This window comes from Bifidobacterium sp. (assembly GCF_022647885.1).
Classification (GTDB): Bacteria; Actinomycetota; Actinomycetes; order Actinomycetales; family Bifidobacteriaceae; genus Bombiscardovia.
The window spans coordinates 1,211,101-1,268,771 of record NZ_JALCLM010000001.1 but is presented as its reverse complement, the minus strand read 5'-3'; the positions used below and the strand labels follow the sequence as shown (position 1 = coordinate 1,268,771).

Here is a 57,671-nt window from a genome sequence, read left to right as displayed (position 1 = left end):
CTGCATAATGTTTAGTCTGCAGTTGCTTCTCAACAGCTGCAGTATCGGTAACATCCAGCACATCTAAACCGATTCTCCAAGGACCAAACACTTTACTCAGCAGACGATATGTTCCACCATATACATCATTACCGAGCAAAATACTGTCACCTGGTTTTAAGAATGAACGAAGCAACACATCAATTGCTGCAAGACCTGATGAGAAGGAGATTGAATATTTTGCGCCTTCCACTGCTGCCAGTTGTTGATCAAAAGCATCTCGGGTTGGATTCGTAGAGCGGCTGTATTCGTAGCCGCCGCGAAGCCCACCAACTCCATCTTGCTTAAACGTAGAAGACATATAAATTGGTGGAACTACCGCACCTGTGGTGGGATCTGGTTCCTGCCCTGCATGGATTGCTCGAGTGGCGATATTCTTCTCTGCATATGTGTTGCTCATAATCTGGTGTTGCTCTTTCTAGTAATCTGATGAAATTCTGTGCTTCGGTATTGAACCGAGTGTGTTGAATATGATGATGGATGGACTGTTGGATGAAGTGTGGAACACAGCCGAAAGAATTTCTTCTACATCAGGCTTAATGCTGAGGGGGAAGAAGTGCGCACTACGACGTCAGCAAATCCATTCTCTCTCATCCAGTCATCCGAAAATATTTTTGAAAGGTATCCCCTTCCCGAATCCGGAAGTAGTACCACCATTAAAGAGTTCTCGTCTAAGCCATGCATTCGTGCCGATTTTAAAGCTGCTGCAACTGCCATGCCAGAAGAGCCTCCTACCAAGAGCCCTTCTTCACGAGCCATGCGCCGTGTCATTTCGAATGCTTCCGCATCGCTGACCTGCACAACTTCATCAGGAATCGAGGGGTCGAAAGCTTGCGGATAGAAGTCTTCTCCGACTCCTTCAACTAAATACTGATGCACATCTTCTGGATTTGAATAGATTGACCCTTCTGGATCGGCACCTATTATTTGAACTTGGCCTTGAGAAGCCTCTTTAAAAAAACGTCCCGTGCCTGTGATGGTCCCTCCGGTCCCAATGCCGGCCACAAAGTGTGTGAGTTTCTGATCGGTATCACGCCAGATTTCCGGTCCTGTAGAACGATAATGACTCTCTGGTCCATTAGGATTTGAATATTGATTTGGCTTGAATGCCCCAGGAATTTCTTGAGCAAGACGGTCTGAAACTGCATAGTATGAACGTGGATCGTCTGGGCCAGCCTCAGTTGGTGTCACAATAACCTCGGCTCCATAAGCTCGCAATACTGCACGCTTATCTTCCGAAACTTTGTCGGGCACCACGAAAATTGTGCGGTATCCACGCTGCTGAGCAACAAGAGCAAGACCTACACCGGTGTTGCCACTGGTCGGTTCTACGATGGTGCCACCTGGGCGAAGTTGCCCACTGTGCTCGGCAGCCGTGATGATTCGCTCTGCAATGCGATCCTTCGATGATCCACCGGGATTGAAGTATTCAACCTTGACCACCACTCGTGCACGCACGTCATCGGTAACGCTGTGTAGCTCTACGAGCGGTGTATTACCTATCAGACCAGCTACATTTGTTGAGATGTTCATTATTCCTCGCTTTATTTGGTGCTTGCTATTGATGGGAAGCGCCGTGCGAGTGCTGTGGGTGATACATAACAACAGGAGTCTTGCTGGTTCTGTGACGTTGAGCGATGTTCGAATATTCCTGAATTAGTTCGATCAGTAATCGAATCACCAGAACATATCGAGTGCTATTCATGCTCGTATTTGCGATATCTGCTATTAGTCAAACCCTTGAAAGCTATTGCTCGTTATTGTCAGGCAGCATTATTGCTGAACAGTAACTGTGGGTATTTGTGTTGACATCTGAGTATCAATCTACTCAGTCAGAATTCACAAGTCCTATCTCAAATTATGCGTTGTCAGCCGACAGCCTCGTAGGCTTTGGTCAGCGACAACAACATGAGTTAAAGGACATGGCTAACACCATAGCACAGCTCTTTCACGAATATGTACTGTTTCATGAAAAGAAGCTAGAGAGAGGTAGTTAGAGCGTGAGAGTCTGAGCTTGAGACTGAGGTGCGCCTTTGGAAGTGGCGAGCGCCTCCGCAGATGAGGAAGGCTGTGAAGGCGAAGACTGCCATGATGAGCAGTTTGCCTAGAAAGAACCGACATTTCACATAAGAGAGCCAAGTATCTCGTGACCTGTAAAGTATCGTGAATGCGTAGTTCGTATTGAATCAAACGAATCAGAACCAATGACAGCTAATTCCCAGTCACCCTGATGCTTACCAATATTCATACGGAATTCGAAATCATTGACAGCATCCAAATAACCCTCCGAACCAGGGTACTCGCGCACGATTCTATCGCCGGTTTTCCGGTTGTATCTGATTATCATTCCGACCACGCGCACCTCCTTGCTCATCCGGTAATTGTAAAGCACGTATGTACTTACCAATCATCTCAAAGAAACGCTCAAGCTGTGGAGTTTGTATATAATTTTCAGCCTGACGAAGTCTGCTGACTGCATCGGATACGCGACTCAGCGCCAATACTTTGCTCCCTGAAGAATAAAAAGAAAGCCACTCTTCTAAACTACCGCATTCTCGCGAAAGCTCCATCATCTCATTCACAACTCTTGATGCATCCTCATCAACAGGGAATTCGCCATAACGTATTTCTCTGCCATACCTATCAGAAATCGCCTCGAAACAGTTAGCCCATCCATCCTGCAATGCCGTTCTGACTTGTATCTCAACAAAAATTCCACGCTGAAGTCTACAAATCACATGAACTGCTCTATAACCAGTATGTGGATGATATCGTAAATCTGATATACGACACTTTGGAAAATTAGCGGCAATTATACGAACTAACTCATTCTGCTGCTGCAACGTCATATTCGCTGTGACTCTTGCACCAATGATGTCGTGAATACGAAACAGCGGAGTACTGTCCTGCCGTATAAGCTTGTCGCGCAGCGTGTCCACTGTTTTCACTCGAAAAGAAATTACTGGATTCTCGTCTAGGACACGATGATATTCGAGTCCATTGAGTTCTTCTACCACGCTAAGTAATACCCTCGAATACCACAGATATACCACTTGATAACTCAGCCCAAATACCTCGTCGCCACCTCGCGCTATTTCGTCGCGCAATGCTTTGACAGTTATCCCAGTCCAAGGTTTTGGAGGAACAATAATAGCGACATCTCTCATGCTCAACCTCAAAGGTGATTCACTTGGCAAACAAATGATGATGTAAAGGCAATATCGAAGATCACCGTTAGCTAACCTCTGCTAGCAATGCTGCGACACTTAATGTTGAGCTGTCATCGCTGTGAGGTTAACTCCCTCTCTCAGCCAAAGGAGCTAAAGAGAGGTAGTTAGAACGTGAGAGTTTGAGGCAGAGGTGCGCCTTTGGAAGTGGCGAGCGCCTCCGCAGATGAGGAAAGCTGTGAAGGCGAAGGCTGCCATGATGAGCAGTTTGCCTAGGTCTGCACCTGTTGAGGCGAGACGATCACGGGCTTGTATAGCGCTTTGGCTGGAACCGCCAGTCACCGCATCGACTACATCATCCACAATACTTTCGGTGTAGACGATTGCTGTATAGGTCACATCTATCTGTTGGCCCCAAATACTGGTATAACGAACCACGAAAGGATAGGTTCCAGGCTGGGCGTCAACGGCGCTGTAATGTACGGAACCTAGGCTTGCAGCTCCTTGCACAGGATGCTCAATGATTTCTCTAGTGACAGCTTTATCGTTTTCTATTGAAGATTTATCGTCCCAAAACACTGCGTCTTCAAATACGATGTTGTTGCCTACACGCACACGTTTAGTGACTTCTGCACTGGTGTTTATCCGCAACATTGGATAGGTGCCGTCCCAACTCCATTTCACAGGAATTGAACTGTTGCCATGTCCGACCGCCGAAGCGGATTGGGGTAACGCAACAGCAGCGAACATCATCAGTACAGCAGCAAGAACACTAAACGTACCCAACAATCCTCGCGATAGCAGCACCGCGTTATCTCCGCTTTGTCGAATCAATCGGTGCAACATCAGTTCACCTCCGTAACAGAAAACAGCAGCTTCCCTTGATATTTACCGGCTTTGAGATTTATAGGGACTTTGTTTCCATCGTCATCCCAGTTCACCTGCAACGACGTGTTGAACGTGCCTGTGCTACCAATATCGAAAATACTGTCACCGCTGCTAAGCGCCGAGTTCGTGTGAGAAGCATCGTTCTGACGAACTTTGAATGTCGAAGTGGCTGTGCCACTCTCGTTGGTGAGGGCGAAAGTATTATCATCCGACTCGGCGTTCACACTCACATCCAGATGGCTATCAGATTCTAGAGTGTTGACCACTATCTGAACATTGTCTGATTCACCAACCCAGTTGGAATCTTCTCCACGGTGAGTACCGTCGAGTACAAAGCCGCTAGGAATAATGAGTTCGTAGTCAGGAAGCTCAGGGTGTTGAGTTGTTGGCTCGTCGCTAGAGCTACTGTCCGGAATGGTTAAGGTGGTACGCAGAGGTTTGGTAGCAGTATTTGACCAACCCTGCTCGGCGCTACCGTCCTGCTGACCCCAAACATAGAGGTCATAGTCACCAGCGGCAACCGTGCTTGGTATCGTCATGTTGCCGTCAGTGCTCACATCGGAGTTGGTACGACCTGAGGCTTTTACCTTATTGGTGAGTGGATCAACCAACTTCCAACCCAAGCCAGACTGTGTAATCCCTGTTGACGTACCTTCGAGCGACAAATCAATGGCGTCGGAATTCTTAGTTGCCGTTAACTTCGTCAACGTTAATAGTGCATTAGGTTGAGTGAGAGTCAGGCGCAAATCACCCGTGTCTCTCTGAGCCTGCGAAGTGCTTTCTGCAGTTAGAATTAGGTTCTTTAAACTCAAACGAGTGGCAACACGCAACCCATGGTTTCCGTTTGTTCCGTAGACACTACCTTTTGAACCCACAACATAGATGATGTTCTTGTCCTGAACACCTCCGAAAGGGGATCTTGTGAAATAAGTCTGCGTGCTATTTCCACAAGCACCGACGCTTTCACAGGCGAGTCCGTCTTGATCGCCAGAAGTCAGCGTGCCACCGAAGTACGTAGGTATGTCCGTCGCAGAAATTGGAAATACCCGATATGATTGATGTGACATTGAAGACTCTGCGTTTCGTTGCGGGGATGTGCTATTGCATCCAGTAATAACTTTGCATACGCCTTCCACTGTGTCATCGCGTAACGATGCCAATTCAATGTCAGAATAATTTGTTGATGCCACCCCTGATGAAACTTTGCTAACCATCGACTGGTATCCATCAGACCAATCAAAACGATTAGTTGAAGGTTTGTCATCATTAAACTTTATTGCTGTGCTCACTGAAGAATTACTAAAAAGCAACACCTCATTGGCAAGCAAACTTGTCGACCAACCAGACTGTTTAACACTTGTCACGGGCCCTACACCTATGGTTTTACTCTTACCACCCACTTCAGTAACGTTGTCATTGTCCCAGACAGTAGTGTTCGAGTATGACGTTTGGTTCTTGGTCTTGCCGAAGAGTATATTTCTGTTGTTTGCTCTGCCGTCGGTTTTGACTGGCTTGTAACCGTCAACTAATTCACTGAAATACCCGTCCGGACCATAAAGCGAAAGAACTCGCAAATTAACCTTAACTGGCACAGTCCCCTGGTTACTCAACCCCTCAGACGCATTGCCAGTGTGCTGCTGCCAGAGCCACAACTCATACGTATCCCCTGAACGCACGGTAGTAGGTATGGTGATATCAGTGGCATCCACACCAGGCGCATACCCTGACTCCACCACCACACTAGACTGTTCGGTATTGATAATCTTCCAACCCCAACCGTCAGCTGCGGCGAGTGTGCTTGAACCTTCAACTTTCAGCGATTGCCCTTGTTCAACAGTTATCTTTGCATTCAAATCCGTTGAGCCGTTTACCTTCACATTGCTTAATGTTGCATTCATATCTGCGAAGGTGAGGCGTGTGTCACCTGCGGTTTGCGACTGATCGGTATTGTTAGCCGCTAACACCAAGCGGTTGAGCTTGAGTCTGAATGCTGGGCGTAATCCCGCTTCCGCATTGATAGCGTGCGTTGATTGTACGCCTCCCTCGCTGTTCACATACAAAGCGTTTTTTGTGGTATCCCATTTTGAGGAGCGCAGCCAGTAACTGGCGTTATTAGCCAGATTTGTATCGGCACTAGCGCCGCTCGAATGACCCATAGAGTTCCTGAGATCCCCTCCTGAGAGCGGGAAGGTGAGATAGCTAAATGCGGAAGTATTGTCTGTAGGCTGGCTGCCACTTTCGCATGAGGCTGCGGTTGAGCCGCACACACCTTCGACTGGCCTTGAACGTAGGAGTTTCTGCTCGAAAGGTGCGTAGTTCTGCTTGCCAACTTGCTTTGATGTGGCAGCTAACGATGAAGAATATTCGCCGATGACACTGTCGAATACTGCGGAGTTCTGATCACCCGTGAAGCGGAAAGCGCTCGTAACTGTGTCTTGAGAGAAGAGCAACGCCTCTTTGGAGCCAAGCAGAGTGGTATTGGATGATGTGCTGTTACCCGATGCGAAGGGATTCTGTGCTGAACTGGTGATTGCCCCTACTGCGAGTACTTTGTAGCCGGCAGTGAGTGTGCGCCCAGTGTAGGTGCCATTGCTGCTTTGCTTACCGAATACGATACGACGGGTTGTTGCATAGTCACCAGCAGAAATATTCTGGCTATCGCTCGTGAGCGTGCTGAAATACCCGTCAGCACCTAAATCGACAGTGGTGTCAACTGCTTCGAGAGTAATTTTCACCGGTTCAGTGGCCCTGTTTGACCAACCCTCTTCGGCGCTACCATTTTCTTGCGCCCACACATAGAGTTCGTAATCGTGCCAAGCAACGAGCGAATCAGGAATGGTAATATTCCCGTCACCGGAGGTTAGTCCTGACGCGAGCACGCTACCATCTGTAGCGGCGGGATCAATAATCTTCCAACCCCAGCCATCGGCGTCAGCGTCGAACGTGGAGGAACCAGAAACCGCAATGGTGCCTCTAGCCTGAACCTGCACATCAGACCCCTCAGCCACCGTTACGCTGTCAAACTTCAAGCGCGTCACCAACTCACCCTCATCAGCAAAGGTGAGGCGCAGCGACTTGTCCTTGTCAGCATCTGTAACAGCTAACGGCAACTGAGATTGATCAGTACTCTCAGCAGCAAGGAGCAGATTAGAGACGTTTAGGAGGAAAGCTGGTCTTACAGCTTCATCTGAGTTATCCACTGTAATTTCGCTTGGTATTAAATACTGATAATTCACGTACCCCGCTTGACCGCCATTCATGTCCGGAGAACGGAGCCAATAACTTCTACTCTTTTCTCCGGTTGATAATGCGAGGTTGTCGTTCTTGTTAGAGCTGTCAGTACCAAAATACACATTCAAATCACCGTAGGAAAGTGGAAACACTTTATATGCATTTGTGGTGCGATGTTCTGTGTAAGTCCAATTACCACCATAACTGCAACCTTCGGTGTTATCTGCTACACAAACGCCTTTAAGTTCAGTTGCTGTCATCACATCTTGTTCGAATGGAGAGTAGTTCATGCCAGCAATGTCTGCAGTACTATTTGGTGCATCCAATACTGTAGCAAGATTCGATTGGTAGCCTGCTAGTTGATACTCGAAGGTGTTTTTCTTATTTGTAGTGGTATCAAATTTCACACCTTCTGCAACAACCGCTTCAGAGAATAGCAATGCTTCATTGCTTTGAATTCCAGTGGTATAGGTTTTCTTAGATTGCCCACCACTGCCAACGGCATTGTCGGCTATCTTAGAGGGAATGTCTCCGAAGCCAAGTGTTTTGTATCCACTTTGTAGCGAATAATTGTTGTAGGTTTGTTGATTCCCCTGTTTACCAAACAATATCCGGCGTGTGTTTGCCCAGCCATCTCCTTGCGGAACAGTGGCGCTGTCCGCATCAAGCACAGGCAAAACTTTACTGCCATCAATCTTGGCAGCTTTCAACGCGCTGAAATACCCATCGTTGCCGTAACCCTGTTCATCACTCGCGGATGCTGGTTGTGGGGTTAAGACGTTGGCGCAGATGATGCTGGCGGCTACACAGGTGAGGAGCAATAGCAGCATACTCAGCAGACGCTTTTGCGGGCGCAGTCGTGCGTTCCTCTGTGCCTGCGGCACCTGAACCCGTCGCACCTGCGCTGGAATGCTGTTCTGTCTCATTGAACCCTCACCACTTCTTTGAAGAGATTGTTGCGAGCGAAGCCTCGCTCACCAATTCCGCATCATGTGCACCACTACCACTGGGAATGTTGAGTGGTGGTCGCGTGTGTGTGCACGCGACCATAAGTACGGTATTGATACCGTCTGTGCCGCACTCCCAACACCAAGACACGGCACACATCCATTGGCGATGGTTTAACAAGCACAATCGCCGTCACTACATGAGATTGCGAAACTGTTGAAATTGCCAACACTGTGATATTCCAACACAGTGATATTCCAATATTTCGCAATAGAAACCTGACTTATTCTGCTTCTTCAGCTACGACAGTGAAGGTTAGTTGACCTGAGTAGTCGCCAGCCTCGGCATCACTGTCAACCACACCACCAACGAAACGAGCTTGCAATGTTCCAGTTGCGGTTTCTCCATCACCGGCAGTAAGCAGCTCTGTACCATCCTGCGCAGTGATTTCTGTTCCGGTATTGATTCTGACGCCATACTCCAAGTCATTACTGCCCGAGCTCACGACCAGTTTGTTGTCGCTGATTTCCGCAATATTCACAGCAACATTGAATCCTGTTGCCTCATCGATGGAAATGTTGCCGCTGTCGCCAACCCACTCAGACACATCATCAGGTGCATTACCATCCAGGTTGAAGCCGGAAGGCAGAGTTACCACTACTGCCGCATCATCGGCATAAATCTGGACAGTGACATCAATATTGTGATCACCAGTGCCAACTTCTGCTGCGCTAGCGGCACCCACGAAGGAAGCTGAGGCGAGCAATGCAAGGGCGGCTGCACCAGCAGCGAAACGAAGCTTGTTGCTTGTTGTAGTCATGATCTTCAATCCTTTACTCATTGTTGTTTCTTGATTACTACTGAGCCACGGTGATTTCACAAGGCATTTCCACCTTGTTTAATCCCTGTGGATCTTTCTCATCCAAAGTCCACGCCTGAACCAGCCACGTAGCCTTATGAACGCCGGGTGAAAGAGCACGGGAAAGACGCTGCTCTCCCACCTCCACGCCAGGTTTAATTAAGCCGCTTTCCCAGAGCGTCTCCCCATCCAAATCTAAAATGTATGACACTGCGAAAGTGTTTTCTGCAGAGTTTTTGATAGGTGCATGAGCCACAGAGCCGCCGGTAACTTCCACCTTGGGATACCCGGCAATACGCACGCTCCCAGGCTGCAACGGAGTCCCCGACTCAGATGACTGACCTTGCGCCCAACTGACGCCGCCAGCCTCATGAGTCTCTGCAGGACGCATTAACCACCAAGCCGCCAAGCCACCCAACAACGCCAACAGCAGCACGCCAACCAAAATCCAAGGCAGCGCGCGCTTGCGATTCTTGTGTTCTTCTTCAGGCGATGGTCCGGAACCACGAACATGCTTTGCCCCAGCCACTTCCGGCGTTATTTCATTAATATCCGCACTCTCACCTTCGTGAGAGAGCAACACGTCCGACTCCATACCAATAACTCCCCTTCAACGACCGACAAGACGCCCCCCCCCCGCGACCGGTGCTAACAGCTACCGAGCTCTGATCCACAGCACTAGTAGTGCAACGATCACGAGAATCTGGAAATCCAGATGCACGTTAGGGGGAATGCCCAAAAACATGGGTTTAACCACTGACTTAATTTATTATACGTATAGTTCAGTTTTATGCGAATAGGTTAATTTTTGCGTATATATTCATATTTGCCAAATTGTCGCTGCTCTTAGGTAGTGCAGCGATTACTACAGCGGACAGTATCGAGCGGACAGTGACGAGAGAATATTGACGAAATGACATTTGCGCTTCAGCGCTACATCAATCCCGACGAATGCTTAGATACGGTTTGATTAGCGTTGCGGAGTACTGCACTGCTGAGATTATGGGCAGGGTGGAAACACCTCATCATTGAGGTTGCTTGCCACTGTGCCCAACGCTAGGGATGAGCCCTGAAACCACTATTCACCGATGTAACATAATGCTTTCGTAGCGATTATCATCGGTTCGTATCACTGATAGGGTGCAGCTATGCCTTGAGCATCAGCGTGCGTCCCGCTACGCACTTCACCGCTCGTCCCACTGCGCTTTCCATGAGCGCTGCATGCGGTAAGCACTGTCCCAAAACATATATTCGTGTTCTACGCCTACACGGAAAATCGAGTCCAATTCTTTGAGTCTGCGCTCACTAAGCTCTCGAGTCTGGTCCTCTATGATGTCTAGGAGCCAAACAGCGCTCTGCCAAAAATCATCAGCAGCATACATGTCTACCCAATCTTTGTAAGGATTGGCAGCCAGGGTTGCGCTGTTGTCGTGAGCTAAGCGAGTGCCATAGTCTGCATATACCCAAGCACAAGGCAGCACAGCCACTAATACATCAACCAGTGGTTTAGCATAAGCGATAGCGAGCATATTCGAGGTGTAAGCTCTGGCAAAAGCTGATTGCGTGGCCCCTTCAATTTGTTCACGAGTGATGCCATAGCGCTCAATATAGCTTTTGTGCACCTGATCTCGCTCACCAACAATGGCTTGTTGCACTTGCACCATCCTCTCGATAATTCTGTCATCATCACTCTTAGTCATCGCGAGCGCATGCACTTTGGCATAATCATTGAGATAGAGATAGTCCTGAAGCATGTAGAAGGTGAATCTCTCCTTTGAGAGCGTCCCCTTCCCCAGTTCTTGCACGAATGGCTGCTCATAGCCTTCTTGCCACACATCCTTGGAAACCTCATAGAATCTTCGTGCTATTGGTGTGCTGACTGATCTGCTGAGGTGATCGAAGGAAACTGGTAATACTGCTGGACGTTTTGTTGACATAGCTTGGTACTCCTTAAGTTGAAACTGTGCCAATAAGCACGTTGGCGGCAGGATTTCTAGGTCTTAGCGTGCTTATTGCACAGTTTCGGATGAATACTTTAGAGCAGTTCGCGGGGAGCATCCGAGAAATCGTGGATTGCACCTTCAGCTAATGCAGAGATATCTTGCCACTGCTGTTCAGATGAAGCATCGAACATCGCCCACGGATGCATGCCAATGCTTCCAGCGGTGTTGATACCGACCAACAAATCCTCAAATACCGTGCAATGCTTGGGTGCAATCCCTAGCAGCGACGCGGCATGTAGATACACGTCAGGGTGCTCTTTACCATTACCGCCAGCATCGTCGACACTGCAAATAGCGCTGAAATACTCAGAAATTCCAGCATGCTGTAACGCTGGATTCCGCAACTCGGGAGGTAGCGTAGTAGCGACTGCCAGCTTTGCGCCAGACTCATACAAATATTCCAAGTATTCGGCAGCGTGAGGTTTCAACTGCACCGTGGTGGCGTAAGCTTCTGCAGCCATACCGTTCCACTCCTGCATGAGGTCTTCGGGAGTATCAGTGAGACCAAAGCGCGCAATGGTATAGACCGCTATATCTCGAAATTGCATTGATGCGACGGTGGTGCTGAAATCCTCAGGAACTTCAATGTTTCGTTTCGCCAAAGATTGTGCATCCAGCTCATCCCAGACACCCATTGAATCGAGCAAGGTACCATCTAAATCAAAGATTGCGGCTTTGCCGTTGTTGAGATGATTGCTCACGTGTTTACTCCTTGAAACCGTCGAGTCCGTGAGCATACAAATCCCAGAAGTGATTCGTTGGCCCATTACCTTTACCAAGTTCGAGAGAATGTTCAATAGCCATAGTGACATACTGCTTGGCTCGTTCAATTGCCTTGTGGAACGGTAACCCTAAGGCCAAATTTGCAGCGATTGCTGAAGAATATGTGCAGCCAGTACCATGCGTATTTTTGGTCTGAATCCTCGGTGCTGTGAATTCGAAGAAACGTTCACCGTCGAAAAGCACATCAGTAGCATCACCTTTGGCATGCCCGCCTTTGACTAGCACGCTTGAACACCCCATAGCTTGAATCTGTTGAGCAGCTTCCCTCTGGGTATCCATGTCGGTAATAGACATACCTGCAATACGTTCAGCTTCAGGGATATTAGGAGTCAATACGTCAGCGCGTGGAATCACCGTTTCTATGAGCCAACCGATGCAAGATGGATCCATCAGCGGCGCACCATTCTTGGCATACATCACAGGATCAATAACCACATTAGGTGCCTGATACTGATTGAGCTTATTGACCACGACCTTCATAATGTCGGGACTGTCAAGCATCCCAACTTTGACGGCTTTTGGTGGAATATCTTCGAATACTGCATCAATTTGATCAGCAATAATGCTCGCGTCCACATCTAGCACCGATATGACTCGTGCGGTGTTTTCTGCAACTACAGAAGTTATGACTGACATGGCAAACACACCGTTCGCACTCATAGATTTAATGTCAGCTTGGATACCCGCACCACCCGAACAATCGGAGCCTGCTATTGACAGGACGGGCGTTAATGTACTCATTGCTGTTCCTCCCTACGCTGGTATTAACCAACAGGTTCTAAGGGTCAGGCACGGATGACATTCATCCGTGGTCTCTCTCAACTCCTTCGAGTTCCCCCGTAACATAAGTCGTTCCGACGCTACCGCCGAATGACGACAAGAAATCTTGTCTGCTTCACGCACTTGGCTGTGTGTGTGCCTGCTGAATCGCACAACGTGAGCTCATACGTGGGCTCATATCCTTGGCTCACAGCTATAGCTCAAATTCGGCTTGATTGCAGCAGTTCTCTAGCATGACTCAAGGAAGTCTCGGATTCACTGCCCGCTAGCATGCGAGCAATCTCTCGTTCACGTTCCAAACCCTCAACACGCTCGACGACAGTTTGAATCTCTTGAATCTGCTGGATCTCCCCTTCTTCGCTTGGTGCAGCCTCAACGTTTCGCAGACCTTTCGATACTACGAACTGGGTGTCCGCCCATGAGGCCACCTGTGGGAGATGGGTGACCACAATCACTTGAGCACTTTGTGCCAACAACGCTAATCGTTTACCTAATTCAACAGCTGCTTTGCCACCAACACCTGCATCAACCTCATCAAAAATAAACACACCCCTATCTGGAGTGCTTGCTGATGCGTCCGTTACCTGACCTCGCGAGGAATTATTTGGCGAGCCTGTTTCTGTTGACGTGCCGACACTGCGATCAGCGGCAACTAACTCTAATCCCAACATTAATCGGCTGAGCTCGCCGCCCGATGCACTCTTGCCCATCGCTAAACGCGGGGCTCCTGGAAATGCTGTAAACACAAACTCAATATCGTCACCACCGTGAGCGTCTAAAATGTTGGAGTTCTGCCCACCACTCGTTCTAGGATTCACTGTGACTTCTAATATCGATCCTCGCATAGCTAGCGCTTCAAGCTCTTTGCTCACACGCTGGCTCAACTGCTGAGCCGCTTTGCGCCTAACTACGCTGAGCGCGTCAGCGGCAGCCATTGCTTGTTTATTCAAGTTATCGAGTTCAGCTCGTAATGCTGCTAGACGTTCAGGTGATGCATCCATATCCTGCACATCATTTTCTGCTTTATCCCGCCACACGAGCACGTCAGCAATACTCGGACCCCAACGTTTGGTTAACTCATCTAGCTCGTGGATTCTCCCGTTAATCGTATCGAGATCGCTGGCACTGTCTTCATCATCAATTTGCCCGCTGAGAGTAAAAACCACTTCACTAATTTCTTGGCTCAGAGATTTCAATGTATCCGCAGCTTCGCCAAAAACTTCGTGGATATGAATATCTTCCAAGGACCGCGCTGCATCATCAATCAACGATAGCGCTCCAGCATGTTGTGCGTCTACATCCATTTGAGAAGGGTCTAGTGCACTCAGAGCGGATGCCACGCCGTGAGTTATTGCAGCCGCATGTTCAATACGTTCGCGGCGAGATTTTAACTCCTCATCTTCGCCCTTATGAGGATCAACGTCGTTAATTCGTGCGATTGATTCTCGTAAATATGTTGCCTGAGCAATTGAAGCGGATTGCTCACCTTCAAGAATGTTGAGTTTGTGCTTAATAGATTGCAACGCATCCCAAGCTTTGGTGTATGCCGCGAGTTCCTCACCGTCGTTGGCAAAGTGATCTAAAAACTCACGTTGGCGAGCGGAAGATGCCATACGCATTTGATCTGACTGACCATGGATGGTAATCATATGCGCCGAGATATTCTCAAGCACGCTTCGTGGAACCGTATGCCCGTTAAGCATCGCTCTCGAACGACCATGAGAGGGAACTGATCTGGTGAGATACAGCTCACCATCCTCGCCTGCGGCACCGGCATCATTTGCTAATTCGTCCGCTTGTGACCCTTGAGAAACTGCAAAAACAGCTTGTGCCCACACGTCATTACTTGTGCCTGACGAAGCTCTACCTGATTGAATCGACGCGCCAGACACTAAACGCAAAGCGTCCAACAACATCGATTTTCCTGCGCCAGTTTCACCAGTGATAGCTGTCATTCCTGAGCCGGTGGAAAGCACCGCGTGCCGTATTGGGCCAAGGTTGCGTATTTCAAGTTCCTCAAGCATTGCTCACCTTTTCTACTGACCGTCACTCTGATCTGGCGCTTCTAGGCTTCGCTGTTGCTGCTGCGCCTGCTGAGCAATCTGCTGCCCATCATGCTGCCCAGCACTATTTTGGCGCAGTCCCTTGTGATATCGGTGCTCACGCCAACCAACCACAGGAAGATCAAATTTCGTCACAAGACGACTAGTAAAGGGCACCCCGGAAAGTCTGGCTAATCGCAAGGTATCATGCGATTCTCTGACCTCAATACGAGTGCCTCGTGGCAACCCCAGTTGACGTCTTCCATCACAACAAATCCACCCATCCGATGTGGATTCATCGAGGATATCGAGCGAAAACTTTGAATCTGAGCCGATAATCAGTGGCCGTGCGAACAAGGCATGGGCAGCTAAAGGTACTAACTGCAGAGCTTTAACATCAGGCCATATTATCGGCCCGCCTGCAGAGAATGCGTATGCGGTTGAACCAGTTGGGGTGGCCACAATGACCCCATCACAACTGAAAGAGCTCATCTCTACATCATCAACGCGGATGCTGACCTCGACCATTTTCCCTCGGTCAGAACGCTCTAAGGTCACATCATTCAACGCCCAATCGCTGATAGGTTTTTCTGCGCCAGGCAGCCACACATCAATGTGCGCAATCATTCTGGAATCGATCGAATAGTCGTGAGCAGCAATTTTGCCCATCGCTTCGCTCATTTGAAAACTTTCAAATTCTGCAAGAAAACCTACATGCCCTAAGTTCACACCGAGAATAGGAACGTTAGTACATTTCACCAATTCTGCGGCACGCAGTATCGTGCCATCACCACCAAGCACTACAACGATTTCAGTATCTTCACTGACCAAAGGAGACGGCATCCCAAACTCCGGTGCCTCAAGATTGTCAATAATGGAAACAGAAAAACCAGATTGTCTTAGCTGCTCAACAGCCTCACGAACAACCGTACCGCCGGTGCGTAAGCGGCTGTGAGTAACCACCACCGCATTTCGCTGGCCCATACTCTCGTTCCTTCCCTATAGGACTGATAGGCATGTGAAGTTCACCATCATTATGGTTCACTATCGTTGTAGTTCATAGTGAAATATACCTGTGGACTATCCGCCGCTATCAATCCTAAACCACCAATACCCAATACAGGCTGAACGTGAAACTCCCAAAACACCCAAAAGCTGATATTTGGCATCTCGAGCTCCAAAATTGACATGAATGGAAGGCATATTGACTCGTTCAGGCATCACCAACTACAAGTGTTGTCGTTTGTGTAGGGATTCAAAAGTATCTCAACGTTTTTTAGAAGAAAGATTTGGCTTAATTCCAACAAAAAATCGATCGCTTGCGCTGAGGAATACTTGAGGTATTAGCAATAATCCCTACACAAACGAATAAGAGACCTCAATTTGACCTTCTAGAGGTCTTTTTGGAGCCATAACAGGTATTCAACATTGCCATGAGTGCCTGTGATTGGCGATGGTGTGCGTGATTTTACTGAAAAGCCGCAAGACTGAGCACACTGCTCAACCGATTGGACGGCGAGTTCACGAATATCATCGTTGTCGACAATACCGTGCCTGCCAAGTCGTTCTTTGCCAACTTCAAACTGCGGTTTTACCAACAGCACAACATGCCCACGAGAGCTAATCAAACGTGCAATTACTGGAATCACATAGCGCAGGGAGATGAATGAAACGTCGGACACTACGTAACTGGGCTGGAATGGCAAATCAGCAAGGTCGATATCCCGAATGTTGGCACCTTCCATCACGGCGACCCGTGGATCCTCGCGAATGCGATCAATCAGCTGCCCATGCCCCACATCCAGAGCAATAACCTTGTGAGCACCACGCCGTAGAAGCACATCAGTAAATCCTCCTGTGGAAGCACCAATATCTAGGCAGAAATGCTCATGAGGAGAAGGCAAACCCAATGGTTCGAAACTCTTGAATGCGCCTAATAACTTGTATGCGCCTCTGGAAGCATAATCGTCACCTGTATTAATCGTGATGCTGTCATGCGAAGTCACTCTCTGAGAAGCTTTGCTAGCAAGGTCACCGTTAACTCGGACTGCAGCACTGTCGATAAGATGCTGTGCCCTGGTTCTAGAACTCACTAGTCCTCGCGCCACAATGACTGCGTCAAGACGACCATCACTGACGAATACATCCGGAGTTTGCATATCAGTTCCTGCGCTGTTGCAAATCCTGCTCCAAGATTCTCAAAACCTCGGAGTAAGAAGCAATTTGAGTATCAAAATCTTGATCCTCGATGCCGCTCAGCTTGGGAAAACGATCTAGAAGAGAGCTATGCTCTGTTTCCGTTTGCTCCACATCTGTTTGCTCGACATCTGTTTGATCTGGGTTAGTAGCTTCCTCTGCCATACCAATCAGTGACCTTAGATAGTCAAGAGATCAGAAGGAATGCTGAGTTGAGCAGGGTCGCAACCACTATCAGCAGCTTCCCACGCGGCACAGCTCACAGCGCGAAGAGCGTCCAGACCGTCTGCCTGATACTGCTGTTCCTCTGTTGCTGAGATTGCTCCAACTGAAACATCTTCTGAACTGGTGAGCTGGATACCGTTATCTACCACCTTGGCCACTACATCACCGCATTGCCACGATCCATCAGCGCGCTGTACTGGCTGAGGATGCACAGCATTCAGACCTCGCAAATCTCTCGCTATGAAAGTTGGGCGTTGTATTTCCGGCGCGGTAAGTATCTGTTGCGCATCAGCAACGCCTGTCAAGACCACGAGTGAATCGTATCCACCGCGATTCGCGGCTTCAATATCAGTATCCAAACGATCACCAACTGGTAATGATTGAGCTACTGGAACGATGTCGTCCGTTCTGGAAAACAGCACTCTAGCTTCGTCGTACATCGCAGATTCAGGCTTACCAGCGGATGCAACCGGCTGCTTGCCCGTTGCTGCGATAACTGCCAGTTGCAGAGCACCGTTACCAGGTGCTATGCCCTGTTCACGTGGAATGGTCAAATCCCGATTCGTAACGTAATACTCGGCTCCGCCTTCAATAGCATATGCAGCTTGTGCAAGCTCATTAAAGGTCAAATCGGCATGCCACGACTGCAACACCACATCTGGATGGTCATCCGCATTATCAACAACTTGCATACCAACCTTGCGCAACTCATCACGCAAATGTTCTGCACCAACGACGAATACCTTTGTCCCCTGGTCAAAACGGCTAGCCAACATACGAGCTGCAACAATCGCGGAGGTGATAATCTGATCATCACCCAAGGTTATGCCGAAACCACGGAGTTGATCGGCTACCGTTTTGGGGAAACGGGAAGGGTTATTCGTAGTATATGAAGCCCTCATACCCAGCCGCTCAGACGCAGCAATCGCCTGAGCTGCATGCTCAACGGGGTTTTTACCTCGATATACAACCCCATCCAAATCCAACAGGGACAACGCATAATTCGAAGCAAGAGGACCGTTAGTCCCTTGAATATAGCGACTCATGACCGCCTCCGAAAACCTTCGTCTTCCGCTTCGATACCAATTTGCTGTAACTCGCTGTCTGAGAGGTCCTCGAGGTCATAGTCCACAGCAACATTTTGGGAACTTTCCTCATCATCTTCGTCAGCATATTGAGCTTCAAGCTTGTCCAGCAAAGGCTCTAGCGCAAGAGCATCCTCACTACGATCGTTTTGTTCAAGGAAGTTTTGCTCAGCCTGCACAGCCCTCATGCGGTAACCGCCTGAGAGTCCTTTAGCGAGCGAGAGAGTGTGGACTGTTTCTATGGCCTTATCCCAGAGGCCAAGATCACCAAGTGCTCCCGCATATACCAAGAACATCTCCGCTTTTGCGTCACCCTGCAGTTGCTTAGATTCGTCAGACGAGGCCACCTCAATAGCCTTGCGAGGATTACCTAAACCGCGTTCGCAGTCTGCCATAAATGGCAAATAATCTAGATAACCGTTCATCCGGTAAGCGGTTCTGAACTCCTTGAGAGCCAATTTATAATCGCCTTGACGATAAGCGATAAACGCCAAAGTTTCTCTAGCTAAATCAATACGAGATGCTTGACGGGCAATCCACTTGGCATGTTCGAGAGAGAGTTCCGGTTCCTCTTCTTCGACAGCATAAGCGGCAAGCATGTGCAGCCCAACGTTTTCTGCGTGTTCCTTACTTAGGCCACGCAAACGCTCCTTCTCATCCTTGGAAAGCATCGACCACTCCATGCCTTTAGGCATTTTTGGCTCGTCCGGTCGACGGTCGGTATAAGGGTTTTGTGAAGGGAAAGAAATCGTACCATCGGAGTTACGGCGTGGCTTGTCAAGGCGCTGAGAACCCTCGGCACCATGCTCGCCATTGCGATCATCTCGACGTTGGTATCCACCGCGATCACGGTGCTCATTACGCCCACCACGAGCATTGCGATCACCATATCCACCACTATCGTGACGACGATATTCACCCTGATGTTGGTCACCTTCGCGGCGTGGCCCACGATTACGATCATTACTGCGGTGATCGTCATATCTGCGAGCGCCATCGTTGTGCTTGTATTCACGACGCTCTTCGCCACCGCGACCTTGAGCGCCATAGCTGCGGTGATCGTCACGTCCTGCATTGCCACGATTGTCATAGCTGCGACGATGTTCTCCGCCGCGTGAATCACCACCACGGCGATAGCTACCATGCTGAGAATCGTCACGCCTTGGAGCTCCTCCACGGTGTTCGTCACGTCGTGAATCGCCACGATATCCTCTGCTTCGGTTGTCGTCATCACGCCTTGGAGAACGGTGTTCATTATCACCGTGTGAGTTATAACGACGTTCGCCGCCGTCACGATTGTCAAAGTCACGACGTGGACGATAGCCTTCTCTGCGTTGCCCACTGCGCTGCCCTTCACTACGCTGGCCACCACGCTGCTCGCTCCGCTGTCCACCGCCATTACGATGCCCGTAGGAGGAACGCTCGTTGTTGCGTCCTTCATTATCTCGACGCGGACGATATCCGCCACGGCTTGAGGAAGAGTCACGACGAGAATCGCTCTGTCTGCGGTCTGCACCATCGCGATTTTGGTAATCTTTGCCACCATCACGCCTTGGACGGCGGTCTGGACCATCTGCATGGAAGTTTGAGCTCTTACCTTTATATGATGATGAAGAAGAGCCGCGCCTGTCATCACTGCGATAGCTGCCTGATGAACGACGATCCCCGTAAGACTTATGCTCACCGTAGGACTTACGATCCCCAGATGAACGATGCTCACCATATGACTTGTGCTCGCCTGATGAACGACGATCACCATAAGACTTATGCTCACCGTATGATCTACGATCCCCAGATGAACGACGATCCCCGTAAGACTTATGCTCCCCCGAAGAACGATGCTCCCCTGATGAACGATGTTCACCGTAAGAGCGTCGTGCCTTGCCACGAGAGTTGCTTCCCTGTGAACGACCACCTGAACGAGATTGTCCCCCGCGCCCTGATGCGCTTCCATCTTCTGCCATATGTGTATCCTTATCCTCAATAATTCATTGCGCAGCACTCAAAGCTGCGGATCATCACCCACCATGGTGGGGAGCTCATTCTCAGTTCAGGAGCGTTTTAGCGCTCCCAGCGCCTTTTTCCCGCGTCGCAACAACGCGAATCTGCCGTGTAGAAAATCGTCCTCGGTCAATACAGCATCGCTGTCTTCCACCCGCTTATTGTTTACGTACACTCCACCTGAAGCGATAGTCTTACGAGCTTCTGATACAGATCGGAACAGCTTTGCTGCTACAGCAGCATTGACGATGCGATCTCCAATCTTTGCCTGAGCGAAAGCTTTGACATTCTCTATGCTGCTGACTTTAAGCCCGTCCAACGCACCTTCGAGTGTAGATTCATCAATATCATTGATATCTCCACCACGTCCAAACAGTGATGATGACGCATCAATCGCCTGTTGAGCGGCCTTCTCCCCATGAACATAGCTCGTAACTTCCCAAGCCAATACGCGCTGTGCTTCACGAGCGCCAGGATTATCTTGCGTAGATTGTGCAAGTTCTTCGATCCGCGCTTTGGGTAAGAAGGTGAAGTATTTCAGTAGTTTGATTACCTGATCATCTGGTTGATTAAACCAGAATTGGTAGAAACGGTATGGACTCAACATCTTGGGGTCAAGCCAAATAGCACCGCCCTCTGATTTGCCGAACTTTTTGCCTTGCGCATCAGTGATTAACGGGCTAGTCATCACATTTACGGTGGCTCCGCGTACCTTACGAATCAAATCAAGGCCGGAGGTTAAATTACCCCACTGATCGTTGCCGCCAATCTGCAACCTGCAAGCATAGGCATCGAAAAGATGCAGATAATCATTACCCTGCAACACTTGGTAACTGAACTCCGCAAAGGAAATACCTTCATCGGATGCGAGACGTTTGGCAACTGTTTCTTTGCTTAGCATGGTGCCAACGCGGAAGTTCTTACCAACATCACGTAGAAAGTCGATAACTGACATGGTGGCGGTCCAGTCATAGTTATTGACGAAATTGACGGCATTGTCGCCGTCATTATCAAGGAATCGACTGATCTGAGTTTTCAACTGCTCAACCCAGCCCTCAACTACCTCTTTAGGGTTGAGCTTACGCTCACCAGATTGGCGGGGATCACCGATGAGGCCAGTGGTACCACCCACTAAAGCCAGTGGACGATGACCTGCAGCTTGGAGATGACGCATCACCAGCAATTGCACGAGATTACCAATATGCAAGGAAGGCGCAGTAGGGTCGAAACCGCAATAATAGGTGATTGACCCGCCTTCGAGCGTCTTACGCAATTCTTGCCTATCGGTAGATTGCGCGATCAGTCCTCTCCATTCGAGCTCATCAAGGACGGAGTCAAACCCGGCTTCCTTGAAATTTCTCACCTGAGACATTGCTGTTGCCATACCCTTTCCTATTATCAAACGCTGGTCACTTAGGACCGTTTTCGCCACTTAAGTCTGACAGTAGATAGCGACAGCCGACCTCGCACCAACAACCAAAAGATAACTGCGATAAAAGTGGAGCTTTTCGAGTAAAAAACCGGTAATTAGCTCCACTTTTATCGCAGTTATCTCATATTCCTATGCAGAGTGGCGATGTGGGGTGGGTTTGGGGTGATTTTTGGCGGTGAAATGGGTTGTAGTGACCTTCCAAGCCGTGACTGTAGCGAGTTGACGTTCGGTGAACTGAATATTGGGCATATGCGCTTGCTTTGCCATCAACAGCGAAAGAGCGGTATTTGCTTCGGCAAAGTCCTCGATGATGCTTGCTGTGCCCGTGCCAATAATTGAGGTAAAGGACTCACTCCAATTACACGCAGTACGGCCTTCGATAACTTCACAATCACATTCCATCTCAAAAGCCACATCCATAGCATTGTGTGCTGCTCGTATCGCATCAATTTTGCGACCGTGGAGAGCAGAGTGCAGGAATAATGTCAGAGAGGGTGAATCTGAGTCAGCATCGTAGCGGTAACCAAAATTTACCGGGACAATGCTTAACCCTTCTTCGTCCTGATAAGCAATGCGAACAATATCGCAGCCATCAAGGATCGCGCGAATGTCATTGGGATCAGTGACTTCCCTGTCTGCTCTACGCATGGGACGGTGCTCCCCCGCAACCGTATGCTCGTGGTCTCTACGCAAGCTCTCTTTACGGCTTACCGGAACATCTGCATTACTTGGTTGCGCCGGTGCAGGCGTGTTATGCGCCGACATGACTGGAATCGTGGCATCCGATCCCGCTGATGTTGCATCGGTCATCGTTACTCCTATCTACAGAAATCCAGGTAATCCTTACTCCAAGGATGTAACCTCGAAGAACTCCTCGCCCAACAAATCGAGGAGCCAAGACTTACCTCAAAGACTCGGGATGCTTATAAGCACTGCCATCACTAATTGAATCAGCAAAAACGGTGAGAGTAGTTACTAGCGTTTGCGCAGCAGCAATCTGCTCCTTCACGCGTTCGGGCGCAGTACCACCTTTGCCGTTGCGTGAGTTTGCTGAGCCTTGCGCTGAAAGTACTCCTCTAACAGCAGCGGATTGCTCAGCAGGAAGAAATTCTTTAAACACCTCGGCGAAGTCAGCATCGCTCAAATCCCATAGTTCTTGCTGGCGACTTTCTGCAAGTTTTACACATGCACCAGAAAGCTCGTGCGCGTGACGGAAGGGAACGCCTTGCTTGACCAGCCATTCAGCGATATCAGTGGCCAAAGCAAAACCAGTTGGTGCTTGAGCAGCTAAACGTTCATGGTCAAAACTCAGAGTCTCGACCATACCAGTGAATGCAGGAAGGAGTATCTCTAATGTATCTACCTGGTCGAAGACTGCTTCCTTATCTTCTTGCAAATCTCGAGCATAAGCAGTAGGAAGTCCTTTGAGCGTGGCTAGCAGTCCGGTCAGGTCGCCTATCAAACGCCCAGCCTTACCACGAGCTAACTCTGCAATATCTGGATTCTTCTTTTGAGGCATAATCGACGAACCAGTGGAATAGGAATCATCAAGACGCACAAAAGCGAACTCCTGAGTGTTCCAAATGATGATTTCTTCGCTGAGACGAGAGATATCTACGCCAGCCATTGCAGCAATAAAAGCGAACTCAGCGACTGTATCTCTAGCAGCAGTGCCGTCAATAGAATTATCAGTCACCTTAGAAAAGCCAAGCTCTGCTGCCACAGCTTGAGGGTCAAGCCCCAACGTATTGCCTGCAAGGGCACCAGAACCGTAGGGGCTAGCATCAGCTCGCGCATCCCAATCAACCAAACGTTGCACATCTCGCAACAGAGGCCAAGCATGAGCCATTAACTGATGTGCAAGCAACACTGGCTGAGCATGCTGCATATGTGTGCGACCAGGCATCACAGCATTTCCTGCAGCTAGGGCCTGTTGAATTAACGCTGTCACTAGCTTTAATAACAAAGCGGCCACAATTCGTGAATGACGACGTAACCACATACGAATTAAGGCTGCTATTTGATCATTACGTGAGCGACCAGCGCGCAATTTACCGCCAAGTTCATCACCAGCGATAGAAAGCAAACCACGTTCCAAAGCAGTTGCTTCGTCTTCGTCCGCTTCCAACGGTATAAAGCTGCCATCATCAACATGGCGCTGCAACTCATCGAGAGCTGACTCCATGTCGTTAAGTTCTTGTTCGTTGAGGAGTCCCGCACGACCAAGAGCGCGCGCATGTGCTCTTGAACCGGCGATATCATCATCCGCCAGTCGCCAATCAAACTGCGTCGACTTGCTCAATGCTGCCAATTCCGGGGAGGGACCCGAAGTAAAGCGTCCACCCCACAACGCCAGTCGGCTTTCAGTGTGCTGAGATTCACCGGTCATGAATTGACTCCTCATCGTTCATTCATGGTATATGGACCATGGTGGTGCAAATCCCTGCCGTTGTACGCAACGGCAGGGAACCTAGCTGTTGCCTAGTAGGCCTATGCCCACTAGGCTATGCCAACTTCTACTTCACTTCGCCTTGCGGAACTTCGACAGCATTACCAAAGCGAACGTCGCGAGCAGCAGCGACCTTGCTCGGCAGACCATAAATCTCAATGAAGCCGTTCGATGCCTTTTGATCAAAGGAATCGCCGGACTCATAGGTTGCCAGACTGTAGTCATACAGAGAGGAATTCGAGCGGCGACCAGTAACCACGGCACGCCCGCCGTGTAGCACCATACGAACCTCACCAGAAACATATTCCTGTGTGTCCTTGATGAAGGCCGTCAGTGACTTCACTGCTGGTGAATACCACTGTGCGTCGTAAACAAGTTCACCCCAACGCTTATCGATATCACGCTTGATGCGATGTTGCTCGCGCTCCAAGCAGCTGTTCTCGAGTTCATCATGGGCCGTGATTAATGCAATTGCACCAGGTGCTTCGTACAGTTCACGTGACTTGATACCAACGAGACGATCTTCAATCAAATCAATACGGCCGATGCCTTGTGCACCTGCGCGACGGTTCATCTCTTCGATAGCTTGCAAAGGCGTTACCTGGCGTCCATCAATCTTGACGGGGATGCCCTTCTTGAACTCGATAACCACTTCATCCTCGACAGGAGGGAATGCGGGGTCATCTGTGTAGGAATAGACATCCTTGGTCGGACCGTTCCATGGGTCTTCCAAGTAGCCTGTTTCGATTGCACGTCCCCAAACATTCTGATCGATAGAGTATGGGCTTTTTTCAGTCTGCTCAATCGGCAGCTTATGCTCTTTTGCGTAAGCAATTTCCACGTCGCGCATAAGTCCAAGATCACGAATTGGGCTAATGGCTTTGAGGGTTGGATCGATTGACATAATCGACACCTCAAAACGCACCTGATCATTGCCCTTACCTGTGCATCCATGAGCGATAGTGTCTGCACCAAACTGATGTGCTGCACGTACCAAATGCTTGGTAATGAGTGGCCTTGAAATAGCAGAAACCAGTGGGTACACGCCTTCGTACATCGCATTTGCTTGCAGCGCAGGCATGCAGTACTCATTAGCAAACTCGTCTCGGGCATCCACAATATAAGACTCAACTGCGCCACAAGCAAGTGCACGCTGCTTAATGGTTTCTAGACGCTCGCCCCCTTGACCTACATCAAGAGACACTGCGACGATGTCCTTACCAGTCTGATCCTTGAGATACGGGATGGCGACTGAGGTATCAAGTCCTCCTGAGTACGCCAGCACGATGCGATTCTTGTTGGTCATTGCTGCCCTTTCCTTCATATGGTTCAAGTGTTGCAAAAGATGCAGACTCCCATGAACCTCATTTTCAGAGTCTGCGACATGTGAATGTTGGCGATTTATCCGTTTTCGCCTTTTGGATGTGAGCTGTCGCCACCGGATGCCAGGTTCAGCAACCACGACGCACGCTGTATAGCGGTGTCGTTATCACTGGCGATGGCCATCACAGTATCGTCGCCAGCAATAGTTCCTAGGATGCCGTCAATGGGTTGTCGATCCAGCACACTGGCAACATACTGCGCCGCACCCGATGGTGTATGTACCACCACCAAATTCTGTGCAGAAGCCACTGATGTCACTAAACCCGAAAGCACACGCGACATCTGCTGCTCGAATTTGGTCATGTTGGACCAACTCAGAGCACTGTTCTCATACTCGTGAACGCTCTCGGGTGGAATTCTGCCGTTGAGTGCACTCTCGTGTTGCAGACTAGGCACTGTGTAGCAGATACCACCGTCGGCTGTGCGCACCTTCGTAGCATGCATTTCATCGAGATCCCTGCTCAACGTTGCCTGAGTAACCTCAATATGTTGAGACGCCAGCACTTCTGCGAGCTGCTGTTGCGAGGTGATGATGTGTTGCGCTAAGACTTCGTGAATCGCGCTATGCCGTGCTGCCCGCGTTGAAGGCCGTTGCAGTGGCATTGAAGATTCAGTACTCATCAGTTCACCTCCTTACATCTCAAGGTTGTCTATCCTTACTTGGTGTTACCGAGTAGGGACATATCGTCACGCTGCTGAGCAATCAGCCAAGTCAATAAAGCTTTTTGCGCGTGCAGACGATTCTCAGCTTCATCCCAAACAACCGATTGTGGCCCATCAATTACTGAAGCAGTCACTTCTTTGCCACGATATGCAGGCAAGCAATGTTGGAAGAGCGCATCATCCGCTGCCAGAGCCATCAATTCGTCATTCACCTGATAATCCCAGAATGGTTTAGAACGAGTGGCGTATTCACTTTCTTCTCCCATTGAAACCCAAGTATCGGTGAACACACAGTCTGCTGCATGCACAGCTTCACGAGCGTCTGTGGTAACAAGGATGGAACCGCCATTGTTGGCTGCGATTGCCTCTGCGTCGGCAACAATCTGTGAATCAGGCAGGTACCCGTACGGGCCCGCGATACGTACATGCATGCCAGCAGTAGCACCGGCAAGTAAATATGAATTCGCCATATTGTTTGCGCTGTCACCTAGATAGGCGATGGTTTTGCCTGCCAATTCTTGTACTCCACCGCGATGTTGCGCAATAGTCAGGAAATCTGCAAGTACCTGGCATGGGTGGAATTCATCGGTGAGAGCGTTAACCACAGGAACAGTGGCATAACGCGCCATCTCTTCCACACGCTCTTGCCCAAAAGTTCTCCACACAATCGCAGAAGTCATGCGAGTAAGCACTCTCGCGGTGTCTGCTACAGGCTCACCTCTACCGAGCTGTGAACCTCCCTTATCAATAACTAAGGGATAGCCACCCAGTTCAGCCACACCTACCGAGAAGCTCGAGCGGGTACGTGTGCTCGGCTTGTCAAACAGCACAGCAACAGCCTGTGGGCCCTCAAAAGGACGCGAAAATGAACGATTTTCACGAAAATTCATTCCCAATGCCAGTATTTCAAGCTGCTCATCATGACTAACGTCATCGTCTCTGAGCATATGTCTAAGTTGACCTGTCATCTCTTCTCCTCTTCATCCTCCGGTAACTACAAGCAAGCTTCTAGTTACGCTCTGATCGGCAGGCGCCTAATCGTTCTTCAAATCTGTTGGCATTGCTGACAATACCTTTACACATGCGTCGACATCCTCAGCGCTTACCACCAGCGGAGGTGCGAAACGTAAGGCATCAGGAGCAACGGCATTCACGATAAGACCATGCTCTAATGCCCAATCCACCGCCGCATGAGCACAGGGATGAGAGAGTTGCACTGCATCAAGTAACCCTCTTCCCCTAGTACTCAGGAATAGCGGATTGCCGCAATGATCAATACCGCTGCGTAATTGTTGGCCTCTAGCCTCAGCATTCTCGATGAGATGTTCATCCTGAATTGCAGTGAGCGTAGCCACTCCTGCAGCTGCACCTAAAGGATTTCCTGCAAAAGTTGAACCATGCGAACCGGGGGTAAATAATGCGCTCAGCTTTTCTCCGAAAGCAATTAACCCTCCCATGGGGAAACCTCCAGCGACACCTTTGGCAAAGGTCACTGCATCTGGGATAACTCCACCGCTTAAATCCTCACGCTGGAAGGCAAACCATTCACCAGTGCGTCCGATGCCGGTCTGCACCTCGTCGAAAATCAAGAGCGCACCATACTCATCGCATAAGGCTCTGACACTTTTGACATATTCTGGGTCCATAGCTTTGACGCCAGCTTCACCCTGAATAAGCTCCATAATTACAGCAGCTACGGGGCCTTTGCCGTATCTTCCCTTACCAGCACTGCTGAAGGCATCCTCCATGGATTGAATATTGCCAGACTCAGCAAATTCGATATTTGGTACGAGAGGTGCAAACGGCAATCGAATGTCAGGTTTCCACGTAGCGCTCAATGCACCGAGCGTTCTGCCATGGAATCCGTGCGTCAAAGCCACAATTCTTGCAGCTTTACCACCAATTTTAGGCAAAGCTCCATGCATGGTGCGGCCATAAAGTTTCGCTAACTTGATGGCTGCCTCATTACCCTCAGCCCCTGAGTTGCCGAAATATACGTGAGATCCTTCGGGAGCTCCGGCTTTCTCAATGAGCATCTGAGCGAGGGTAATTTGCGGTTCACTTGCAAAGTAATTACTCGTATGCGCTATTTTCCCAGCCTGCTCAGTGATTGCAGCAACCCACTTGGGGTGTGCATATCCCAGAGCATTAACGGCTATACCGCCAAGAAAATCTAGATATTCATTACCATCAACATCCCAAACATGGCTCCCCGAGCCGTGATCCAGCACACGCAGTGGCGTACCGAAAACATTCATGTGGACATCATGATATTCGCTGAGCCAATGATTATCATCGGCTCCTAAAGTTTCAAGCGTCTTCATATGAACTCCTCATTTCGATGCCGTCCTCAGGCACCACCATCGTTCCTATACCAGCTGTCGTGAAAATTTCATTGAGCAGAGAGTGGGGTTTGCGTCCATCAATGATGTGAGACTGCTCGACTCCCCCATCCAGTGCACGCACACAAGCTTCCATCTTTGGCCTCATCCCAGATTCCAAATCTGGCAACATATCGCGAAGATTTTCAACCCCTATGCGGCCAATCAGCGAATTCTTATCAGGCCAATCAGCATATAACCCGTCCACATCAGTAAGAATCAGGAATTTGCGTGCTCCTAAAGCGGCAGCCAATGCGGCAGCAGCCGAATCTGCATTGACATTCAACACCTGCGTTGCATCATCTTCATTCGGAGCTACAGATGAGACCACAGGAATGCGACCTGCATTGATAATGTCTTCAACAGCAGATGCATCAACGCTCACTACATCGCCTACCAAGCCGATATCCGTCGCTTTACCTTCGATAATTGGTCTACGTTGCATGGCTGAGAACAATGCTCCATCCTCGCCAGAAAGACCTACCGCATATGGCCCATGAGCATTAATCAAACCAACCAATTCGCGAGAAACCTTACCGGTGAGCACCATGCGAACCACATCCATAGCTTCTGGGGTAGTCACTCGCAACCCACCACGGAATTCAGATTTGATGCCTAAGGCCTTGAGCATGCTAGAAATTTGTGGCCCACCGCCATGAACCACAACGGGGTGGAGCCCAACCTGTCGCAAAAACACCATGTCTTCAGCAAAACAACGCTTGAGATGGTCATCAACCATCGCGTTACCACCGTATTTGATAACCACACGCTGCCCTGAAAACTCTTCAAGCCATGGAAGAGCTTCAATAAGTACCTCCGCCTTCTGATCAGCACGAAGATCGGTATGCACATCGAAGTGAAATCCCGGTCCTTTGACTGGTGTCATTACAATCCTCTATTTCTGTTACTCCGCTACCTGAAGCTGTGGTGCTGTCTCCTGTAAGATGTTCATCGCTTAATTCGGTGAGCATTACTTAAGATTCAGGATTCATACTCCGAGTTTATTTGTACGTAGTCATGTGTGAGATCATCTGTCCAAATAGTTCCTTGAGCATTTCCCTCATGAAGGTCGACGGTGATATCAACCTCGCGCTCTTCCATGGTGACCAAGGATCGGGATTGACCTGGTTTCCCTCCGTCACACACCATGACACCGTTGATATTCACGGTGACATTATTGGGATCGTAAGGCGCAACAGACTGAGGTACTGTGCCCAACGATGACACCACACGACCCCAATTAGGATCGTTACCAGCGATAGCGCATTTGAGCAGATTTGCACCTGCTATTGCCCTAGCACAGCTCAGCGCTGCTTGCTCACTAGTAGCGCCTTTTACAGTTACATTAATATCGTGCGATGATCCCTCTCCATCACCGACTATTTGACGAGCCAACGATGCACAAGCTTGGCTCAGCAATGCTGAGAACTCTTCCATATCTGGTTCAACACCTGAAGCTCCCGACACCAATAGCAGTACTGTGTCATTGGTAGACATACAACCGTCAACATCAATGCGATCGAAACTTGTGCCTGTGGCCTGCCGTAATGCCTCGTCAGCCTGCTCACTGCTCAGAGCAGCGTCTGTGGTAATCACACAAATCATCGTGGCCAGCTGAGGCGCAATCATTCCTGAACCTTTGACCATGCCACCAATGTGATATCCAGAACCATCAAGCGTAACCGTTTTAGGCTTAGTATCCGTGGTCATAATCGCATATGATGCATCTTCACCTGCCTGTGGTGTATCAGCAAGCTGCGCAAATGCATGGTCAACGCCTTGTAACACATGATCGATAGGCAATAGTTCGCCTATAAGGCCAGTCGAGGCTACAGCTACCTCTGCCGGCTCTGCACCTAGCTGAGCAGCTGCCGCGCTGGCGGTTTGTTCTGACTGCCGGTAACCAGCTTCACCTGTGCAAGCATTAGCTCCACCAGAGTTAATGACTACGGCTTGCAAGCTGCCATCTGATATAACTTTGCGTGACCATTGAACTGGTGCTGCACAGAAACGATTTGAGGTAAACACACCGGCAGCATGGTGCAGTGGACCTCGGTTGACCACAAGAGCCAAGTCTTTTTTACCTTGATGTACTGAAATTCCAGCGGGAATACCTGCTGCTTCAAATCCCTGCGCGTATGTGACGCTCATGGAGCTACTCCTATCATGGTTAAACCGTTCATCTCGGGCAGATTCATCGCTATATTCAATGACTGCACCGCCTGCCCTGCGGTGCCTCGATTCAAATTGTCGATTGCAGCGAAGGCTTGCAAAGTATGCGATCTATGATCTATAGCAACTTGAATATGTGCCGCGTTGGAACCGATTACGTCCGCTGTGGCAGGCATAACGCCTTGTGGAAGTACCTGAATAAAATCTTGGCCTTCGTAAGCTTGCGTCCAAATCTCATGTATTGCTTCGTCAGTGAGCCCTGCGGCTCGCTCTGTCATAGGTGCTACAACACTAGCCAAAATTCCTCGTGCCATAGGTACCAACATAGGAGTAAATGACATAGCAATATCTTGTTTGATGGATGCAGGCTCAGCGGTTGCAGGCTCAGTAGTTGAGGCTTGAGCTGCGTGGCTGAGATTTTGCAATATCTCTGGGATATGCCTGTGTGAACCTCCAACGCCATAGGGCGTGGCTGAGCCAAATGCTTGAGCAGCAAGAAGATTCGTGCGCTTAAGGTTTTTGCCGGCTCCTGAATAACCTACGGCAAGGTTGGCGACAATAGCTTGCGCATCAACAAGGCCAGCTGCAAGAGCAGGTTGAAACGCCAAGGTTACCGCAGTTACGTTGCATCCAGGACCCGCAATCCTTTTAGCTCCTACGATTGATTCACGTTGGCGTGTTACCTGACCGTCGGCATTACTGCCGGTAATAAGTTCGGGCATACCGTATGTCCAGTGTTGAAAGAATTCACCGCCGTAATACTCATCCCAGAGTTTCTGCTGCTCTAAACGATGGTCAGCTCCTAAATCAACCACTATGGCATGTGGATCCAGATGCTCTGCCAATTTGCCTGAAGCTCCATGAGGCAAGGCAAGAATAATCACATCATGACCATTAAGAACTTCTGCAGTAGTATCTTCCACCACGAGATTACCCAATTGAGGAATGTGAGGCATGTGAATAGCAAGTCGATCACCAATTGATGAGTGCCCAGTAACACAGGTCACTGCAAAATTAGGGTGAGTAGCTAAAATCCTCAGCGCCTCGCCGCCTGCATAGCCTGTCGCTCCCGCAACAGCAACCGTATATTGTGACATCACAGCTCCCCATCAATAACCGTTTATCGTGTTTGCACACGATGGTGTTTGAACGCGATAGTTCAAACAGTAAAGTTGTTATTGAGCATACCCGTTATGCACTGTTATGCATAATTATGCAAAAAGGCGTGTCGTCATTAGTTCTGTGCTTGTAACATGACCTCAGCAATGCAGTCAGCAAAGCTCTGGGCTGATCACATTGCTGGGTCCAGCAGAAAGTTAGGCAGAGAAGGATGTACCGGTACCTGTATTGGCAACAGCCCAGCGTGAAATCATCGCCAATAAATCTTCACCGCTGATGCCGTAATACGTCATAACCGCCATCACAATAAGTTCTATAACCGCTATTACCACAGCAGCGATTGCCAAACCTCTTCCCTTCATATGGAAAACAGTGGTCCGATAAATCGCAATAACCCCCATAATCAGAGGCAGAATCGGTATGGCCATAAACAGCGACATAATAAAAGAGATCACAGCATAGGGATCCCAACGACCATACACAGGATTTTGATTTGGGTCATCCAGATTCACACCGCCAAGGAAGCGGGGTTGCCCCTTACCTCCGGTCATCTGAGGCTGTCCACTCGGGGAGTTCAATCCACCAGGATTGAAGTTATTCGGATTTCCCATTGGAATATTGTTCCCATTGGGCTGCCCCGTATGACCATGTGAAGTGTCACCTGGAGCAGAACCTTGTTGGTGGTGCCCAAAAGGATTCACCAAAACGGGATTCTGCTGATTATCCGGCGCTTTCTTCTCAGGTTCTGGCTTGCCGTAGATATAGGGGTCCCAACCTGGATATTGACTCCGCAATGCGCCATAGTCCGGCGTTGATCGCTGTCCATACTGTGGTTCACGTGTATTGGAGGACCCCTGTGCTATCTGCTCAGGGGCTACAGGACGTGGAGCATCACCACTACGTGGGGCTCCGACCTGACCGTTGACAGGGCCTGACCCATCGCTCTGCGAATAACCGCCGGCGATGGGCTCTTGCCCCTCATCATTCTTATTCTCGTTCGTATTTGCCTCCTCCGTCAGTGCTTAGGCTCTGAGTTGCGCTCCTAATTGCGCTGCTTCTTTAACAATTACACTACGCAACGCATCACTGTCTTCAGCACCCAGCGTTTTCACTGGTGAGCGGAATGTTACCGCATAAGCTAACGATTTCTTACCTTCACCAAGTTGATCCCCAGTAAAGAGGTCAAAGAGTTGGATAGATTCCAAATCAGCACCTGCGGCCCTCTCAATAGCACCCTGTAATTCTTGTGCGCTTAGCGACTGTGGCACAGTAAAGGCCAAATCCTGATGCACAGGAGGGAATGTTGAAATCGGCTTCGCCTGTACAGGTGAATCATCCAATGCTGAGAATATTTGAGAAAGATTCAACTCGAAGGCAGCACTATGAGCAGGAATCCCCAGTGCGGCGTTAACTTCAGGATGAAACTCCCCAACGGTACCGACCACTGAACCATCTGGCAGCAACACTTGAGCACTACGTCCGGGATGCCAAGAAGCTGCTTCATCACCATCGACCGGCTGCTTGAGCGTCAACTGCGTTCCAAGCCTGCGAGCAAGCTTATGCACAGCTTCAACAGCATCTGTCCAGTCAACTGGGCGTTTCTGCGATAGCCACCCAGCGTCCTCAGCGTTGCCTGTGAAAATAGCTGCAACATGAGTTGGTTGCTCTGGCAGACCGGCATCAAGAGCTGCAAGCTCATCATCTGACGGTCGCACACCTCCATCTAGTGCAGGTATTGCCGGAGCTTGAGGATCCCAGAGGAAAACGCGACCCAGCTCATAAATACCAACATCTTGCAAACCACGCCTGATGTTGCGTTGCACCGTTAACGCCAAAGTCATCAGCAGCGATCTGCGCAGATACGGACGATCACCTGCGAGTGGATTTTCAAGCTGCACACTAGTGTTACTGACGATGTCTGCGTCCAAAGCAAAGGCTTTGAAATCTTCATCACCGACGAATGGGTAGCTCAGCGTTTCCACCAAGCCCGATTCGGCAAGGGTATTAGCAACCCAGCGCTGACGCATCTGGAATGGCGTTAAACCACTATTTCCAAGTACAGGGGCTGAAGGCACCACCACAGGAATATTGTCGTAACCCACCAGTCGCGCAATTTCCTCGACAAGGTCACAAGCTTCAGTCAAATCCGGCCTCCACGTTGGAGGTGCAACAGTGAATTCACCATTACCACCGCCACCAACGCGGCAACCAATGTCAATAAGGATTTCAGAGATGCGGTTCAGCTCGCAATCAAGACCAGCAAGACGCTTAACTTCGCTTGCCTTGAACAAAATGTCTTTGGGCTTAACGGTATTATCAATATCTCTCGGCGAACGAGAAGCCGAACCAGAACCATATTTCGTCAATAGTTCGGCAGCTTCTTGAGCTGCTGCAGGCTGAAGTTTCGTATCTACACCGCGCTCAAAACGGCGTGAAGCCTCAGAAGGAATCTTATGTCGACGCGCAGAACGTGCTATAGAAATTTGGTCAAAATGCGCTGCTTCAATCAAGATGTTCTTGGTGTTTGCGGTGACCTCACCGTATTGTCCACCCATTACACCTGCAATACCAAGAATTCTGGAAGCACGTTCTCCATTCGGAGAATCGGTAATCAACAAATCTTCGACGTTGAGCTGATGTTTTTTGCCGTCAAGGGTAGTCAGCTCTTCACCTTCATGAGCTCTACGTACCACGATCGGGCTTTCAAGAGCGTCAAGATCATAAGCATGCAAAGGCTGACCCAGATCCATCATGACATAGTTGGTCACATCAACAGGCAGAGAGATAGGTCTCATACCTGCACGAATCAACCTTCTACGGATGACATTTGGCGTATGTGCGTTGATATCCACATGATGAATGGCGCGAGCGTAGTAACGATCGCAACCAATAACACCGTGGATAGGGTTATTATCCTCAATTTCAACGTCAACATCTGCCTCATATGTTGGTTCAATCTCAGCGGCTGAGATGTCTGGGATCAAGGTATTCAAACGATTAACTGGATCAGTGAACGTTGCACCCGTTGAATTGTGATATTCACGAGCAATACCTCTGTATGAGAAAGCATAACCACGGTCAGGAGTGATATTAATCTCCAGAATCGGGTTGTTGAGGTGCAACAAGCTGATTGCGTCATCTCCGGGCTTCAAAGCTTCATATTCAGCTTCGGTGAATCCGTGCTCTCGTAGCAAGATAATGCCGTCATGACTGTCACCGATGCCAAGTTCGCGCTCGGAAGCGCACATGCCGTCAGAAACATGACCATAAGTCTTGCGAGGCTCAATGCGGAAATCCCCAGGCAATACGGCGCCTGGAAGAGTAACGACGACCTTTTCACCAGCCGCCATATTTGGTGCTCCACAAACGATGCCGCGAGGAACACGATTACCCTGTTCATCAACGTCGTTATATTCATCGCCAACATCAACGTGACACCAGTTAATGGTCTTCCCATTTTTCTGAGACTCTGGCGAAGCGTCTACCACATAACCGACCACAATGGGCCCTGTCACCGAAGAACGGTGAATCATCTCTTCTTCGAGTCCAACACGAACTAAGTCCGCAGCAAGCTGCTCGTAACTCAGATCTTTCTTCAGTTCGACGTGGTCTGACAACCAATCGATATCAACCATAGGCATGGCGTAATCACTCCCCCATCACAAACTGTTCACTGAACCGTACATCGCCCTCAACCAAGTCATGCATATCGTTAATGTCATGGCGCAATAAGAGGGTGCGTTCCATACCTACACCGAAGGCGAAGCCCGAATAAATGTCAGGGTCAATACCTGCCGACTTGAGCACATTGGGGTTCACCATGCCACAACCACCCCATTCGATCCAGCCAGGACCACCCTTTTTGTCGGGGAACCACAAGTCCATTTCTGCACTGGGCTCGGTAAAAGGGAAATAGGATGGACGAAGTCGAGTTTTCGCACCCTTACCAAACATCGCTACTGCTAGTTTGTCTAACACACCTTTAAGGTCTGCCATGGTGAGGTGTTTGTCCACTGCAATGGCTTCGCACTGGTGGAATACCGGTGTGTGCGTGGCATCGAGTTCATCGGTGCGGAACACACGTCCTGGGCATGCCACATATAGCGGTACGCCGCGTTGCAGTAGTGAACGAGCTTGAACAGGCGAGGTATGAGTGCGCATCACCATATTGGATCCGACGAATCCAGCCGCATCTTTTGCTTGGTTGCCCTTGATATAGAAGGTGTCTTGCATTTGGCGAGCAGGATGATCTGGGCCAAAGTTTAGCGCATCAAAGTCATACCATTCAGCTTCAACTTCAGGTCCCTGCGCAATCTGCCACCCCATAGAGACGAAGAAATCTTCAACATCTTCTAGTAGCTTCGACAAGGGATGTCTCGCTCCTAAAGGATGACGATTCACCGGCAAAGTCATATCTACACTTTCTTCAGCCAAAGCCTGAGCTTGTGCAGCTGCACTCAGCTCTTGCTCTTTTGCAGAAAATGCGCGTCCAAAGTTTGCGCGGAGCTCGCCCATGAGCTTACCGGCATCTTTCTTCTGATCCTTCGGCAAAGTGCCAATTGCCTTGCTCGCACGGGTCATGGCCGAATCAGCACCTGCATACTGCGAGCGCAGAGCTTTAAGCTCCTGCAAGTCAGAGGCTTTCTCGATTTTGCTGATACCGTCCGCTACGTCCGCAGAAACCACCTCGGCGTCGAACGTCACTTCATTTGCCAACTTGGACCTTCCTTCATCTGTCCACTGAGTTTGTCTACCAAGTGACCTCAGAAACAGCCTTTTTCCAGCGTTTACCGACTTTAGATTCTTTCAAAGTGACTCGACATAGCCACCGTGTGCAATAGAATCGCCGCACTCGTTGCCAAGTTGAGAGATTCTGCTTTGCCGTACATTGGTATATATACCGTCCGATGTACTTGTTTCAGAATGTGTTCTGGTAAGCCACGCGCCTCATTGCCAAATAGAAAAGCACGGGGCTGATCTTGAGTAGTAGCTTCTTGTTCCAATAATTCTGGAAGCTGTATCGCCGGTCTCCCCTCCAAACCGTACACATCGGCTGCATTCACACTGGCTCCAAACTTCGATGTCCATTGAAAGAACTCTTCACTGCTCAGTGTAACTACTGGAATATGGAATAACGATCCCACGCTAGAACGCACCACTTTGGGGTTCAACACGTCTACACAGTCATCAACAAAAACCACCACGTCACATCCTGAAGCATCAGCTGCTCTAATGACTGTTCCAGCATTTCCAGGATCTCTGATTTGCCAAAATGCGGCAATCATAGCCTTAGGAGATATAGCGAGATCGTTTACATCAACTTGTAGAGCTGCCGAGTCTGCGACGGCAAGGATTCCCTGACTATCAGTGCTGATGCGATGCATCACTCTTTCAGTGACATGGTGGACATATATACCGGACTCTTGGGAAAGCTCCTGCAAACTCTCTACAACTGGTGACACCACGTCAATGTGCCCATCGGATTCATTGACCTGCACGAACAAATCCCCGATGATTTCAGGTCGGTAGGTGATTGCTTCACGAACTGCTTGTGGGCCTTCGATACAAAAACGTCCATATTCTTCGCGACGTTTACGTGAGCTCAAATCGCTAACCTTACGAATACGGTCGGCCTTGGGATTGTCAATAACTCCTGAGTGAATAGGCATACCTCAACTCTATCGACACAGCACCACAACGAGTCGCAGTGGCGTTGCTTAAGTAATCATCAAGCCTCATCGGTGTGAACCATCATTCAACACGTGATGCTTCACAGCGGATTTTCAGAATTACTGCAGGACAATCGCAGAACCCACACAGAACTCTGCCAACAGAGTGCAGTTTACTGTGCATTACGGGCCGATAAGGCTACATCTCTTGCTATTGACCCGTCCACTTCATACAACTGATTAAGGATTGCAATGTTCGTGTTCAAGAATGCTTGGAAGAGCGTTATACGCAATAAAGGGCGCAACATACTTATCGCCATCATCGTGGCAATCATTGCTGCAGCAGCCACCATAGGACTGTCCATCCGACAGGCAGCGAACACTGCTAGAGAAACTGGCCTTGAAAACACGAGCGTTACTGGTCAGATTAGCGTTGATAGAAGCAAACTCATCAACGCATCGAGCACCAGCAGTTCTTCGAGCAGCAGCAGCCAGCCAGATTTCAGCGCTATACGAAAGGCACTGAGCGACAAGGAACTCACGCTGAGCGACTACCAGAAATACGCCAAGCTGAGCTCAGTCTCATCGTCGTATTACACAGAAACCGCTTCTCTGGCCAAAACCGATTCGTTCCAACCAGTTTCGACGACTTCGAGCTCTGATTCCAGCTCAAGTTCCAGTTCAAGTTCCTCAAGCTCAAACTCACAACAAAACCCTGGCGGCGGCATGGGCGGCGGAGGTATGGAATCAACTACTACCTCTGGTGACTTTCAACTTGTAGGGTTCTCTTCTGATCAAGCTGTTAAGAACGCCGCAAACGGTACTTTTAGTATGAGCTCAGGTGAGGTATTCGATTATGATTCCAATTCCGATAATGAAGTCATCATCTCCAAATCACTTGCAGATTTCAACAATCTCAAGGTTGGCAGCACTATCAGCGTTGAAAACTCGAGCGATTCCAGCAAAACCTATACATTGAAGGTTATTGGTATTTATAAGAACACCACTGAAACAACTACCTCAATGGGAGGGCCGGGTAACTCTACAGCTAGCGATCCTGCGAATGCTATTTATGCCTCGGTCGCAACGCTGAAAGCCTTAGGACTTGATGCTTCTAGCACTGTCACCACCACAGATTCATCGGGTACCAGCACCACGTCTGCAGCAGCAGATATTAGTTACACCTACGTGTTCAGCGATGAGAGCGCTTATGACACTTTCAAAACTCAAGCCACTAAAGCTGGTCTAAGCAGCGATTACTCAGTGTCATCATCGGATGTTGAAGAATATGAGTCTAGCTTGGTGCCATTGAACAACCTCTCGCAATTTGCAGTGACATTGCTGCTTATTGTTTTGGGTGTTGGCGCTGTGGTGTTGATTGTGCTCAGTCTCTTCAACGTCAGAGAACGAAAATACGAGGTTGGCGTCTTAACTGCTATGGGCGTGAAAAAGACTAAGGTTGCCGCTCAATTCGCTATAGAGCTGTTAATCGTCACGATGATTGGTTTGGGTGTGGGTGCTATTGCCGGTGCAGCAACATCTGTTCCTGTTTCAAACCAACTTTTGGCAAGTCAGGTTGCGCAGCAGGAAAGTGAAAGCAGCAGTCAGCAGGCTCAGTTCGGTCGTGGTATGCAGGCCGGTTCTAACTCGGGCAGTTCTAGCAGTAGATCAAGTTCAAATTCGAGCAGTAGCGGTTCCAGTTCCAACTCGGGCGCTCAGGCCGCTCCTACTCAGGGCAACGGTGGACCTGGTCAAATCAGTACACAAGCCGTGAACTATGTATCGTCAATCAATTCAACTGTGAGCCTTTCTATGGTTGGCCAGCTCGTTCTGATTGGTTTAGGTCTTACCTTACTTTCGGCACTGGTTGGAGTGATATTCGTTATGAGATACGAACCCCTGCAAATATTGGCGGATCGCTCGTAACCAAGTTGCTAACTGGATTGCATTTATAACCGCATTGCCTGGGCATATACAACACGTAAATCACACTATTTGAGTATGGATGCCCAGGCAGTTACCACTTCTTCTTAAGGACAGAATATGAGTTCGACAACAGACTCAACAGCGACACACACACAACCATCCGCCCAAACTTCTGACAAGGCCAACACAACAGCCACATTGGAATTGAAGAAAGTTTCTTACGCTTATACCAAGGGCGGTAAGAAAGTTCTTCACGATATTAGTTACGCCTTCAACAGCGGTTCTGTGTACTCAATCACTGGGCCTTCAGGAGCAGGAAAAACCACTCTGCTCTCCCTGATTTCAGGACTTGCATCACCCACTGAAGGACAAGTAATTTATCAAGGAAAAGACCTCGCCAAACAAAATCGTTATGATTTTCGTAGCCACGATATAGGAGTGATTTTCCAGAGTTTTAATTTACTGCCTTCCTTAACCGTCAGTGAAAACATTGTGCTCTCAATGGATGCCTCTGGAAAACATTTTGATGAACCTAAAAAGAAAATCGCTGAAGAGCTACTCAGCGAAGTACACCTTCCTGCGGAGTATGCCAATGAAAGAATTCTGCATCTTTCAGGAGGCGAGCAACAACGCGTAGCCATCGCACGCGCACTGAGTTACGAACCTGAAGTAATCGTCGCTGATGAGCCCACAGGTAATCTGGATCTCAACACACAGAACGACATTATGGATATTTTCCGTGATCTCGCTCACGAGCACGGTAAGTGCGTCATCATCGTGACGCATAGCCCCGAGGTGGCACAACGTTCGGATGAAGTATTCCAGTTGGCACCGCTTCGTAAGCGTCCTGCAGGGAAGAAAGCAACAGCTTCCAACAGCAAACGCTAATGCATTGATACCGAGATAACTCATCTGTTGGGGGGTGCCAAGAATGATTCTTGGCACCCCCCAACAGCGTTGTAACGCAATAATCATTCAATTTTGCTACTCACCAAATATGTGCGTTATATCACTCATTCTGTGAGCACAACGCTTATTTGGAATGCGAAATCAGGACTAAACTCTGTCATTAGGAGTCAACCACGTCTGACTCTGGAAGCAACAGTTATATACCAAAGACGCAGTACGGGGAAACTACCCGATCACGAGATCCGGAGGAGCGATATGCCCGAATATACTTTGCCAGAACTTCCTTATGATTACTCGGCATTGGAGCCATTTATCTCAGGGAAGATTATGGAGCTTCATCATGACAAGCATCACCAGACTTATGTCACTGGTGCTAATAAAGCTCTTGAGCAGATTCACGATGCAGCTGAATCTGGCAACGTCGAAAATTCAAATCTCTTTGAGAAGAACTTGGCTTTCAATCTCGCAGGGCACAAGAATCACACCATTTTTTGGAAGAATATGGCGCCTGCTGACGGACAAGAGCCAGAAGGTGAGCTCAGAGCTGCTATTGATGATCAGTTTGGCTCATTCGAAGGCTTCAAGAAGTACTTTGCTTCAATGTGCGCAGGCATTCAGGGTTCAGGCTGGGCAGTGCTCGCGTGGGATTCACTAGGCGAGAAACTGGTGACTTTGCAGATGTACGATCATCAAGGCAATCTGCCCGTTACTGTATTCCCTCTGATTCTGCTTGATCTGTGGGAGCACGCTTACTATCTCGATTATCTGAACGTTCGACCAGATTACGTTAAGGCATGGTGGAACGTAGTGAATTGGGATGATGCTGCAGCTCGTTTCGACGAGGTTCGCAATCTCAATACCATTCTTGCGCGATAAATTGCGCACTTCCTTGGGGGAAGGGTACCGCACGCAATAGTGCGTACGGAAACGCGGGCTCGGCATGCAATAGCATGCCGAGCCCGCGCTATATTTGCCCTCAAATTTGAAGCAGATTCAGTTGTGTAGGGATTTACGCTAAGACCTCACCTATGCAGAATCCAAGAATGGCGTAATACCGCCATTTGTGCATAGCTAATACTTCATGTATCCGCTAAAATCCCTACACAACTGAATTCAAATGCCAAAACATCGAGTTTCATGAGCTCAACAAGGCCTCGTTCAGAGATTAGTAACCATATTGAGCACCGTTATGCCGAATCATCCCCCAAAAAAGGTGAATGTTCCGAAATAGGCAGCTGCAATCAGCGCAATTACTGGAATGCTTAATGACAGCGCCAGAAAACCGTAATCACGAATACCATACGCAGAAACTCTGGCATGACTTCTCTGCCCAGCCCCTCCGAATCCTCTAGCTTGCATTGCCGTGGCGAGAGTTGTGGAGCGACGAATAGATAATACTAAGAGTGCAAAAGCTTGCGGGAAGAAAGTTCGTATAGCGCTGTCGTCACCGAGACCACGCGACCTTCGGGATGCGGTAAGAGCACTCCAATCATCTTGTAGCACGGTAAACAGTCTCATACCTGCCAAGCCACCATACACGAATCGGTCAGGTAAATGGAGCACCTGACTAAAAGCATCAGCGAGATCAGTGGCGTCAATACCAAGCACTGTGATAATCGCTGGGATACCTATTGCCAAGATCCTCAATGCAGTTGCTATAGCCAAATCCACAGAGCGATCAGTAACGTGAATCAAACCCCACTGCCATAAGGTATCTCCACCGCTTTTCCCGTAGAGTAACACAGCCACTGCTGATCCAGGTGCTCCAATAAATAACGGCCAAGCTGAACGCACCACATGCCATGGAGCGATGCCAGCAATCATCAGCAACACGAATTCCAAAGTCAAAGAAACCGTAGCCGAGACCCAGTCCAAACTTATTAGCAGCGGCAGTGTTGCTAGCAGCCCACCGATTACACGGAATGCAGGGTTTAATGAGGCCAAGAATGGTGAACGACTCGAAGGTTTCTCAGGCTCATCTCGGGTATTCATAGGGCTCACGACTAAACTTGTTAGCTCTGCATCAGATACTGCCTTAGATATTGGAGCAAGGGCATCAGCATCTGTGTGATCCGTGGATTCTTTCGACAGGACAGTTGCTTCTGATGTAGCGGCACCAGCAGTCGCTGGCGAATCATGATGTGCTACTGCACTGTCAATTGATGCACTACCAATTGATTCATTCCAAGAAGCTTCACTCGTTTGTGTGGTCAGTTCGACAAGCTTCGCATCCAACGCAATAACCAAATCGCGATCATGCGTGATAACGATAATGCTCACTCCATCTGAACGCAGCGAATGTATCAACTTAACAATCTGCATCCATGTGCGACGATCTTGCCCGAAGGTAGGTTCATCCAGCAACAACACACGGGGTGCAGCCGCAAGTGCTGATGCAACTGTCAGACGACGCTTCTCGCCGCCCGAAAGTGTATAGGGATTAACCTGTGCATACCGCAGCAAATTAAAACGTTGCAGCAAATCATGTGCTCTAGCCTTGGCATCGGCTTCAGACATGCCTGATCGCAGGGGCGCAAGCATCATCTCTTCCATAACTGTTCCCTTAGCAAACTGATGCTCTGGATTCTGGAAGACATAGGAAATACGCGAAGCCAGATCACTAGATTTCCATGAATATGGATCTGTGTGCTCAAGGTCTCGAGCTAATTCTGGTGATGCAACTACTTCACCATCAACTGCTTTAAGCAGACCCGCTAGAGTCAGTGACAAGGTTGATTTTCCGACTCCATTTGGACCAACTAACGCGGTTATCTGCCCTGGATAAAAACTGAGATTAATGGATTGAGCAATCGCAATATTGTTGCGTCCTATAGATAAGTTTCTTGTATTCAGAAGCGCTTGACCCTCACCAGTGGTCGCAGAATATTGAGGCTCGTCAGGGGTGTGTATTGCAGTAATAGCATCGTCACTGCGGCGGAAACGTTCAGGAACCCAGATGCCGAGTTCGGCAAAATCCAGTGCCTCGTCAGTGAATACTTCTTCGGGACTGCCATCTGCAACGATAATAGTTTTACGAAAAGCGGTGCGGTCAATATCGTCATCAGAGTGTTCAACATCTTGTGTAGAAACTGGTGAAGAGTTGCGTGCACTCTCAGTATCTATTGAATGCTCTGACTCCAAGCCCAGCACGACAACCCTGTCAATCATATTAATCCACGGGCCAGCATGATGCTCCACAAGCACCATAGTGCAGGCTCGCTCTCGCACTACATCTTCAACAGCACCTACAATTTGCTGCACACCATCGGGATCGAGATTCGCTGTCGGCTCGTCGAGAAGCAGCACACCAGGTCGCATAGCGAGAGCTCCAGCAAGTGCACTTCGCTGCATCTGTCCACCGCTGAGGTGCAATACCGAGTGAGTGAGTTTGAGCTCGTTCATACCGACAGCAGTAAGGCTATCTCGTGTACGATCCCAGATCTCCGTTCGTGGGACGTTCAGGTTCTCAGGTCCGAAAGCAACGTTGTCGCCAAGACGCTGAAATATTGCCTGAGCATCAGGATCTTGCAGTACTAGCCCTACGCTCCCGATAGCTTTGTGAACACTACGTGTTCCTACTAGCACTCGTCCTTCAGTTAAGCCCCCATCAGCGTCAATCACAGCTTCAATCGTTGTGGTAGTTGCAAACTCGGTAGATTGTGCTGTAACAGGGGCGTCCGCTGCACCTTGAGTCTTGAGCGAATTGGGCACGTTGAGCTGACTGTTACCAGAAGCAGTAGAAACATCACCATCAGAGACTGTTGTAGTTTCGCCATCATCGCCACCATCGCCACCAATCAAACCCGCAGCTGCTTCAAGAATTGTTGATTTACCAATTCCTGAAGCGCCAAGTAGCAACACTCGCTCCCCCGCCGCAATGTGCAGATTGAGATCCCGAACCGCAAAGTGACGACGTGAAGCATGCTTATAACCCCAATGTTCAAAGGTTAAGGATGCAGCGGCATCTGGTGACACATCCGCTTCACTATGCAGATGTTGTTGGGAAGACTCATCGGGGGTCGCAGCCATAGGATGCAGCTCTGCTGCTAGGTGATTCATCAATCATTTGTCCAATCGTGCATTGTCCAATTACGCATTGTCCAATCGTGCCAAAAATAACTATTTAATCGCTGACACCACGCACTTCACGTCCTGAGGCAAAATGATCCAAAGCACCAGTTTTGGCAATCGCTACATAGAGATACCACATAAGAATACCGGCAATGACGGCTCCTGAAATAACCGTTGAGAGTAGATAAATAATGCCGTAGGAACCGCCCCAATCGATAGCTTGGAGATTGGTAAAGAAGGAATATCCCCAGCATCCAATTCCCGAAAGGACACCCGAGAAAATCAAAGTCAAGGGATTCCACTTGCGATACATCACTATTACAAAGGCAAGTTCTGCCATCAGACCTTGTACAAGGCCGATGACAAATGTTGACCCGCCTCCCCACATATTGCCCATCAGAGCCTCGAGCACGGCAGCAACCACTTCTGCATACACTGCTGCACCAGGTTTACGCACAATGACGGCTGCAAGAGGACCTGCAAAAAGCCATAGGCCGTTAATGATTCCACCGAATCCAGGAATCACGGCCTCTAAGAAGTTCCACGGACCTGTAGAGATTAATGCAACCAGCCAATAAATCAGAGAGCTGGCAACACCGATTACTGAAGCAACTGCTATATCAACTACGCGCCAACGCAATATTGGTCGTATAGATGTCGATGCTGTTGAAGTCATGATGGTAATGTGCCTTTCATATCCATGCGTTTGCACGCATGAGTTGTCATTCAAGGCACGGGAAATGAGCGACATCCGTGCGCCGGCATTACCCGGTATACGTTCGTTCGGTTGAGGCTTCGCCTCATCTCAGCCGCGCGCTTGCGCACACAGCCCCCGTGTCACCAGCGATACTAGCGAAGGCCCTGACCAAATTCAATCCCAAACATCCTCTGGCTGAATTTCTGAGATGAGATCACCTTTCACTGCTGAGAATCTTCAACCGTTACTTGGAAGGTCACAACTGAACAAGCCCGGCCTATCCACTATGCCCACGGGACCTCCACCGTGTGTGTAATGAACATAGAAGAAGCTGCTGTTGATCGACTACGAATTCTTGCTCTTACATCGATTTGCTGGCAGCACTGCTACAGAATGAGCAGCTTATTCCGCATATTGCTCATTACACACACCATGCATCACACATACAGTCAGCCAGCCAGACGGTCAAGAAGCAAAGCTTCGGTGATGATATTGTTACGCAATCCAGATAACGATATGGACTCGTTCGGGCTATGGGCGTTAGACTTCGGATCCTCAGGACCAGTTACCAGCACCTGCGCATGAGGGAAGATACGCTGCAATTCGGGAATAAACGGAATTGAACCACCCTCACCCTTATTGATGACTTCAGTAGCGAATGCCTCGTGCATCGCCTGTTCAGCAATTTTCACTGCATCAGCATCAGGGTCCATCGCCCAACCCATACCATTATCCAAAGGATCGACTGTGACTTCCGCACCAAAAGGCGCATGGTCAATCAGGAATGCTGACAAAGCTTGTTGAGCCTCTTCTGGCCGCTGCGAGGGAGCTGTACGTAATGAAAGTCTAAATCTCGCCGAATCTGCAAGCACGTTGAAAGAACCTTCAACTGGATGAGCATCAACCCCAATGACTGTAAGACTTGGCTTTGTCCACAGTCTGGAAGCTAAAGAGCCTGTTCCTGCAAACTGCAGTCCTTCAACAGTTGCTGCATCATTGCGCAGAGTATCTTCATCAAGATCACGCTGCAGGCCACCAACAGGTTCCTGAGCAACAATTCCTGGCACTGCGAGCTCACCAGACTCGTTATACAAACTAGCAATCAACATGGCAGCAAGAGTATTGGCGTCTAATATAGGACCTCCGAACTGACCAGAATGAACCGGATGTCCAAGCACACGCACTGTCACATCCATAGTGGTATTGCCTCGCAGCGAGGTAGTTAGGCTTGGCACTTCAGCAGACCAGTTACCTGAATCTGCAACAATAATTACATCTGCTTCAAACTCTTTTTGGTGTTGTTCGATAAACGGTATAAAGCTTGGTGAACCCATTTCTTCTTCACCTTCAAAGAAGATTTTCACATTAACACCGAGATCGTCGCCCAAAGCTTTAAGCGTGCCTGAGTGAATTGCGATGCCACCGCCATCGTCGGCAGATCCTCGACCATATAAACGGTCATCCTTCTCAACAGCGACGAAGGGATCAGTCTCCCACTGACTCGGGTCAGGAACAGGCTGCACATCATGATGTGCATACAACAGGACGGTAGGTGCTTTGGGATCCACCATTCGAGAGCCGACTACTTCATACGCTCCCGCAGTGCCATCGGCATTTTGCGACTGCACCACATGCGCGTCCAATCCCAACTGGGTGAACTCGTCAGCAACAAACTGTGCTGAACGCTTCATATGTTCACCGGTAATACCTTTTGCAGAAACCGATGCACAAGCGACTTTGTTGGAAAGCAAAGTCACAATCCGATTCCAATCGCTTTGTACTCGAGCACGAAGCTCATTGCTATCTAACTTAGCCATTTCCATCTCCAAACCTTGTTTGTTTGTAGGCCTGTAAAGCCATATGCGTCTAGGCGTCACCGTAACCTGCTCGTATGACATGGAACCCATTTAAACGCGGCGCCGACGAGGACGCCCAAGTGCAAATCCCGCAGGCTGAAGTGGACAACAGCTCCACAGGTAAGGGACATCCAACACCTAAACGCAAGCAGGTCGAAGCAGAAAATCTCAGGCCTATTGTCCCCAAAGATCGCAAAGCCAGCAGGAAGGTAGAGCGAGATAAGCTGCGAGTAAAGCAAAACGAAGAATATGATGCTATGCGCAATGGTGATGTCAGGCATATGCCGGCCGCAGAGCGCATCCCATGGCGCATCTACATCCGCGATTATATTGATGCGCGATGGAACCTCGCTGAATTCTTCATCCCAGTCGCATTCGTAATTTTAATTGGCTCTATGGCAGTGACAGCTTTCTATCCAATACTTTCCATGCCTCTGCTCATCCTCATGTATGCCTATCTTCTAGCGGCAGTTGTCGATATCGCGTTAATGTGGAGAAAGCTCAAAGCTAAGCTCGTTGAAAAATATGGTGATCGTGCCGTTGCAAAGGGTTCGCGATCTGCTACCTATGCGTGGTCTCGTGCATTGCAGTTGCGCCGTTGGCGTATGCCACGCCCTCGTAGCCCTAAGAGGGGAAACTGGCCTAAGTAAAATATTTGCTTCACAGCAGCTTCCTGTGATGCTTTACCACTGATGTGAGTGCACTATCGAGGGGGATTATGAGCGACGTCAAGGAAGATCAGCAAGAGCAACAACCTAGAGAACACTCGAGTGCACGTCACGCAGATGTTGCCATAATCGGCGCTGGCCCAGGAGGGTATTCAGCCGCATTGCGCTCTAGTGAACTAGGCAAAAGCGTTATCCTCATCGAACGTGATGCTGTGGTGGGTGGCACCTGTCTGAATCGCGGTTGCATACCCACCAAGGCTCTGATTACTGCAGTAAGTGCTATCGGCGAAGCACAGCATGCGCAGAGTTTGGGCATCAACTTAGAACTTCATGGCCTTGATTTCGGTAAGCTTCGTGAGCACAGAGAGCATATGGTCAGCACCATGACCGAGGGCTTATCAGGATTACTTAAACACCGCAACATCGATGTGATTCAAGGCGAAGCAAGCATCGAAAGCGTTGGCACCATACATGTCACCAACGAGAGCGACACTGTTGAGGTCACTGCTGATGACATTATTATCGCCACGGGTTCGCGTCCTCGGCCACTCCCCAATCTTCCCTTCTCCCATGTGATACTCGACTCTGACCACGCTCTGACCTTAGACACTTTCCCCTCGAGCGCTGTCATTATCGGCTCAGGCGCTATCGGTCTCGAATTTGCAAGTCTGTGGAACACAGCTGGCTGCAAAGTCACATTATTAGCCCGCAAAGATAGGGTGTTATCACAGTGGAGTAAACGCTCTGGTGTAATGCTAGGACGTGAACTTAAACGTCAAGGGGTCAATGTCATTACGAAAGCCTCATGCACCGGCATTGACACTGGCGAAAACCTTGGTGCCACCGTTCACTACACCAACGGTGACGGTGACAACTCATCAGTCGAAGCAGACGTTGTTCTCGTAGCTATCGGCAGAGATGCAGCAACAGATGCTGATTGGTTTGCCAAGTTGGGCATAGAAACTACTGATCGAGGACTGATATCCACCGATGATTTAGGACAAAGTAGCGTGCGTCATATCTGGGCTGTTGGCGATATCACACCTGGTCATCAGCTCGCTCATCGTGCTTTTGAACAAGGAATCACTGTCGCGGAGGCAATCGCAGGATTGCAGCCTCGTCCGGTGAACAATGACACTATCCCTCAAATAGTTTTTTCTACACCAGAAGCAGCTGCAGTAGGTCTTACTCTCCAAGCCGCGCAAGATAATGACAACTACGAGAGCGTGAGTGAAACCACAATCCCCTTGATGTCGAATGCACGAGTTCTGATGACGGGGCAAGGAGGCTCACTGTCAGTAGTCACCGGATGCGAACGCTCCGAACCAGATACTCAATTGGTCTTAGGTGCACAGATTATTGGGCCTCATGCTAGCGAAATCATCGCTGAAGTTGAACAACTTGTTGGTAATCACATAGCGTTGTCGGATGCTGCACGCCTGATTCATCCACATCCCACTTTTGGTGAAGCACTCGGTGAGAGCCTGCTCAAAGCCGATGGCCGTCCTCTACACGTACGCTGAACTTTGTACTGAGCTGATGTGTAAATCTCAATCGCTGCTACTTTGCTAACGACACATCGTATAAATACACTCTTGGAAAGCGATTCGATGTGTCTATTGATAGACTGTCTTTCCAGTAATGCAACTTAAGTGAGGGTGGTATGGCAGACAACGCTGACAAGGCACAGTCCAAGAAAACGAAGAAATCAAAAGGCACGCTTTCCCAGATCAAGCAGATTTATACTTTTACCGCAAAAGAGGATAAGGTCCTTCCAGCATTTCTGGCACTGGCTTTCCTCGCACCGGTACTTGTTGCCGTCATCCTAGGCGTGATTATTAAAGCTGGTTGGTTCACCTGGATTATGGTTGTGCTAACGGGCATTATGTGCGGTCTGCTCTTGGCGACTATCACCCTGACGAAACGTTCCGACAAGGTTGGGTATCGTCGCATGGAGGGTCGTCCAGGCGCTACCGGAGCGGTGCTCAACAATATCACCAAAGGCGGCTTCAGCTTCCCTCAAGAGCCCGTATGGATTGATATGAAGACCAAAGACGCTGTGTGGAGAGGCACAGGCCGTTCCGGAGTCTACCTTGTTGGTGAAGGTGACGCTGCTCGCGTTTATAAGGCTATAGAGCGAGAAGAGACCAAGGTCAATCGCATCACCAAAGGTTCTGCCATTCCGATTCATAAAATCAGTGTTGGCAAAGGAGCACAACAAGTTCCTCTAGCCCAACTGCAAAAAACTGTAATGCGCAAGAAGATTAAGCTCACGAAGTTTGAGCTCGAACAACTTAATGACCGTCTTCGCACTCTTCAACAGCAGTCAGGTATTGGCGTGCCCAAAGGTGTAGATCCCACTAAAGTTCGAGTCAATCGTCGCGCCATGCGAGGACGCTGAATTCGCCTAGCAAGCCCAAATTCACTGCTAGTTGACCACGGGAGTGTGCTTAGCGTCCACATAGTGAATCAAGCAGCCCCCGCCATTACACGAATTGGCGCACCTCGAAACATCCTCGTAACCTTACGGGCGCGTGCGGGTAACGGATTCTTCTAGACTTGGGATTCGTAAGTACTCATGAAAGGAGCAGTTCAGTGACTGAACTGAAAACAAAGGCCGACGCCGAGGCTCTTATCAACACGGAGGGCGTTGAATACGTCTCTGTCCGTTTCACAGACCTCATCGGCGTACAGCAGCACTTCACAGTGCCGACAAATGAGTTCCTTGACAATGCATTCGACGAAGGTATGCCTTTCGACGGATCATCTGTACAGGGCTTCCAGGCCATTAACGAATCCGATATGAAGCTTGTGCCAGATATCAGCACCGCATTCATTGATCCTTTCCGTAAACACAAGACCCTGAACGTGGCATTCTCCATCGTTGATCCTCTCACCGATGAGCCATATTCACGCGATCCTCGTCAGGTTGCAGCCAAGGCTGAGGCATACCTTAAGTCAACAGGTATCGCCGATACTGCATCCTTCGCTCCTGAGGCTGAGTTCTTCATCTTCGATAAGGTGCGCTACGAGAACAGCATGAACCGCTCTTTCTACGAAGTAGATTCCATCGAAGCTCCTTGGAATTCAGGGACTGACATCGAAGATGACGGCACTCCAAACATCGGTTTCAAGAACCGTGTCAAGAAGGGATATTTCCCTGTCCCACCAATCGATCACAACCAAGATTTGCGCGATGACATGGTTGCTAATCTGCAGCAGGTTGGTCTGATTCTTGAGCGTTCACACCATGAAGTTGCAGGTGCTGGTCAGCAAGAGATCAACTACCGTTACAACACTCTGCAGCATGCTGGCGATGACTTGATGAAATACAAGTACATCGTTCACGAAACTGCTGCCATTGCAGGCAAAGCCGCAACCTTTATGCCAAAGCCAATTGCAGGCGACAACGGTACTGGCATGCACTGCCACCAGTCCCTGTGGAAAGACGGCAAGCCACTCTTCTACGACGAGAGAGGATACGGCGGCCTTTCTGATATCGCTCGTTGGTACATTGGTGGACTCATCAAGCATGCTCCATCTGTACTTGCCTTCACGAATCCTTCGATGAATTCATACCATCGTCTGGTTCCTGGCTATGAAGCCCCTGTCAACCTCGTGTACTCGGCTCGTAACCGTTCTGCTGCTATTCGTATCCCACTCGCAGGTACATCACCAGCTGCAAAGCGTATTGAGTTCCGTGCACCAGATCCAAGCTCTAACCCATTCCTTGCCTTCTCCGCTCAGCTCATGGCTGGCCTTGATGGCATTCTGAACCATATTGAGCCACCGGATCCAGTCGACAAGGATCTCTATGAGCTTCCTCCTGAAGAGCATGATCAAATTGCTCAGGTTCCAGGCTCATTGACTGAGGCGCTGAGCGCTCTCGAAGCCGATCACGACTTCCTGACTGCTGGCGATGTCTTCACTGACGACCTGATTGAGACTTGGCTTGAGCTTAAGCAAGGCGAAATTGACGAAGCTCGTCTCGCTCCTACCCCACTTGAGTACGAGCTCTACTTCCACATCTGAGTTTTAGATATGAATTATCCGGTAATGCTTTACACACCCCAAATACGGTGTATGTAAAGCTTTACCGGATATTTATTAAGCCTTCCCAGCGTAACGTGCAGGGAAGGCTTATTGCTTTTCATGAGCGCACTGTCACTACACTGACTATGCTGTAATGAGAGGTTGCTACAAGCGCCAGACATCTGGGCACAGACACTGAGATATCAACGCTTTCTGATAGCCTCACGCAAAGGCAAAATACTTTTAGGCGAAACAGATAACTCATCAATTCCCATATCAAGGAAAGTGTCTGTCAGGGCTAAATCTGCTCCAAGTTCGCCGCAGATACCACACCAGATGTTGTGATTATGCGCAGCTTTCACCGTCATATCAATCATTCGTAGCACTGCAGGCGAATGAGGATCAGCAAACCTACCTAGATTAGGGTTCTGCCTATCACAAGCCAGTGTATATTGCGTCAAATCATTGGTGCCAATTGAGAAGAAATCTACTTCCGCAGCAAGTTCGTCAGCCATGATAACGGATGCTGGCGTCTCAATCATAATGCCGATGGCAATGTCTTCATTGAACTGCACATGTGCAGCACGCAGTTCTGACTTCACTTGAGATAGTATGCTTTTAGCTTCACGTACCTCTGACACAGCAGTGATCATCGGGAACATCACAGCTATATTCCCATATGCTGAAGCTCTCAGCAACGCTCGTAGTTGTACCTTAAATATCTCTGGTTGCGTCAAGCATATACGGATTGCTCTGTACCCTAATGCGGGGTTATCTTCATGCTCGAGACCGAAATAGTCGGCCTGTTTATCGGCGCCGATATCTAGTGTGCGAATCACTACCAGTCGATCACCCATCTTCTGAGCAACCTCACGATATGCCGTAAACTGATATTCTTCCGTAGGAAAATCAGTACTCTCGAGATACAAAAATTCGCTACGAAATAGTCCAATACCCTCACCGTCGTTAGCCAGTACGGCAGTAACATCTGACGGGCGACCAATATTGGCATAGAGACGTACCGTCTGACCTGTGCTAGTGGTGGTAGCTTGTCCCTTAAGTTTCTGCAGTAATCGCAAATGTTCTTCAAAGCCCAACTGCTTCACTCGATACAGTTCGAGAGTGGAATCGTCTGGATCAATAATTACTGTGCCTGTTGAGCCATCTACCACCATCATTTCTCCAGTGCCAAAGGAGTCAAATCCCTCATGCACGCCGATTACTGCAGGCAATCCCATCGTTCGAGCAAGTATCGCGGTATGTGAATTTGATGATCCTTGCTCGGTAACGAATCCCAATACTGTGGAACGATCTAATTGCACAGTTTCACTAGGTGCAAGATCTTCGGCAACAATAATGTGACTGTGCTCCTGTACAACGTTATCGGTACCACTGCGATTGCTGAGAATATCGATTACTCGTTGAGAAATATCCCTGATATCACTAGCACGTGCTTGCATATAAGAGTTATCCATAGCCGCGAACATAGCTGCGAATTGTTCCATGGTGCTATTCACTGCGAATTCAGCATTCACAGAGCTAGACATAATGAGATCTTCGATACTGCTAACATATTCAGGGTCTCGGAGCATCAGTTGGTGTGTATCAAATAATTCTGCCTTACCCTCCCCTAGCTTGGCCGCAGTGTTGTTACGAATAACACTTAATTGCTGGATTGCAGCACCTTGGGCAGCGCGAAAACGGTTTACTTCAGTTTGAGGGTCTTCAACTACTCTGCGAATAACTGGCTCGTTCGCAGTATGTAGCACTTGGACTGGCCCTATGGCAATCCCCGCAGATACGCCAACACCTTGAAAGCTCTTCATCACAGAGACTCCTTGAAGAACTGTTGTAGTGCAGCAGCAGCTGCCTGTTCATCAGATCCTGTTACAGAGACTTCAATAACATCGCCTTGTTGCACGCCTAAACCCATCACACTCAGAATTCCTTTAGCATCAACAGATCTATCCGCTGTGATGAGTGTGACAGCAGACTCATATTCTTGGGCTTTACTCACTAATTGCCCTGCCGGACGGGCATGGATCCCCGCAGGATCAGTAACGGTGAAATTAAATGTTATAGCCATAATTGTTCTTTCTTGAACTGAGAAATACATCGTTGCCAATACAGATTTAGCTGTCAAACGCTTCACTGGGATAATGTGTATGGCTGCTGTAGCGGCAAAACAACCGCTTGTCTGACATCGCCAAGAGCATCGATGAGCCTGGTAATGCTGTTGAGAAACAAGCCATGACGAAACTTATATGGTGTGATATCACGCACTATATTGGCAACGAGTCATCTCTACTAATTTTCTGCGTCTTAGACGCTATTCCAGCTTACAAACCATTATCAAAACGGTAGCCTGTGGAACTTTCATATTCCTGCACCATCTGCTTCCAAGAATCTTCGATATTGTCTGTTAGACCGAATAAACCACTTCGTCCTATGACATAAATATCTGGATTTGCATCTGAAATCATCTTCCAATGTTTCAGATTCGTAGAACCATCCATTTCAATCTGATAGCTATAGCCGTGTTCCTCTCTCAAATCTCGCAATTGAGTTATTTTCTGTAAACAGCTTTGCAAAAATCGCTGTCCAGCGAAACCTGGATCGATAGTCATAATGGTCACTTTGTCGAGTACATCGATGTAAGGCATTATGGTGTCTATGCTGGTCTCAGGATTGAGCACAGCACCAGCTTTCAGACCAGCTTGGTGAATCTCATCAATCATGCTGAAAGCTACTCCATTAGCCACCTCAGATGGGAAACATATCTCATCACAGTTGACATTAATCAGTTGTTTGACCCAAAATGGCGCATCCGTCACCATCATATGTGCGGACATCGGGACATCAGATATCTTGCGCACTTGTTCAACGAACCATGGTGAGAGAGTGATATTAGGGACAAAATGACCGTCCATAATATCGATATGATAGGAGTTCACTTTATCGTTGAGGAAGGTAATCTGTTCTTTGAATTGGTCCAAATCCATCGTCATCAAAGACGGAGATAGCTGAATTTTCCTTGACATTATAGTAATTATTACCTTTCGTGATCACATAACTTGAACGTCATCTAAATCAAGTTCTTGTTCTTCAAGAGCCACCTTGCTCGTTGCACTCAGCTCATCTGCAGGTATATCTTTTTTAATCAGCGCATAAACGGTGCCTGTCACCAATATGTTGACTGCAATAGCTAATACACCAACCCACCAGTTTGAGCCCATAGTTGGTAGCATCAGGAATCCACCGAACGGGACTGTAGCGCCTTCTCCTCCTGTCAGTGACATCAGCAAAGCACCTTCGCACATACCGCCAAGACCAGCTGCAACGACACCGCGAACAAGATCGTTCATCACTATCGGGATGGAGCCTTCAACAATGTTGACCACGCCCATAGGCACTGCGGATTTCAAAGTCTCAACCTCATCATGGGTATAAATATTTTTGCGGATGAGTTTTGCAACCAGATATGCAAAACCGAAACCAATTGGTGTAGCGGTATTCGTCAGCTGCAGAGCGGTAACTGGTCCGTTAATCCCCTGTGCTTGCAATGTCAGAGCAAAAGCAAATACCGTTTTATTTATAGGGCCACCGAAATCAACAATGCTCAAGGTTCCTAATACGCCGCCGAAGATCAAATTGGAGGTGCCGTTCATGCTGGTTAATAAGGCTGTCAACCAATCAGTGAACCAAGAAACCGGCGTACCTATGATGTACACCATAATTAAGCCGCTGCCTATTGAGGCTAAGAATGGCACAATGAGCGTGGGCATCAGACCTTTCGCCCATTGAGGTACTTTGAAGTACTTCAATACTGCAAAAGCAAACCAGCCTGCGATATACCCGCCAACTATGCCGCCAATGAATCCAGCGCTGATCGATACTGCTGCAAGACCTGTGACGAAGCCAGGAGCAATACCTGGTTTACCAGCGATTGAGAAGGCAATACCGGTGGCAATTATCACAGGTAACATACCGAGTGCTTTGCCACCCAACGTTGCCAGTGCTTGGAAAAAGTCAAACTTGCCCATGACCAAGGCATCTTGACTTTTACCCCCAAAGGCCATACCAATGGCGATAATAAATCCTGCACCGCAAACTATAGGAATCATATACGAAATGGCGGTAAGAAGATGCCCCTTAAAATTAGCTTTTTTCCAAAATAATTTCATTATTGACGTCCTTGTCATAATTGATGTTGTTAATCATTACTACTCATGAAGAATTAATAGATATCGATTCCTCAGCACTACTGCTTCGCTATTTCATGGAGTTTCGCAATAAGTTTGTTTGGCGATTTAATGGCAGTTGCCGTAGAAACTTTGACGACTTTTTTCCCGTCAAAACGTTCTTCGCCTGCTATTTTCACATCGACAGCTAAAATCACGATGTCTGCGCCATTGATGTCTTGCTCAGTCAACTCATTTTCAATACCTATGGTGCCTTGAGTCTCGATTTTGACTTGATCATTCACCGCTTTTGCGGCATCTTCCAGTTTTTGCTGTGCCATATATGTATGTGCAATTCCCACAGTGCATGCACTAACTCCAACAATGTTCATAGTTTTGCTCCTTGTTTGTAGTATGAAGAATTCAATCGCTAAACGTGGCAATAACGTCATCGATAGTATTGGCCTTCAATAGACCTTCGATTACCTCATTCTTGCCCAGTTTTCGAGCGAATAACGATAGCATTTTCAAATGGTCCTGCGAACCTTGTCCCCCTGCACCTACTGTTAACAGCACCACCACTTTTGCTCCAGTATCGTCAAGGGATTCCCATTCAATTTCATGATTGAGAACTGCAATGGCAACCCCGTTGCGAGTGACTGTGTCGCTACGCCCGTGAGGAATCGCAACATGCTGACCAATACCTGTAGCCCCTTCGCGTTCGCGCTGGTTCACAGCTTGTACAAACTCATCAACCGAGGAAATATAACCTTGCTCATACAACCTTTGTGACAACGTTGCAATGACCTCGTCTTTTCTGTCAGCTTCGACGTTGGTCATAATAGTGTTCCTATCGAGAACAGCATTAAGAGATAGCGATTCCACTGTTGTTTTCTTTCTACTCGCGAATATTGTTCGTATTTCCCTCTGATCACCCAAGCTCAGTCGATTCATCACTTGATCATCAGCAATAGCGGTATAAAATTCTTTCAACTCACCTGCATCGCATGCAGATAGGTTTGGCGGAATCAGGGAAAAAATATATCGGTCCACATAGGCACCAGAACACCAATCTTGGAGGGGATGCCTCAGCTTCACCAAGAGCAAGACAGCATGCTTGACCGCTGCATGCTGGGCATGGGGAATAGCAATATTAGGCGCAACTAAGTCATTACCGAGATCCTCGCGCATAGCAAGTGCTTGGGTTACCTCATCAGCATCTGTAATCGCCTTTTCGTCAAGTAAGTACTGCGATACTTTTGACAGCAGAGCAGCCTTATCATGAAGCTGCCAGTTTGGTTCCCAAAGCAACATTCGTTTCATAAGACCACCTCTTTATGTCTAATACGGCTGGCTTCAAGTTCCATACGTTCACGGTCTTCAACAGTGAGCATTGCGCTGACTACTAAAGTTGGAACCTTGATATCGTGCGGTAAACGAATTGTGGATACAACTAAATGCACCTCTGGGTGCTTCGCTATTTCACTGTTGAGATTCCGTGCCGCAACGGTGGCGACGATATTAAATTCTGAAAATCGTTTAGTAATCTTCGCTTGTAAGAGCTGGGCAGTTCCTAAACCTGTTGTGCACACCAAGATAATATTGACTGGAGTTCTTACATTTTCCATTGCCTGAGCAAAATACACCGTGATAAAACCAACCTCTTCATCACCAATGGGATTGAGTTGATACTCATTGACCAGCTGCTGAGTCGCAGACTGAACACTCTGGAAGAGTAGAGGATATTCGAGTTTGATCTGCTGAAGTAAGTTATTAATCACCCTGATGTGGTTAGCAAGACGATTCAGCAGCGGCT

The 57,671-nt window shown here is 48.8% G+C and carries 48 protein-coding genes and 1 riboswitch (2 of these 49 only partly in view); of the genes, 7 read left to right on the top strand and 41 right to left on the bottom strand.

Annotated features, from left to right (window positions below):
* The 31 genes from LKI20_RS05435 to LKI20_RS05285 all read right to left on the bottom strand — a co-directional run.
* Nucleotides 1–439, bottom strand: the beginning of a protein-coding gene (locus LKI20_RS05435; protein WP_291771263.1) for a cystathionine gamma-synthase. It extends 734 nt beyond the left edge of the window; only the first 439 of its 1,173 coding nucleotides appear in the window; the start codon lies at nt 437–439; its stop codon lies beyond the left edge, outside the window.
* A 125-nt stretch (nt 440–564) separates the two neighbouring features.
* Nucleotides 565–1,572 (bottom strand): pyridoxal-phosphate dependent enzyme, encoded by a 1,008-nt coding sequence (locus LKI20_RS05430; RefSeq protein ID WP_291771260.1) that lies wholly within the window; start codon nt 1,570–1,572, stop codon nt 565–567.
* Between the two features lie 779 nt (nt 1,573–2,351).
* Entirely contained in the window at nt 2,352–3,206 is an 855-nt protein-coding gene (locus LKI20_RS05425; protein ID WP_291771258.1) for a hypothetical protein, read from the bottom strand.
* A gap of 153 nt (nt 3,207–3,359) precedes the next feature.
* Nucleotides 3,360–4,052: a hypothetical protein gene (locus tag LKI20_RS05420; RefSeq protein ID WP_291771256.1), complete on the bottom strand. Its 693-nt coding sequence runs from the start codon at nt 4,050–4,052 to the stop codon at nt 3,360–3,362.
* Nucleotides 4,052–8,251, bottom strand: coding sequence for a DUF6273 domain-containing protein (locus LKI20_RS05415; protein ID WP_291771254.1), 4,200 nt, complete (start codon nt 8,249–8,251; stop codon nt 4,052–4,054). Before LKI20_RS05415 ends, LKI20_RS05420 begins: the two co-directional genes overlap by 1 nt.
* A gap of 305 nt (nt 8,252–8,556) precedes the next feature.
* Entirely contained in the window at nt 8,557–9,093 is a 537-nt protein-coding gene (locus tag LKI20_RS05410; protein WP_291771252.1) for a hypothetical protein, read from the bottom strand.
* A 37-nt stretch (nt 9,094–9,130) separates the two neighbouring features.
* A complete protein-coding gene (locus LKI20_RS05405; RefSeq protein ID WP_291771250.1) occupies nt 9,131–9,727 on the bottom strand; it encodes a hypothetical protein in 597 nt (198 codons plus the stop codon).
* A 589-nt stretch (nt 9,728–10,316) separates the two neighbouring features.
* Entirely contained in the window at nt 10,317–11,069 is a 753-nt protein-coding gene (tenA, locus tag LKI20_RS05400; protein WP_291771248.1) for a thiaminase II, read from the bottom strand.
* 98 nt (nt 11,070–11,167) lie between these two features.
* Nucleotides 11,168–11,836 carry an HAD family hydrolase gene (locus tag LKI20_RS05395; protein WP_291771244.1) on the bottom strand — a complete coding sequence of 223 codons (669 nt, stop codon included), beginning with the start codon at nt 11,834–11,836 and terminating at the stop codon, nt 11,168–11,170.
* Between the two features lie 4 nt (nt 11,837–11,840).
* Nucleotides 11,841–12,659: a bifunctional hydroxymethylpyrimidine kinase/phosphomethylpyrimidine kinase gene (gene thiD, locus LKI20_RS05390; protein WP_291771240.1), complete on the bottom strand. Its 819-nt coding sequence runs from the start codon at nt 12,657–12,659 to the stop codon at nt 11,841–11,843.
* Nucleotides 12,652–12,767, bottom strand: a riboswitch (TPP riboswitch). It overlaps the preceding gene by 8 nt.
* A 131-nt stretch (nt 12,768–12,898) precedes the next feature.
* Nucleotides 12,899–14,722 (bottom strand): DNA repair protein RecN, encoded by a 1,824-nt coding sequence (locus LKI20_RS05385; protein WP_291771238.1) that lies wholly within the window; start codon nt 14,720–14,722, stop codon nt 12,899–12,901.
* Between the two features lie 12 nt (nt 14,723–14,734).
* Nucleotides 14,735–15,724 (bottom strand): NAD kinase, encoded by a 990-nt coding sequence (locus tag LKI20_RS05380; protein ID WP_291771236.1) that lies wholly within the window; start codon nt 15,722–15,724, stop codon nt 14,735–14,737.
* Nucleotides 15,725–15,774: 50 nt separating this feature from the next.
* Complete coding sequence (locus tag LKI20_RS05375; RefSeq protein WP_291771234.1) at nt 15,775–15,909, bottom strand: hypothetical protein; 135 nt, start codon at nt 15,907–15,909, stop codon at nt 15,775–15,777.
* Nucleotides 15,910–16,131: 222 nt separating this feature from the next.
* A complete protein-coding gene (locus LKI20_RS05370; protein WP_291771232.1) occupies nt 16,132–16,899 on the bottom strand; it encodes a TlyA family RNA methyltransferase in 768 nt (255 codons plus the stop codon).
* A 1-nt stretch (nt 16,900) separates the two neighbouring features.
* Nucleotides 16,901–17,101, bottom strand: a complete 201-nt coding sequence (locus LKI20_RS05365) for a hypothetical protein (RefSeq protein ID WP_291771229.1) — start codon at nt 17,099–17,101, stop codon at nt 16,901–16,903.
* Between the two features lie 14 nt (nt 17,102–17,115).
* Nucleotides 17,116–18,207, bottom strand: a complete 1,092-nt coding sequence (locus LKI20_RS05360) for an HAD-IIA family hydrolase (protein WP_291771227.1) — start codon at nt 18,205–18,207, stop codon at nt 17,116–17,118.
* Nucleotides 18,204–20,210, bottom strand: a complete 2,007-nt coding sequence (locus LKI20_RS05355; protein WP_291771224.1) for a hypothetical protein — start codon at nt 20,208–20,210, stop codon at nt 18,204–18,206. Before LKI20_RS05355 ends, LKI20_RS05360 begins: the two co-directional genes overlap by 4 nt.
* An 86-nt stretch (nt 20,211–20,296) precedes the next feature.
* Nucleotides 20,297–21,619 (bottom strand): tyrosine--tRNA ligase, encoded by a 1,323-nt coding sequence (tyrS, locus tag LKI20_RS05350; RefSeq protein WP_291773386.1) that lies wholly within the window; start codon nt 21,617–21,619, stop codon nt 20,297–20,299.
* Nucleotides 21,620–21,808: 189 nt separating this feature from the next.
* Nucleotides 21,809–22,327, bottom strand: a complete 519-nt coding sequence (locus LKI20_RS05345) for a pyridoxamine 5'-phosphate oxidase family protein (protein WP_434734943.1) — start codon at nt 22,325–22,327, stop codon at nt 21,809–21,811.
* 253 nt (nt 22,328–22,580) lie between these two features.
* Nucleotides 22,581–24,068 (bottom strand): argininosuccinate lyase, encoded by a 1,488-nt coding sequence (argH, locus tag LKI20_RS05340; RefSeq protein WP_291771221.1) that lies wholly within the window; start codon nt 24,066–24,068, stop codon nt 22,581–22,583.
* 127 nt (nt 24,069–24,195) lie between these two features.
* A complete protein-coding gene (locus LKI20_RS05335) occupies nt 24,196–25,434 on the bottom strand; it encodes an argininosuccinate synthase (RefSeq protein WP_434734907.1) in 1,239 nt (412 codons plus the stop codon).
* 95 nt (nt 25,435–25,529) lie between these two features.
* The gene (locus tag LKI20_RS05330) at nt 25,530–26,132 is read right to left on the bottom strand and encodes an arginine repressor (protein WP_291771219.1); all 603 of its coding nucleotides are present in this window, start codon (nt 26,130–26,132) and stop codon (nt 25,530–25,532) included.
* A gap of 35 nt (nt 26,133–26,167) precedes the next feature.
* Nucleotides 26,168–27,142: an ornithine carbamoyltransferase gene (gene argF / locus LKI20_RS05325; protein ID WP_291771216.1), complete on the bottom strand. Its 975-nt coding sequence runs from the start codon at nt 27,140–27,142 to the stop codon at nt 26,168–26,170.
* Between the two features lie 66 nt (nt 27,143–27,208).
* A complete protein-coding gene (locus LKI20_RS05320; RefSeq protein WP_291771213.1) occupies nt 27,209–28,498 on the bottom strand; it encodes an acetylornithine transaminase in 1,290 nt (429 codons plus the stop codon).
* Nucleotides 28,485–29,441 (bottom strand): acetylglutamate kinase, encoded by a 957-nt coding sequence (gene argB, locus LKI20_RS05315; RefSeq protein ID WP_291771210.1) that lies wholly within the window; start codon nt 29,439–29,441, stop codon nt 28,485–28,487. The genes LKI20_RS05320 and argB overlap by 14 nt, the downstream gene beginning before the upstream one ends.
* 95 nt (nt 29,442–29,536) lie before the next feature.
* A complete protein-coding gene (gene argJ, locus LKI20_RS05310; protein WP_291771208.1) occupies nt 29,537–30,706 on the bottom strand; it encodes a bifunctional glutamate N-acetyltransferase/amino-acid acetyltransferase ArgJ in 1,170 nt (389 codons plus the stop codon).
* Nucleotides 30,703–31,824, bottom strand: coding sequence for an N-acetyl-gamma-glutamyl-phosphate reductase (argC, locus tag LKI20_RS05305; protein WP_291771206.1), 1,122 nt, complete (start codon nt 31,822–31,824; stop codon nt 30,703–30,705). Before argC ends, argJ begins: the two co-directional genes overlap by 4 nt.
* Before the next feature lie 219 nt (nt 31,825–32,043).
* On the bottom strand, nt 32,044–32,640 hold the full coding sequence (locus LKI20_RS05300) for a hypothetical protein (protein ID WP_291771203.1): 597 nt from the start codon (nt 32,638–32,640) through the stop codon (nt 32,044–32,046).
* Between the two features lie 228 nt (nt 32,641–32,868).
* Complete coding sequence (gene pheT / locus LKI20_RS05295; protein ID WP_291771200.1) at nt 32,869–35,487, bottom strand: phenylalanine--tRNA ligase subunit beta; 2,619 nt, start codon at nt 35,485–35,487, stop codon at nt 32,869–32,871.
* Nucleotides 35,488–35,494: 7 nt separating this feature from the next.
* Entirely contained in the window at nt 35,495–36,550 is a 1,056-nt protein-coding gene (gene pheS, locus LKI20_RS05290; protein ID WP_291773379.1) for a phenylalanine--tRNA ligase subunit alpha, read from the bottom strand.
* Between the two features lie 92 nt (nt 36,551–36,642).
* Nucleotides 36,643–37,515, bottom strand: a complete 873-nt coding sequence (locus tag LKI20_RS05285; protein ID WP_291771197.1) for a TrmH family RNA methyltransferase — start codon at nt 37,513–37,515, stop codon at nt 36,643–36,645.
* Nucleotides 37,516–37,767: 252 nt separating this feature from the next.
* Here LKI20_RS05285 and LKI20_RS05280 point away from each other — a divergent pair, with 252 nt between their 5' ends.
* The 3 genes from LKI20_RS05280 to LKI20_RS05270 all read left to right on the top strand — a co-directional run bounded on the left by LKI20_RS05280 (nt 37,768) and on the right by LKI20_RS05270 (nt 41,226).
* The gene (locus tag LKI20_RS05280) at nt 37,768–39,441 is read left to right on the top strand and encodes an ABC transporter permease (protein ID WP_291771194.1); all 1,674 of its coding nucleotides are present in this window, start codon (nt 37,768–37,770) and stop codon (nt 39,439–39,441) included.
* Between the two features lie 117 nt (nt 39,442–39,558).
* Nucleotides 39,559–40,329 (top strand): ABC transporter ATP-binding protein, encoded by a 771-nt coding sequence (locus tag LKI20_RS05275; protein ID WP_291771192.1) that lies wholly within the window; start codon nt 39,559–39,561, stop codon nt 40,327–40,329.
* Nucleotides 40,330–40,605: 276 nt separating this feature from the next.
* Nucleotides 40,606–41,226: a superoxide dismutase gene (locus tag LKI20_RS05270; RefSeq protein WP_291771189.1), complete on the top strand. Its 621-nt coding sequence runs from the start codon at nt 40,606–40,608 to the stop codon at nt 41,224–41,226.
* A gap of 321 nt (nt 41,227–41,547) precedes the next feature.
* On the opposite strand, the gene LKI20_RS05265 is transcribed toward LKI20_RS05270, so the two are convergent.
* From LKI20_RS05265 to LKI20_RS05255, 3 genes are all read right to left on the bottom strand, one after another.
* Nucleotides 41,548–44,379 carry an ATP-binding cassette domain-containing protein gene (locus LKI20_RS05265; protein ID WP_291773376.1) on the bottom strand — a complete coding sequence of 944 codons (2,832 nt, stop codon included), beginning with the start codon at nt 44,377–44,379 and terminating at the stop codon, nt 41,548–41,550.
* A gap of 94 nt (nt 44,380–44,473) precedes the next feature.
* Complete coding sequence (locus tag LKI20_RS05260) at nt 44,474–45,097, bottom strand: ECF transporter S component (protein ID WP_291771186.1); 624 nt, start codon at nt 45,095–45,097, stop codon at nt 44,474–44,476.
* Nucleotides 45,098–45,567: 470 nt separating this feature from the next.
* Nucleotides 45,568–46,935 carry a dipeptidase gene (locus LKI20_RS05255; RefSeq protein WP_291771184.1) on the bottom strand — a complete coding sequence of 456 codons (1,368 nt, stop codon included), beginning with the start codon at nt 46,933–46,935 and terminating at the stop codon, nt 45,568–45,570.
* 74 nt (nt 46,936–47,009) lie between these two features.
* On the opposite strand from LKI20_RS05255, the gene LKI20_RS05250 reads away from it, so the two are divergent.
* The 4 genes from LKI20_RS05250 to glnA all read left to right on the top strand — a co-directional run bounded on the left by LKI20_RS05250 (nt 47,010) and on the right by glnA (nt 51,674).
* Nucleotides 47,010–47,624 carry a DUF3043 domain-containing protein gene (locus LKI20_RS05250; RefSeq protein ID WP_291771181.1) on the top strand — a complete coding sequence of 205 codons (615 nt, stop codon included), beginning with the start codon at nt 47,010–47,012 and terminating at the stop codon, nt 47,622–47,624.
* Between the two features lie 68 nt (nt 47,625–47,692).
* Nucleotides 47,693–49,165: a dihydrolipoyl dehydrogenase gene (gene lpdA / locus LKI20_RS05245; protein ID WP_291771178.1), complete on the top strand. Its 1,473-nt coding sequence runs from the start codon at nt 47,693–47,695 to the stop codon at nt 49,163–49,165.
* A 140-nt stretch (nt 49,166–49,305) separates the two neighbouring features.
* The gene (locus LKI20_RS05240; RefSeq protein WP_291771175.1) at nt 49,306–50,043 is read left to right on the top strand and encodes a DUF4191 domain-containing protein; all 738 of its coding nucleotides are present in this window, start codon (nt 49,306–49,308) and stop codon (nt 50,041–50,043) included.
* Nucleotides 50,044–50,237: 194 nt separating this feature from the next.
* The gene (gene glnA / locus LKI20_RS05235) at nt 50,238–51,674 is read left to right on the top strand and encodes a type I glutamate--ammonia ligase (protein WP_291771172.1); all 1,437 of its coding nucleotides are present in this window, start codon (nt 50,238–50,240) and stop codon (nt 51,672–51,674) included.
* 203 nt (nt 51,675–51,877) lie between these two features.
* On the opposite strand, the gene ptsP is transcribed toward glnA, so the two are convergent.
* From ptsP to LKI20_RS05200, 7 genes are all read right to left on the bottom strand, one after another.
* On the bottom strand, nt 51,878–53,500 hold the full coding sequence (ptsP, locus tag LKI20_RS05230) for a phosphoenolpyruvate--protein phosphotransferase (RefSeq protein WP_291771169.1): 1,623 nt from the start codon (nt 53,498–53,500) through the stop codon (nt 51,878–51,880).
* Entirely contained in the window at nt 53,500–53,760 is a 261-nt protein-coding gene (locus tag LKI20_RS05225) for an HPr family phosphocarrier protein (protein WP_291771166.1), read from the bottom strand. The genes ptsP and LKI20_RS05225 overlap by 1 nt, the downstream gene beginning before the upstream one ends.
* A 253-nt stretch (nt 53,761–54,013) precedes the next feature.
* Nucleotides 54,014–54,715, bottom strand: a complete 702-nt coding sequence (gene alsE / locus LKI20_RS05220; protein ID WP_291771163.1) for a D-allulose 6-phosphate 3-epimerase — start codon at nt 54,713–54,715, stop codon at nt 54,014–54,016.
* Nucleotides 54,716–54,739: 24 nt separating this feature from the next.
* Nucleotides 54,740–55,858 carry a PTS fructose transporter subunit IIC gene (locus tag LKI20_RS05215; protein WP_291771159.1) on the bottom strand — a complete coding sequence of 373 codons (1,119 nt, stop codon included), beginning with the start codon at nt 55,856–55,858 and terminating at the stop codon, nt 54,740–54,742.
* Between the two features lie 77 nt (nt 55,859–55,935).
* The gene (locus LKI20_RS05210; protein ID WP_291771156.1) at nt 55,936–56,247 is read right to left on the bottom strand and encodes a PTS fructose transporter subunit IIB; all 312 of its coding nucleotides are present in this window, start codon (nt 56,245–56,247) and stop codon (nt 55,936–55,938) included.
* 31 nt (nt 56,248–56,278) lie between these two features.
* On the bottom strand, nt 56,279–57,178 hold the full coding sequence (locus LKI20_RS05205; protein WP_291771154.1) for a PTS sugar transporter subunit IIA: 900 nt from the start codon (nt 57,176–57,178) through the stop codon (nt 56,279–56,281).
* Nucleotides 57,175–57,671 carry the 3' portion of a BglG family transcription antiterminator gene (locus LKI20_RS05200; protein WP_291771152.1) on the bottom strand. It continues 994 nt past the right edge of the window, so the window shows 497 of its 1,491 coding nt (coding positions 995–1,491); the start codon falls outside the window, past its right edge; its stop codon occupies nt 57,175–57,177. The genes LKI20_RS05205 and LKI20_RS05200 overlap by 4 nt, the downstream gene beginning before the upstream one ends.

Bases quoted from the DNA above. Each gene is read 5' to 3' on its own strand.
- LKI20_RS05365 (WP_291771229.1), bottom strand. From the start codon at position 17,101: ATGGCAGAGGAAGCTACTAACCCAGATCAAACAGATGTCGAGCAAACA.
- LKI20_RS05380 (WP_291771236.1), bottom strand. From the start codon at position 15,724: ATGGGCCAGCGAAATGCGGTGGTGGTTACTCACAGCCGCTTACGCACC.
- LKI20_RS05370 (WP_291771232.1), bottom strand. From the start codon at position 16,899: ATGCAAACTCCGGATGTATTCGTCAGTGATGGTCGTCTTGACGCAGTC.
- LKI20_RS05330 (WP_291771219.1), bottom strand. From the start codon at position 26,132: ATGAGTACTGAATCTTCAATGCCACTGCAACGGCCTTCAACGCGGGCA.
- tenA (WP_291771248.1), bottom strand. From the start codon at position 11,069: ATGTCAACAAAACGTCCAGCAGTATTACCAGTTTCCTTCGATCACCTC.
- thiD (WP_291771240.1), bottom strand. From the start codon at position 12,659: ATGAGTACATTAACGCCCGTCCTGTCAATAGCAGGCTCCGATTGTTCG.
- LKI20_RS05420 (WP_291771256.1), bottom strand. From the start codon at position 4,052: ATGTTGCACCGATTGATTCGACAAAGCGGAGATAACGCGGTGCTGCTA.
- LKI20_RS05375 (WP_291771234.1), bottom strand. From the start codon at position 15,909: ATGCCAAATATCAGCTTTTGGGTGTTTTGGGAGTTTCACGTTCAGCCT.
- LKI20_RS05355 (WP_291771224.1), bottom strand. From the start codon at position 20,210: ATGGCAGAAGATGGAAGCGCATCAGGGCGCGGGGGACAATCTCGTTCA.
- LKI20_RS05280 (WP_291771194.1), top strand. From the start codon at position 37,768: ATGTTCGTGTTCAAGAATGCTTGGAAGAGCGTTATACGCAATAAAGGG.
- pheT (WP_291771200.1), bottom strand. From the start codon at position 35,487: ATGCCTATGGTTGATATCGATTGGTTGTCAGACCACGTCGAACTGAAG.
- LKI20_RS05415 (WP_291771254.1), bottom strand. From the start codon at position 8,251: ATGAGACAGAACAGCATTCCAGCGCAGGTGCGACGGGTTCAGGTGCCG.
- alsE (WP_291771163.1), bottom strand. From the start codon at position 54,715: ATGTCAAGGAAAATTCAGCTATCTCCGTCTTTGATGACGATGGATTTG.
- LKI20_RS05260 (WP_291771186.1), bottom strand. From the start codon at position 45,097: ATGACTTCAACAGCATCGACATCTATACGACCAATATTGCGTTGGCGC.
- LKI20_RS05320 (WP_291771213.1), bottom strand. From the start codon at position 28,498: ATGAAGACGCTTGAAACTTTAGGAGCCGATGATAATCATTGGCTCAGC.
- argF (WP_291771216.1), bottom strand. From the start codon at position 27,142: ATGACAGGTCAACTTAGACATATGCTCAGAGACGATGACGTTAGTCAT.
- LKI20_RS05210 (WP_291771156.1), bottom strand. From the start codon at position 56,247: ATGAACATTGTTGGAGTTAGTGCATGCACTGTGGGAATTGCACATACA.
- LKI20_RS05425 (WP_291771258.1), bottom strand. From the start codon at position 3,206: ATGAGAGATGTCGCTATTATTGTTCCTCCAAAACCTTGGACTGGGATA.
- argH (WP_291771221.1), bottom strand. From the start codon at position 24,068: ATGACCGGTGAATCTCAGCACACTGAAAGCCGACTGGCGTTGTGGGGT.
- LKI20_RS05360 (WP_291771227.1), bottom strand. From the start codon at position 18,207: ATGAGTCGCTATATTCAAGGGACTAACGGTCCTCTTGCTTCGAATTAT.
- lpdA (WP_291771178.1), top strand. From the start codon at position 47,693: ATGAGCGACGTCAAGGAAGATCAGCAAGAGCAACAACCTAGAGAACAC.
- argJ (WP_291771208.1), bottom strand. From the start codon at position 30,706: ATGAGCGTCACATACGCGCAGGGATTTGAAGCAGCAGGTATTCCCGCT.
- ptsP (WP_291771169.1), bottom strand. From the start codon at position 53,500: ATGAAGAGCTTTCAAGGTGTTGGCGTATCTGCGGGGATTGCCATAGGG.
- LKI20_RS05240 (WP_291771175.1), top strand. From the start codon at position 49,306: ATGGCAGACAACGCTGACAAGGCACAGTCCAAGAAAACGAAGAAATCA.
- LKI20_RS05250 (WP_291771181.1), top strand. From the start codon at position 47,010: ATGACATGGAACCCATTTAAACGCGGCGCCGACGAGGACGCCCAAGTG.
- LKI20_RS05270 (WP_291771189.1), top strand. From the start codon at position 40,606: ATGCCCGAATATACTTTGCCAGAACTTCCTTATGATTACTCGGCATTG.
- LKI20_RS05225 (WP_291771166.1), bottom strand. From the start codon at position 53,760: ATGGCTATAACATTTAATTTCACCGTTACTGATCCTGCGGGGATCCAT.
- argB (WP_291771210.1), bottom strand. From the start codon at position 29,441: ATGACACCAGTCAAAGGACCGGGATTTCACTTCGATGTGCATACCGAT.
- LKI20_RS05410 (WP_291771252.1), bottom strand. From the start codon at position 9,093: ATGACTACAACAAGCAACAAGCTTCGTTTCGCTGCTGGTGCAGCCGCC.
- argC (WP_291771206.1), bottom strand. From the start codon at position 31,824: ATGTCACAATATACGGTTGCTGTTGCGGGAGCGACAGGCTATGCAGGC.
- LKI20_RS05405 (WP_291771250.1), bottom strand. From the start codon at position 9,727: ATGGAGTCGGACGTGTTGCTCTCTCACGAAGGTGAGAGTGCGGATATT.
- LKI20_RS05285 (WP_291771197.1), bottom strand. From the start codon at position 37,515: ATGCCTATTCACTCAGGAGTTATTGACAATCCCAAGGCCGACCGTATT.
- LKI20_RS05430 (WP_291771260.1), bottom strand. From the start codon at position 1,572: ATGAACATCTCAACAAATGTAGCTGGTCTGATAGGTAATACACCGCTC.
- LKI20_RS05215 (WP_291771159.1), bottom strand. From the start codon at position 55,858: ATGAAATTATTTTGGAAAAAAGCTAATTTTAAGGGGCATCTTCTTACC.
- LKI20_RS05335 (WP_434734907.1), bottom strand. From the start codon at position 25,434: ATGACCAACAAGAATCGCATCGTGCTGGCGTACTCAGGAGGACTTGAT.
- LKI20_RS05265 (WP_291773376.1), bottom strand. From the start codon at position 44,379: ATGGCTGCGACCCCCGATGAGTCTTCCCAACAACATCTGCATAGTGAA.
- LKI20_RS05385 (WP_291771238.1), bottom strand. From the start codon at position 14,722: ATGCTTGAGGAACTTGAAATACGCAACCTTGGCCCAATACGGCACGCG.
- LKI20_RS05345 (WP_434734943.1), bottom strand. From the start codon at position 22,327: ATGCGTAGAGCAGACAGGGAAGTCACTGATCCCAATGACATTCGCGCG.
- tyrS (WP_291773386.1), bottom strand. From the start codon at position 21,619: ATGTCTCAGGTGAGAAATTTCAAGGAAGCCGGGTTTGACTCCGTCCTT.
- LKI20_RS05255 (WP_291771184.1), bottom strand. From the start codon at position 46,935: ATGGCTAAGTTAGATAGCAATGAGCTTCGTGCTCGAGTACAAAGCGAT.
- LKI20_RS05275 (WP_291771192.1), top strand. From the start codon at position 39,559: ATGAGTTCGACAACAGACTCAACAGCGACACACACACAACCATCCGCC.
- LKI20_RS05205 (WP_291771154.1), bottom strand. From the start codon at position 57,178: ATGAAACGAATGTTGCTTTGGGAACCAAACTGGCAGCTTCATGATAAG.